Annotated in this window: 56 protein-coding genes (1 of these 56 running past the window's edge); 29 read left to right on the forward strand and 27 right to left on the reverse strand. The window is 64.3% G+C overall.

Features of this window, described 5'->3' with window-relative positions:
* Together M1248_RS21435 and M1248_RS21440 are read left to right on the forward strand one after the other, a co-directional pair.
* Positions 1 to 481: the 3' end of an aldehyde dehydrogenase family protein gene (locus M1248_RS21435; RefSeq protein WP_317149649.1), read on the forward strand. 971 nt of this gene lie to the left of the window's left edge; only the last 481 of its 1,452 coding nucleotides appear in the window; its start codon lies beyond the left edge, outside the window; it ends in the stop codon at positions 479 to 481.
* Positions 478 to 2,835: a CoA transferase gene (locus M1248_RS21440; protein ID WP_317149650.1), complete on the forward strand. Its 2,358-nt coding sequence runs from the start codon at positions 478 to 480 to the stop codon at positions 2,833 to 2,835. The genes M1248_RS21435 and M1248_RS21440 overlap by 4 nt, the downstream gene beginning before the upstream one ends.
* Positions 2,836 to 2,840: 5 nt before the next feature.
* On the opposite strand, the gene M1248_RS21445 is transcribed toward M1248_RS21440, so the two are convergent.
* The 3 genes from M1248_RS21445 to M1248_RS21455 form a co-directional block, all read right to left on the reverse strand.
* Entirely contained in the window at positions 2,841 to 3,317 is a 477-nt protein-coding gene (locus M1248_RS21445; RefSeq protein ID WP_163725105.1) for a MaoC family dehydratase, read from the reverse strand.
* Complete coding sequence (locus M1248_RS21450; RefSeq protein WP_163725108.1) at positions 3,314 to 4,507, reverse strand: amidohydrolase family protein; 1,194 nt, start codon at positions 4,505 to 4,507, stop codon at positions 3,314 to 3,316. Before M1248_RS21450 ends, M1248_RS21445 begins: the two co-directional genes overlap by 4 nt.
* A 90-nt stretch (positions 4,508 to 4,597) precedes the next feature.
* Positions 4,598 to 5,233: a cysteine hydrolase gene (locus tag M1248_RS21455; protein ID WP_163725111.1), complete on the reverse strand. Its 636-nt coding sequence runs from the start codon at positions 5,231 to 5,233 to the stop codon at positions 4,598 to 4,600.
* Positions 5,234 to 5,282: 49 nt separating this feature from the next.
* On the opposite strand from M1248_RS21455, the gene M1248_RS21460 reads away from it, so the two are divergent.
* Positions 5,283 to 5,720 (forward strand): nuclear transport factor 2 family protein, encoded by a 438-nt coding sequence (locus M1248_RS21460; protein WP_163725115.1) that lies wholly within the window; start codon positions 5,283 to 5,285, stop codon positions 5,718 to 5,720.
* Here the strand turns inward: M1248_RS21460 and M1248_RS21465 are convergent.
* Both M1248_RS21465 and M1248_RS21470 read right to left on the reverse strand, forming a co-directional pair.
* A complete protein-coding gene (locus M1248_RS21465; RefSeq protein WP_317149651.1) occupies positions 5,710 to 6,609 on the reverse strand; it encodes a TIGR03619 family F420-dependent LLM class oxidoreductase in 900 nt (299 codons plus the stop codon). The two genes, M1248_RS21460 and M1248_RS21465, sit on opposite strands and share 11 nt — an antisense overlap.
* Before the next feature lie 10 nt (positions 6,610 to 6,619).
* The gene (locus M1248_RS21470; protein WP_317149652.1) at positions 6,620 to 7,720 is read right to left on the reverse strand and encodes an acyl-CoA dehydrogenase family protein; all 1,101 of its coding nucleotides are present in this window, start codon (positions 7,718 to 7,720) and stop codon (positions 6,620 to 6,622) included.
* 104 nt (positions 7,721 to 7,824) lie between these two features.
* On the opposite strand from M1248_RS21470, the gene M1248_RS21475 reads away from it, so the two are divergent.
* Genes M1248_RS21475 through M1248_RS21490 form a run of 4 tightly spaced genes read left to right on the forward strand, consistent with a single transcriptional unit; the run spans position 7,825 to position 12,734 of the window.
* Positions 7,825 to 9,021 carry an amidohydrolase family protein gene (locus tag M1248_RS21475; protein ID WP_163725123.1) on the forward strand — a complete coding sequence of 399 codons (1,197 nt, stop codon included), beginning with the start codon at positions 7,825 to 7,827 and terminating at the stop codon, positions 9,019 to 9,021.
* Between the two features lie 7 nt (positions 9,022 to 9,028).
* Positions 9,029 to 10,003: an acyl-CoA dehydrogenase family protein gene (locus M1248_RS21480; protein WP_317149653.1), complete on the forward strand. Its 975-nt coding sequence runs from the start codon at positions 9,029 to 9,031 to the stop codon at positions 10,001 to 10,003.
* The gene (locus tag M1248_RS21485; protein WP_317149654.1) at positions 10,000 to 11,199 is read left to right on the forward strand and encodes an acyl-CoA dehydrogenase family protein; all 1,200 of its coding nucleotides are present in this window, start codon (positions 10,000 to 10,002) and stop codon (positions 11,197 to 11,199) included. The genes M1248_RS21480 and M1248_RS21485 overlap by 4 nt, the downstream gene beginning before the upstream one ends.
* Positions 11,199 to 12,734, forward strand: coding sequence for a class I adenylate-forming enzyme family protein (locus tag M1248_RS21490; RefSeq protein ID WP_317149655.1), 1,536 nt, complete (start codon positions 11,199 to 11,201; stop codon positions 12,732 to 12,734). Before M1248_RS21485 ends, M1248_RS21490 begins: the two co-directional genes overlap by 1 nt.
* On the opposite strand, the gene M1248_RS21495 is transcribed toward M1248_RS21490, so the two are convergent.
* Positions 12,721 to 13,584: an IclR family transcriptional regulator gene (locus M1248_RS21495; protein ID WP_317149656.1), complete on the reverse strand. Its 864-nt coding sequence runs from the start codon at positions 13,582 to 13,584 to the stop codon at positions 12,721 to 12,723. The genes M1248_RS21490 and M1248_RS21495 overlap by 14 nt on opposite strands.
* 94 nt (positions 13,585 to 13,678) lie before the next feature.
* Between M1248_RS21495 and M1248_RS21500 the strand changes: the two genes are divergently transcribed.
* The 6 genes from M1248_RS21500 to M1248_RS21525 all read left to right on the forward strand — a co-directional run bounded on the left by M1248_RS21500 (position 13,679) and on the right by M1248_RS21525 (position 18,250).
* Complete coding sequence (locus tag M1248_RS21500) at positions 13,679 to 14,731, forward strand: zinc-binding dehydrogenase (RefSeq protein ID WP_317149657.1); 1,053 nt, start codon at positions 13,679 to 13,681, stop codon at positions 14,729 to 14,731.
* Positions 14,728 to 15,132 (forward strand): nuclear transport factor 2 family protein, encoded by a 405-nt coding sequence (locus M1248_RS21505; protein ID WP_317149658.1) that lies wholly within the window; start codon positions 14,728 to 14,730, stop codon positions 15,130 to 15,132. The genes M1248_RS21500 and M1248_RS21505 overlap by 4 nt, the downstream gene beginning before the upstream one ends.
* Positions 15,129 to 15,956: an SDR family NAD(P)-dependent oxidoreductase gene (locus tag M1248_RS21510; RefSeq protein WP_317149659.1), complete on the forward strand. Its 828-nt coding sequence runs from the start codon at positions 15,129 to 15,131 to the stop codon at positions 15,954 to 15,956. The genes M1248_RS21505 and M1248_RS21510 overlap by 4 nt, the downstream gene beginning before the upstream one ends.
* A gap of 26 nt (positions 15,957 to 15,982) precedes the next feature.
* Entirely contained in the window at positions 15,983 to 16,918 is a 936-nt protein-coding gene (locus tag M1248_RS21515; RefSeq protein ID WP_317149660.1) for an LLM class flavin-dependent oxidoreductase, read from the forward strand.
* A gap of 15 nt (positions 16,919 to 16,933) precedes the next feature.
* Positions 16,934 to 17,083, forward strand: a complete 150-nt coding sequence (locus M1248_RS21520) for a hypothetical protein (protein ID WP_317149661.1) — start codon at positions 16,934 to 16,936, stop codon at positions 17,081 to 17,083.
* A gap of 240 nt (positions 17,084 to 17,323) precedes the next feature.
* Positions 17,324 to 18,250: a dihydrodipicolinate reductase gene (locus M1248_RS21525; RefSeq protein WP_163736812.1), complete on the forward strand. Its 927-nt coding sequence runs from the start codon at positions 17,324 to 17,326 to the stop codon at positions 18,248 to 18,250.
* A gap of 23 nt (positions 18,251 to 18,273) precedes the next feature.
* Here the strand turns inward: M1248_RS21525 and M1248_RS21530 are convergent, their stop codons facing one another.
* From M1248_RS21530 to M1248_RS21575, 10 genes are read right to left on the reverse strand one after another with little or no spacing between them, the layout of a single operon-like run.
* The gene (locus M1248_RS21530; protein ID WP_317149662.1) at positions 18,274 to 18,822 is read right to left on the reverse strand and encodes a hypothetical protein; all 549 of its coding nucleotides are present in this window, start codon (positions 18,820 to 18,822) and stop codon (positions 18,274 to 18,276) included.
* 15 nt (positions 18,823 to 18,837) lie between these two features.
* On the reverse strand, positions 18,838 to 20,031 hold the full coding sequence (locus tag M1248_RS21535; RefSeq protein ID WP_163725160.1) for an amidohydrolase family protein: 1,194 nt from the start codon (positions 20,029 to 20,031) through the stop codon (positions 18,838 to 18,840).
* 55 nt (positions 20,032 to 20,086) lie between these two features.
* On the reverse strand, positions 20,087 to 20,839 hold the full coding sequence (locus M1248_RS21540; protein WP_163725163.1) for an SDR family NAD(P)-dependent oxidoreductase: 753 nt from the start codon (positions 20,837 to 20,839) through the stop codon (positions 20,087 to 20,089).
* Complete coding sequence (locus tag M1248_RS21545; RefSeq protein WP_317149663.1) at positions 20,836 to 21,315, reverse strand: SDR family oxidoreductase; 480 nt, start codon at positions 21,313 to 21,315, stop codon at positions 20,836 to 20,838. Before M1248_RS21545 ends, M1248_RS21540 begins: the two co-directional genes overlap by 4 nt.
* A complete protein-coding gene (locus M1248_RS21550; RefSeq protein WP_317149664.1) occupies positions 21,312 to 22,763 on the reverse strand; it encodes a class I adenylate-forming enzyme family protein in 1,452 nt (483 codons plus the stop codon). The genes M1248_RS21545 and M1248_RS21550 overlap by 4 nt, the downstream gene beginning before the upstream one ends.
* Positions 22,760 to 23,560 (reverse strand): enoyl-CoA hydratase/isomerase family protein, encoded by an 801-nt coding sequence (locus M1248_RS21555; protein ID WP_163725172.1) that lies wholly within the window; start codon positions 23,558 to 23,560, stop codon positions 22,760 to 22,762. The genes M1248_RS21550 and M1248_RS21555 overlap by 4 nt, the downstream gene beginning before the upstream one ends.
* Complete coding sequence (locus tag M1248_RS21560; RefSeq protein ID WP_317149665.1) at positions 23,557 to 24,360, reverse strand: enoyl-CoA hydratase/isomerase family protein; 804 nt, start codon at positions 24,358 to 24,360, stop codon at positions 23,557 to 23,559. Before M1248_RS21560 ends, M1248_RS21555 begins: the two co-directional genes overlap by 4 nt.
* Complete coding sequence (locus M1248_RS21565) at positions 24,357 to 25,604, reverse strand: acyl-CoA dehydrogenase family protein (RefSeq protein ID WP_317149666.1); 1,248 nt, start codon at positions 25,602 to 25,604, stop codon at positions 24,357 to 24,359. Before M1248_RS21565 ends, M1248_RS21560 begins: the two co-directional genes overlap by 4 nt.
* Positions 25,601 to 26,407, reverse strand: coding sequence for an enoyl-CoA hydratase/isomerase family protein (locus M1248_RS21570; RefSeq protein WP_163725182.1), 807 nt, complete (start codon positions 26,405 to 26,407; stop codon positions 25,601 to 25,603). The genes M1248_RS21565 and M1248_RS21570 overlap by 4 nt, the downstream gene beginning before the upstream one ends.
* 4 nt (positions 26,408 to 26,411) lie before the next feature.
* Complete coding sequence (locus tag M1248_RS21575; protein ID WP_163725184.1) at positions 26,412 to 27,683, reverse strand: hypothetical protein; 1,272 nt, start codon at positions 27,681 to 27,683, stop codon at positions 26,412 to 26,414.
* Between the two features lie 88 nt (positions 27,684 to 27,771).
* Between M1248_RS21575 and M1248_RS21580 the strand changes: the two genes are divergently transcribed.
* Positions 27,772 to 28,602 carry an enoyl-CoA hydratase/isomerase family protein gene (locus tag M1248_RS21580; protein ID WP_163725187.1) on the forward strand — a complete coding sequence of 277 codons (831 nt, stop codon included), beginning with the start codon at positions 27,772 to 27,774 and terminating at the stop codon, positions 28,600 to 28,602.
* Here the strand turns inward: M1248_RS21580 and M1248_RS21585 are convergent.
* Entirely contained in the window at positions 28,599 to 29,486 is an 888-nt protein-coding gene (locus M1248_RS21585) for an SDR family NAD(P)-dependent oxidoreductase (RefSeq protein ID WP_317149667.1), read from the reverse strand. The genes M1248_RS21580 and M1248_RS21585 overlap by 4 nt on opposite strands.
* Before the next feature lie 106 nt (positions 29,487 to 29,592).
* Between M1248_RS21585 and M1248_RS21590 the strand changes: the two genes are divergently transcribed.
* Positions 29,593 to 31,110 carry a class I adenylate-forming enzyme family protein gene (locus M1248_RS21590; RefSeq protein ID WP_410506713.1) on the forward strand — a complete coding sequence of 506 codons (1,518 nt, stop codon included), beginning with the start codon at positions 29,593 to 29,595 and terminating at the stop codon, positions 31,108 to 31,110.
* Here the strand turns inward: M1248_RS21590 and M1248_RS21595 are convergent, their stop codons facing one another.
* From M1248_RS21595 to M1248_RS21605, 3 genes are read right to left on the reverse strand one after another with little or no spacing between them, the layout of a single operon-like run.
* Entirely contained in the window at positions 31,111 to 32,412 is a 1,302-nt protein-coding gene (locus tag M1248_RS21595) for an amidohydrolase family protein (protein ID WP_317149669.1), read from the reverse strand.
* A 3-nt stretch (positions 32,413 to 32,415) separates the two neighbouring features.
* Complete coding sequence (locus M1248_RS21600; RefSeq protein ID WP_317149670.1) at positions 32,416 to 32,838, reverse strand: Zn-ribbon domain-containing OB-fold protein; 423 nt, start codon at positions 32,836 to 32,838, stop codon at positions 32,416 to 32,418.
* Positions 32,838 to 33,983, reverse strand: a complete 1,146-nt coding sequence (locus M1248_RS21605; RefSeq protein WP_317149671.1) for an acetyl-CoA acetyltransferase — start codon at positions 33,981 to 33,983, stop codon at positions 32,838 to 32,840. Before M1248_RS21605 ends, M1248_RS21600 begins: the two co-directional genes overlap by 1 nt.
* 40 nt (positions 33,984 to 34,023) lie before the next feature.
* Between M1248_RS21605 and M1248_RS21610 the strand changes: the two genes are divergently transcribed.
* The 4 genes from M1248_RS21610 to M1248_RS21625 are packed head-to-tail and all read left to right on the forward strand — an operon-like array spanning position 34,024 to position 37,897.
* Positions 34,024 to 34,839 (forward strand): HpcH/HpaI aldolase family protein, encoded by an 816-nt coding sequence (locus tag M1248_RS21610; protein WP_163725205.1) that lies wholly within the window; start codon positions 34,024 to 34,026, stop codon positions 34,837 to 34,839.
* A gap of 8 nt (positions 34,840 to 34,847) precedes the next feature.
* Positions 34,848 to 35,963 (forward strand): TauD/TfdA family dioxygenase, encoded by a 1,116-nt coding sequence (locus M1248_RS21615; RefSeq protein ID WP_163725209.1) that lies wholly within the window; start codon positions 34,848 to 34,850, stop codon positions 35,961 to 35,963.
* A 28-nt stretch (positions 35,964 to 35,991) separates the two neighbouring features.
* Entirely contained in the window at positions 35,992 to 37,068 is a 1,077-nt protein-coding gene (locus M1248_RS21620; protein WP_317149672.1) for a hydroxyacid dehydrogenase, read from the forward strand.
* Between the two features lie 4 nt (positions 37,069 to 37,072).
* Positions 37,073 to 37,897 (forward strand): enoyl-CoA hydratase/isomerase family protein, encoded by an 825-nt coding sequence (locus M1248_RS21625; RefSeq protein WP_317149673.1) that lies wholly within the window; start codon positions 37,073 to 37,075, stop codon positions 37,895 to 37,897.
* A 69-nt stretch (positions 37,898 to 37,966) separates the two neighbouring features.
* On the opposite strand, the gene M1248_RS21630 is transcribed toward M1248_RS21625, so the two are convergent.
* Positions 37,967 to 39,154, reverse strand: a complete 1,188-nt coding sequence (locus M1248_RS21630) for an amidohydrolase family protein (RefSeq protein WP_317149674.1) — start codon at positions 39,152 to 39,154, stop codon at positions 37,967 to 37,969.
* Between the two features lie 174 nt (positions 39,155 to 39,328).
* Here M1248_RS21630 and M1248_RS21635 point away from each other — a divergent pair, with 174 nt between their 5' ends.
* Entirely contained in the window at positions 39,329 to 40,117 is a 789-nt protein-coding gene (locus tag M1248_RS21635) for a TetR/AcrR family transcriptional regulator (RefSeq protein ID WP_163725223.1), read from the forward strand.
* On the opposite strand, the gene M1248_RS21640 is transcribed toward M1248_RS21635, so the two are convergent.
* Positions 40,106 to 41,266: an acyl-CoA dehydrogenase family protein gene (locus tag M1248_RS21640; RefSeq protein ID WP_163725226.1), complete on the reverse strand. Its 1,161-nt coding sequence runs from the start codon at positions 41,264 to 41,266 to the stop codon at positions 40,106 to 40,108. The two genes, M1248_RS21635 and M1248_RS21640, sit on opposite strands and share 12 nt — an antisense overlap.
* A gap of 104 nt (positions 41,267 to 41,370) precedes the next feature.
* Here M1248_RS21640 and M1248_RS21645 point away from each other — a divergent pair, with 104 nt between their 5' ends.
* Positions 41,371 to 42,381, forward strand: coding sequence for an acyl-CoA dehydrogenase (locus M1248_RS21645; RefSeq protein ID WP_163736818.1), 1,011 nt, complete (start codon positions 41,371 to 41,373; stop codon positions 42,379 to 42,381).
* 4 nt (positions 42,382 to 42,385) lie between these two features.
* On the opposite strand, the gene M1248_RS21650 is transcribed toward M1248_RS21645, so the two are convergent.
* Positions 42,386 to 42,775, reverse strand: coding sequence for a PaaI family thioesterase (locus tag M1248_RS21650; protein WP_163736816.1), 390 nt, complete (start codon positions 42,773 to 42,775; stop codon positions 42,386 to 42,388).
* Positions 42,776 to 42,786: 11 nt separating this feature from the next.
* Positions 42,787 to 43,695, reverse strand: a complete 909-nt coding sequence (locus M1248_RS21655; RefSeq protein WP_163725229.1) for an enoyl-CoA hydratase — start codon at positions 43,693 to 43,695, stop codon at positions 42,787 to 42,789.
* A gap of 123 nt (positions 43,696 to 43,818) precedes the next feature.
* On the opposite strand from M1248_RS21655, the gene M1248_RS21660 reads away from it, so the two are divergent.
* The 4 genes from M1248_RS21660 to fadD4 are packed head-to-tail and all read left to right on the forward strand — an operon-like array spanning position 43,819 to position 48,022.
* A complete protein-coding gene (locus M1248_RS21660) occupies positions 43,819 to 44,904 on the forward strand; it encodes a dihydrodipicolinate reductase (protein ID WP_163736821.1) in 1,086 nt (361 codons plus the stop codon).
* Complete coding sequence (locus M1248_RS21665) at positions 44,901 to 45,554, forward strand: nitroreductase family protein (RefSeq protein WP_317149675.1); 654 nt, start codon at positions 44,901 to 44,903, stop codon at positions 45,552 to 45,554. The genes M1248_RS21660 and M1248_RS21665 overlap by 4 nt, the downstream gene beginning before the upstream one ends.
* A gap of 9 nt (positions 45,555 to 45,563) precedes the next feature.
* Entirely contained in the window at positions 45,564 to 46,496 is a 933-nt protein-coding gene (locus M1248_RS21670; protein WP_317149676.1) for a TIGR03619 family F420-dependent LLM class oxidoreductase, read from the forward strand.
* 17 nt (positions 46,497 to 46,513) lie between these two features.
* Positions 46,514 to 48,022, forward strand: a complete 1,509-nt coding sequence (gene fadD4 / locus M1248_RS21675) for a fatty-acid--CoA ligase FadD4 (RefSeq protein WP_317149677.1) — start codon at positions 46,514 to 46,516, stop codon at positions 48,020 to 48,022.
* Here the strand turns inward: fadD4 and M1248_RS21680 are convergent.
* A complete protein-coding gene (locus tag M1248_RS21680) occupies positions 48,006 to 49,580 on the reverse strand; it encodes a PTS transporter subunit EIIC (protein ID WP_163725238.1) in 1,575 nt (524 codons plus the stop codon). The genes fadD4 and M1248_RS21680 overlap by 17 nt on opposite strands.
* A 134-nt stretch (positions 49,581 to 49,714) precedes the next feature.
* Here M1248_RS21680 and M1248_RS21685 point away from each other — a divergent pair, with 134 nt between their 5' ends.
* Genes M1248_RS21685 through M1248_RS21700 form a run of 4 tightly spaced genes read left to right on the forward strand, consistent with a single transcriptional unit; the run spans position 49,715 to position 53,591 of the window.
* Complete coding sequence (locus M1248_RS21685; protein WP_317149678.1) at positions 49,715 to 50,185, forward strand: PTS glucose transporter subunit IIA; 471 nt, start codon at positions 49,715 to 49,717, stop codon at positions 50,183 to 50,185.
* Positions 50,186 to 50,971 (forward strand): glucosamine-6-phosphate deaminase, encoded by a 786-nt coding sequence (nagB, locus tag M1248_RS21690; protein ID WP_317149679.1) that lies wholly within the window; start codon positions 50,186 to 50,188, stop codon positions 50,969 to 50,971.
* Positions 50,972 to 52,123 (forward strand): N-acetylglucosamine-6-phosphate deacetylase, encoded by a 1,152-nt coding sequence (nagA, locus tag M1248_RS21695; protein ID WP_317149680.1) that lies wholly within the window; start codon positions 50,972 to 50,974, stop codon positions 52,121 to 52,123.
* 1 nt (position 52,124) lies between these two features.
* Complete coding sequence (locus tag M1248_RS21700) at positions 52,125 to 53,591, forward strand: aldehyde dehydrogenase family protein (protein WP_317149681.1); 1,467 nt, start codon at positions 52,125 to 52,127, stop codon at positions 53,589 to 53,591.
* Positions 53,592 to 53,595: 4 nt separating this feature from the next.
* Here M1248_RS21700 and M1248_RS21705 read toward each other — a convergent pair whose 3' ends face one another.
* Both M1248_RS21705 and M1248_RS21710 read right to left on the reverse strand, forming a co-directional pair.
* Positions 53,596 to 55,077: a flavin-containing monooxygenase gene (locus M1248_RS21705; protein WP_317149682.1), complete on the reverse strand. Its 1,482-nt coding sequence runs from the start codon at positions 55,075 to 55,077 to the stop codon at positions 53,596 to 53,598.
* A gap of 16 nt (positions 55,078 to 55,093) precedes the next feature.
* Positions 55,094 to 56,779, reverse strand: a complete 1,686-nt coding sequence (locus M1248_RS21710) for a patatin-like phospholipase family protein (protein ID WP_317149683.1) — start codon at positions 56,777 to 56,779, stop codon at positions 55,094 to 55,096.
* Positions 56,780 to 56,959 lie beyond the last annotated feature (180 nt).

Here is a 56,959-nt window from a genome sequence, read left to right on the forward strand (position 1 = left end):
TTCGGCGGTCGGAATGGGACCGCTGATCAGCCGTGGACACCTGGAGAGGGTCGAGGGTTTCGTGAGACGGGCCGAGGCCGACGGCGCGAAGATCGTCGCCGGTGGACGGCGCCCCAAGGATGTCGACCGCGGCTTCTACTTCGAGCCCACCGTTTTGACCGATGCCGCCGCCGAGTCGTACATCGCGCAGGAGGAGGTGTTCGGTCCGGTGCTGACCGTGATGCGTTATCGCGACGACGACGAAGCGGTTGCGATTGCCAATAATTCGGCCTACGGGCTCGGTGGCGCGGTGTGGGGTGGCGACATCGAGCGCGGACTCGGCATTGCGCGACGGATCAGAACGGGTCAGGTCTCGATCAACGGCACAATTCCTGGAGACGCGCCGTTCGGCGGGTTCAAGCAGAGCGGTATCGGACGTGAAGGCGGCGTCATGGGTTTGCGGGCGTACATGGAGCCGAAGGCGATCGGAGTGCCTGCGTGACCGGAGCGCTGGCCGGGCTGCGGGTCGTCGAACTCGGAACCGACATCACCGCACCGTATTGCACGAAACTTCTCGTCGACCTCGGTGCTGACGTCGTCAAGATCGAGTCGCAGTCCGGCGATCCGCTGCGAAGCTGGGGTGCGTCCGGTGGCCTGTTCGAATATCTGAATGCCGGAAAGCGGGGATTGACAGTCGATCTCGATTCTGCCGGTGAAGAGGTCCGCGATCTGATAGCACAAGCCGATCTATTGGTCGAGAATCTCGCACCGGGTTCGTCGCTTCGCTGGGACTGGGGTATCGACGACGACAGCCTGCGACAGATCAATCCGAACCTTGTCGTCGTTCGGATTTCTGACTATGGACAGGACGGGCCACGATGTGACCGCCAATCGACGCCATTGACGGTCCAGGCTGCATCCGGATGGGTGAGCACTCGTGAGCCTGACCGGCCGCCCGTGCAGTCCGGTGCGCGTATCCCCGAGTACATCGCCGGTGGCTATGCCGCGCTCGGTGCGTTGACGGCATTGCGGATCGCCGCCGGCACCGACCGGGTGGTCGAGGTCGACGTGTCGACGTTCGAGGCGCTGTTGTCGACCCTGCCCTACCCGATGCTGATGGCAGCACGCTTGAAAAGCATGGGCTTACCGCCTAATTCAAAGGCCGGACCGATGCTGGGTATCGTGCGTGCCGCGGACGGGTGGATCGGGATCAACTGTCTCACCGGCCAGCACTGGCTCGACGTGTGCGCGATGGTCGGACTTCCCGAATTCGGTGAGAAGCAGATCGCCATCATGCTGGGTGGGCCTGAGCGCGACGAATTCTTCGCCAAGGCACAGCCGTTTCTCGACTCGATGACCGTGGCCGACCTCGTGGAGCTGAGCCAGGCGATGCGGATACCCGCGGCACCCATCAACGACGGCGCAACGATTCTGGACTCACCTCAATACCGAGATCGTGGGTTCTTCATCGAGAGTGACGTTGCGGGCGCGCGGTTTTCGCGACCGGGAGCTCCGTTCCGATTCTCTAGGACGCCGGTGGGCGCCCCGACGCCTGCGCCACGGCTGGGGGACCACGCCGCGGACTGGGGTGCTCGTGCTGACGCTCCGTCACCCGCTGTCCAGGAGCACGTCGATTCGCCATTCGCCGGCCTGAAGGTATTTGACCTGAGCACCTTCTGGTCCGGCGCCTATCTCACCATGTACCTGGGTGCGTTCGGCGCAGACGTCGTCAAGGTGGAATCGATCCAACGTCCCGACGGACATCGGTATTCGGGTTCGCTGCTTCGCAACAGCGATGACTGGTACGAAGTCGGGCCGATGTGGCAGGCCACCAATCTCAACAAGCGCGACATCACCTTGGACTTGACGTCGGAGGCCGGCCGTGAACTTGCACTGCGGCTTGCCGCTGAGGCCGACGTGGTGGTCGAGAACTTCTCGCCACGCGTGGTGGAGCAGTTCGGACTGGATTACGACTCGTTGGTGGAGGTCAATCCAGACGTGATCATGGTGCGCATGCCCGGCCTGGGGCTCGAGGGTCCTTGGCGCGACTACGTCGGGTGGGCGCTGAACTTCGAGCAGCTATCGGGAATGTCGGCGGCTACCGGCTATCCCGACGGCCCACCATGCAACCTGCAGGGACCCGCGGATCCGGTTGTCGGTACGCACGCCACCGCCGCGCTCCTGGCCGCACTCGAACACAAGCGCAAAACCGGTGAGGGTCAACTCATCGAGGTCGCTCAGATCGAAGTCGGGGCCGTGGTGACGGCTGAACCGGTCATCGAATACTCGTTGACCGGTCGAGTGCCCGAGCGAGAGGGAAACCGGCACCGCAGCTACGCACAGGGTGTCTACCGTGCCGCCGGTGAGGACGAATGGGTGGCCATCTCGGTGCGTGACGATGCCGACTGGGTCGCGACGCTCGACGTGATCGGCAGGCCTGAGCTCGCTGACGATCCGCGGTTCGGCACCGCGGAGGCGCGCTTAACCAACCACGATGCGTTCGACGAGGTCTTACGCGAGTGGACGGCCACGCAGAATCCGGATGAGGCCGCCGACGCACTGCGGCGCCGCGGTGTGCCTGCGGAGCGATTACTGACCGGCGACCGAATGTACGACGTCGACCAGCTCGACGCGCGAGGCTTCTACGAAGAGCTCGAGCACCCGCTCTCGGGCCGACAAAGATACCCGGGCTGGCCTTTTCGGATCACGCCCGGACCGTCGCGACATCACCACACGCCGTCGCCGACACTCGGTCAGCACAATGCCGAAGTATTGGCCGGGTTGGGCCTGTCCGAAGAGGAAGTCACAACGCTACGCGAGCAGAAGGTCATCGGTGACCGGCTACTCAACTCCTAGCCGGCTCAGGCGTCCACCATCGCGGCGATCGTGTCTACGACGCATGCCGGACGGTCTGAGCCCTCCACCTCGACCGTGACCCGAACGGTGGCCCGGCCACCTTTCTCGTTGCGCTCCACCTTCACCAACTCCGCACCAGCGCGGATGCGCGAGTCGACGGGAACCGGAGCGGGAAAGCGAAGCTTGTCGACTCCATAGTTCACCTGCATCGACAAGCCGGTCACCCGATAGATCTGTTGCACGAGAACGGGAACCAACGACAGCGTCAGATATCCGTGCGCGATCGTCTTACCGTACGGACCCTGTGCGGCTTTCTCCGCATCGACGTGGATCCATTGGTGATCTCCGGTCGCCTCGGCGAAGAGGTCGATCTCGGTCTGCGTGACCTGGCGCCACCCGCTGTAGCCGAGATGCTCGCCGACATGCGCTTCGAACCCGGCGATACCCTCGTAAATCCTGGGGGAGGAGAGCGCCTGCGTCATACCGAGACCTGGAGCCCCAACTGCTTGATTGCGTTGCCGCCCATGATCTTCGCCTTCGCGGTGTCAGAAAGGCCTTCCAGGCGGTCCACGAAACTGAGCGGATCGCCGATGCCCTCGGGGTGTGGGAAGTCGGAACCGAACATCACGTGGTCCTCGCCCATGATGTCCACGATTCCCTTGACGTCGTCCTCGAGGAACGGGTGGATGTAGATGTTGCGCTTGAACACCTCGATCGGATGTTCGTCGAACTCTTTGGGCATCGTCTTGTACGCCTTCTCCAGAAGGCGTAGGAGGTTCGGCACCCAGCCGCTTCCATTCTCGACGACGAGGATCTTCAGGTCAGGGAATCGCGACAGAGCGCCGTGGCAGATGAGGGCTGCCAACGTGTCCTCGATGGCGCGGAAGCCCATCACGACCTCGCGCAGAGTGCTCGTCTTGAAGGAGAGATACTCGCCACCACCCTCCCATTCCATGAGGTGCTTCTGATAGCCGGAGTCCGAGGCATGCATGGTGACGGGCAAGCCTGAGTCGACTACCTCCTGCCAGAAGGGGTCGAACTCCGGGAGCCCCATGGATCGCGAACCGCCGAAGCGGCTGGGTACCGGAGCAGGGCGGATGAGGAAGGTCTTCATCCCGCGCTCCAGGCACCAGTGGAACTCCTTGATGGCCTCGTCGACCAGTGGCAGGCAGATCACGGGCGTCGCGAAGATGCGGTCCCGGTAGTTGAACGTCCAATGCTCGTGCATCCACTCGTTGAGTGCGTGGATGATCGCATGTGTCAGCACGACGTCATCGGTGGTGCGCTCTTCGATGAGGCTCGCGAGGGTCGGGTACATCACGCACTGGTCGATGCCCAGTTCGTCCATCAGTTCCAAGCGTGGCGCGGGCTCCTGGTAGGCCGGGATGACGTCCATTGCCTCGCCGATGAACTCGCGGAAGTTCAGACCGTCGGGATTGTTGCCCAGAAAGTAATCCTCGGCGCTGCCCGGCCGCGCGACGCGCTCGAAGGTCGGGTTGGGGATCATATGGCTGATGTGGTCTTTGACGACCAGCTTCGGCCGTCCGTTCACCTCGACATAGCCGACCTTGCCCTTGTGCTCTTTGGGCAGATACTTCAGCAGCGCATCGCGGGTCTCGTACATGTGGTTGTCGATGTCGAAGATGGGATACGGCAAGGACCGCGGAGACATGAGGGAACCCTCCTCAGAGCAGCGAATATCAGCGTTTACGCCTAATGAGAACTGACGTTATCACCAACGCCTGCCAACATCCAGATCGGGTCAGGGTCCGGCAAGCTCATTCCATGCTTGGACGACGGCGTCTGTGGTGGTCACCGTCGTGAGCAGGGCCAAGGTGTTGTCGATGACCGACTCTGCGTACTCCCGGGGGAACCCTGCCACCGCGTCGCGCGGCAGCACGAACTGATAGCTGCGGTTGACCGCGTCCATGACGAAGTTCTGAATCGCAATGTTGAGCGAAACGCCAACCCCCACAATGGTCTTGATGCCGAGATTGCGCAGAACAGAGTCGAGATCGGTACCGGTCATGGGCCCGACGCCGTGGTAGCGCGTGAGCTCGATATCGGTCGGCTGCTGATTGAGTTCCGGAATCACGGACCCTCCGGGACTGCCGGGTGTCAAATCGGCGGCGAAGGACTTACCCGCCATGAACAGCCGAGCGTTGGTGTTGGAACCGCGACCGTCAGGGCGCCGGTGGATCAGGCAATGGACGACGGTCACCCCCGCGGGACGCGCCGCTTCGAGCAGTCTGGCGATGTTCGGGATCGCCTCCCGCTGCGCCTCCTCGGCCAGCATGGGAAGGCCGGCCTGCGCACCGATCACACCGCCCTGGCATTCCTGGGTGACGATGGCGGTCGTCTCCGGCCTGACGAGGTCGAGCAGTTTGGGTTGCGGCATGAGAACAGACGTTATCGTGTGGCGCAGCGCCTTTTCCAGAGGAGGGTAGATGCGCAGTTGGGAGATCGACATCCGCGAAGAGGTGCGGCATACGCTGTCGGACTACACCGCTGCGACCGACCGGTTCGACCTGCACGCACTGGCGGGCTGTTTCGCGCCTGACGGTGTCCTCGAGTTCACCGGCGGCGTTGAACCGCTGAAAGGCCCTGCGGCGATCGAGGCGGGCCTGGGCTCGGCGATGGTCCGGGAGTCAGATCCGAACAAGCAGACGCCGACGCATGTGCGCCACCACGTTTCGAGTATCCGGTTTGAATCGGTTACCCGCGACAGGGTGGAAGTCAGCAGCTATTTCGCCGTTCACACCGACGTCGGACTCGACCACTGGGGTCGGTATCGGGACATTCTGGTTCCCTCCGGCGGACGATGGCTGTTCGCCCATCGCCGAATCAAGGTGGACGCGTTCTCGGCCGCCAGCCTCATGCGATGAACTCTTCGGCGAACGCGTGCGCGTGGTCGACGACCTCAGCCCGAGTGGCCCCCTGAGGCGCGACGGTCAGCCACGTCACCCCCATACTCTCCAGCGTCGCGATGGTGGCGTGCCGTTCATCGGTGCTCTTGCTCTCGTCGAGCAGGTTGCCGGCTGAGAAGCAGATGTCCAGCGGCTCCGTCCGCCCGACCTCCGCTGCGTACTTCATGGCCCACGCGATCGCCGACTGCAAGTCGTCCAGCGTCGAGATCTCCGCTGTGCGCGACGCCGCCGCATAACCGAAGGTATTGAAGGGCGCCCACCCCTGTGCCCTCGTGACCGCGCGGCGGACGGCGGGCTTGCTGTTGCCGCCCACCCAAATGGGCGGGGCAGTCGCAGGTACGGGGTAGAGTCGCACTCCGCGCGCGGCGAATGACGTGCCCTGATAGGCCACATCATCGCCGGTGAGTACCTTGCCGAGTACGTCGAGAGCCTCGTCTAGTAGGGCACCCCGGCTGTCGAAATCAATTCCCAGAGCCTTGAATTCGGGCTTGAGGTAGCCGGCCGCTGTGCCGAGGATCAGCCTCCCGCCGGAGAGAACGGCAAGACTCTGGATCGACTTCGCACCGAGGAAAGGGTTGCGATATGCCGCGATGTAGACGTTGGTCAGCAGATTCACGTCCGTGGTGGCTGCGGCCGCGAATGACAGCGCGACGAATGGATCGAGAGCGTGATGCCCCCCGTGGTCGAGCCATTTCGCATCGGGAGCAGGGTGATCGGTGACGTGTACCGCACGGAAGCCGCTGGCCTCGGCGACACTGGCGATCTCAGAGATTGCTTCGGCGGTGACGAACTCCGATACCGCGTCCACTCGCTGCGTGGGTAGTTCCAGGGAGAACGAGATGGTCATGGGCGTCCTTTCAGATGGTCACGAGGTCCGCGAGTCGCTGGGCGTGGAAGTCGGGGGTGCCGAGAATCAACTGTGTGGCTTTCGCCCGCCGGACATAGAGATGGGCATTGTGTTCCCAGGTGAAACCGATTCCGCCGTGTATACGCATGTTGTCGAGGGCGACCTGCAGGAAGGCTTCGGAGCAAGCCATTTTCGCCACCGACGCGGCGATCGCCAGTTCGCTCTCGTCGGCGACTTCGGCCGCGTGCGCGGCGGCCGAGCGTGCACCTTCGACGAGGACAAGCATGTCCGCGCACCGGTGTTTGACGGCTTGGAAGCTGCCGATGGCGCGACCGAACTGGATGCGTTCCTTGGCGTAGTCAACCGCCATGTCAAGGCACCGCTGCGCCGCGCCGACCTGCTCGGCGGCCAGCGCGACGACAGCGAGGTCGTAGGTCCTCGCCAATGCACCCGCGGCAGCCCCGTCGTCTCCGATGAGGCGGGCGTTGACGCCCTCGAAGCGGATCCTGGCGAGCTTTCGCGTGCGATCCAGAGTCGCGAGCGGTTCGCGAGTCATTCCGTCGGCATCGGCGGTTATCGCGAACAACGAGATGCCGGTACCGCTGGTGGCCGCGACCAGCACGAGGTCTGCGGTATGGCCATCCAGCACCAGAGCGGCGTCACCGGTCACGCGGAAACCGTCGCCGTCACGTTGCGCGGTCAGGGTCACAGCCGCTGAATTCCATGTGTCGAGTGCTCCGTTGAGGACGAGCGTCGCGGTGCGCGTCCCGTCGACGAGCGACGGAAGGTAATCGGTCATTGCCTGCTCATCGCCGCTGGCGATGATGGCCGGGATGGCCATCGCGACAGTGGAGAAGAACGGAGAGCCCAGCAGTGCCGCGCCCATCTCCTCGAACACGACCGCCAGCTCGCGGAGCCCTGCACCGGCACCCCCGTACTGCTCGGGTACTGCGATGCCGTGCAGTCCGAGTTGCTCGGCCATTTTGTGCCATACGACCTCGTCATAGCCCTCTTCGGTGGCCATGAGCTCGCGTACCCGGCTGCTGGACGAGTTGGCATGCAGAAACTCCCGCACCGCCACTCGGAGGTCGTCGGCCTCACTTGCCGCCACTCGCAACCTCCTGCCGTTCCGACCCCGGGATGGGCATTCCCGGACGAGGATAGTATCTTTTCCTAAATCAGAGAATATGCATTCTCGCACGAAGGAGGAGCGCGATGACGACGAGACTCGACTACGGGATCTTCGATTGCGACACGCACTGCTATGAGACGCGAGATGCGTTTACCCGCTACCTTCCCAAGGAATTTCACGACCGGGCGATCACCACGGTGCGCGGTGCGGACGGAGTGGAGGTGATTCTCGCCGGGCACCGAGTCGCAACCTTCAACAGCGAAGGGGGGCTGGGCCTGGACGTCGCATACCGCCCCGGTTCGCTGAAGGAGATGCTGAGGCAGATGGGATCGGGCAATCCCGAGGAGTCTTACGAGCCGCAGCCGATGCAGCCGGAGTACATCCAGCGGTCGGCGCGACTCGCGGTGATGGAGAAACAGAACGTCGAGCGGATGGTCATCTATCCGAGCGGAATGGCTCTAGCCGCCGAGCACTACGTCGATGACACGGCAGCGTTGTACGCGAATCTCCGGTCGTTCAATCGATGGTTCGACGAGGAATGGGGCTTCAACTACGAAGATCGTCTGTACGCGACCGGACTCCTTTCGCTTCGCGACCTCGACTCGGCGGTTGCCGAGACCGAAGCCCTGATCGCGCAGGGTGCGAAATTTGTTCTGCTGCCGACAGGTCCGGCCTACGGTAGATCCCCGGGCGACCCCTACTTCGATCCGGTCTATGCCCGCCTCCAGGAGGCTGGTTGCGTCCTCGTCTTCCACATCATGCCCTTCTGGTACTTCGACGCGATCTCACCGGCTTGGGGACAAAATGCAGATCCCGCCTCATGGCATATGTCAGCGTGGCAATGGATGAACATCTACGGCCAACGTCCGATCGAAGACACACTTTCCGCGCTCATCTTCGACAATCTGTTCGGCCGATTTCCCGGGCTCAACGTTCTCGTCGCCGAACACGGGGCCGAGTGGGTGCCCTTCTTCACAAAGCACATGGACAAGAGCCGGGGCATGGGCCGAAACGGGCCGTGGATCGGCGGGAAACTGACCGAGAAACCCTCCGCGATCTTTCGGCGACACGTCCGAGTGGTGCCGTACCCCGAGGACGATGTTCCCGAAATCGTCACGAGCCTGGGTTATGACGACTGCCTTGTGATGGGCTCGGATTATCCGCATGCCGAAGGCCTCGCAGAGCCTGCAGACTTCGTCAAACTGCTCGACCCGCTAGACGATGCCGCTAAAAAGCGGATCATGCGGGACAACGCCGATAACCTGCTCGCCCGGAGCTAGATCTCGAATGGGGGATGCGGACGAGGACGATATCGACCTCGATCTGTTGCGCGAAGCGGCACGCGATTTCCTGACCGGACGAGTCGCACAGGACTCTCTCAAAGAACTCGCGGCCATGGATTGGACCGGGCTGCTCGTCGAGGAGAAACTCGGCGGCAGCGGATGGCGCCCCGTGGAGTCGACGATCATCGCCGAGGAACTGGGCCGCGTACAGAACTCGTCGACATGGTTCGGTTGTGCGCTGTCTGCTGCGGCGTTGGCTTCAGCGCCCGCCGATGTGCGGGACCGGTGGTTGCCCGCCATGCTGGACGGGACCGCGACAGCGGGGTGTGCATTGTCCGGCGACACCGTCCGGGTCGCCTCTGGCGATGTGATCGACATCTTGATTACCCTGGGCCACAACGGCATTCATCTGGTCGAACTATCCGCTGCGATGACGCGAAGTCCCGACGACGAGCTATTGGACCTCAGCCGCGCGGCATGGCGCATCGACGTCTCCGCGGCGGACAGCGTACTGATCGGAGAGCCCGAACGAGCGGACCATCTGCTTGCGATGGCCAGGCTACTGCTGAGCGCGGATTCGCTGGGAGCGTTCTCGGCCACCTTCGAGCGACTGGTGTCCTACCTCAAAGAGCGCATCGCGTTCGGAGTGCCGATCGCCAGTTTCCAAGCGGTGCAACACCGACTGGTCGATCTGTTGGTGTTCGAGGCGAAGGCGCGTGCGGTCATCATGAAAGCCGCCCGAGCATTGACCTCTGAGGACGCCACGAAGGATGCGATCGCGTTGTCCGCCGCAGCCCATGCCTTCGTCAGCGCCAAGGCGCCCGCCGCCGTCGATGAGTGCATGCAACTGTCGGGCGGCATTGGATTCACCTGGGAGTACCCCTTGCACCACGAACTGCGTCGGGTGTTCACCAACGCCTATCTGCTCGGGACGGCTCGCGCGAGCCGCGCGCTATTCGCCGACAAGGCCGGCTGGTGAGCACTCCGGGGGCCCGGCCAAGCGACGCGGAGTTGGCCGAGTTCAGGGACCGGGTCAGGGCGCACATCGCCGAACACGCACCGCCGTTCGACGCGCGGGAGGGGCGCCGGGCCCCCGAGAACCCTGAACAGGAAGCACAACTACGCAGGTGGTTCGCCACACTGTTCGACGCGGGATTCGTCGGCGCCGACTGGCCCGTCGAGCACGGCGGGTCGGCCGACCACCATCCTCTGCACGACCGGATCCTCAGCGAGGAGATCCTGCGCGCCCGTGCTCCGCGGCCTGTGGATCAGGTCAACCTCGCAGCTCACGTGCTGCTGCACTTCGGGTCGGCGGAACAGAAGGCCGAACTGCTTCCGCCGATCCGGCGCAGCGAACATGTGTGGTGCCAGTTGCTCAGCGAGCCCGACGCCGGCAGCGACATCGCCAACGTCCGGACCAGAGGAGCGCAGCAGGCCGACGGGTCGTGGGTCATCGACGGGCAGAAGACGTGGATCACCGACGGGCACTGGGCGGATATGGGCCTGGCCCTCGTTCGCACCGATCCATCGTCGTCACGCCACCACGGACTGTCGGTCTTTGTCGTCCCGTTGTCGGCGGCCGGTGTCGAGGTCCGTCCGATCCGGACGATCAACGAGGCGATCGAGGTGAACGAAGTCTTTCTCGACGGTGTCACGCTGCCCGCAGGCAGCCTGATTGGTGAGATCGGCCAAGGGTGGTCGATCATCATGGCCGGCTTGGATTTCGAACGCTTCGGGATCGGCGGCAACGTGATCCTGCTGGAGTTGTTGATCGATGACCTCGTAACGGTGGTGCGGCACGCCACACTCGACGCCAAACCGACGTTCGAGAATGAGGACATCCGCCAAAAGGTGGCCGAGTTGGCCGTCGAAGTGGAGGTGGCGAAGGCGTTCATCGACGACCACGTCGAACGCCTGGTGGCTGGCTCCGAACGACCCGGCGACGGCTCCATCGCCAAGCTGAGTTTCGCCGAGACATACCACCGGGTTTCGGCATACGGCGCCGAACTGGCGCCGATGGTGTGCACCGTGGCTGCCGATCCGAGTGTCGAGCAGGCGAAACAGCGCCTGCGAGAATGCTGGTTGTGGTCGCGTGCATATACGGTGTCCGGAGGAAGCAATGAAATGATGCGCAACATCCTGGCCAAACGGCGGCTGCTGCTGCCGAGCCGCTGATGAGCGGAACGTACTGGAGTCTGGTCGAGGAAGCGGCCGCAACACATCCCGATCGCGTGGTCCTCGCCGACGACTTCGGTCGCAGTTTGACGAATGCGCAGCTACACGATGCGGCCGCGAGTACCGCAGCGGCTCTCGCGGAACGCGGAGTCGTCGACGGGTCGGTAGTGTCCTGGCAGCTGCCGACCACACTCGAGACGATGGTGGTCATGGTGGCGCTGACGCGCCTCGGAGCCGTGCAGAATCCGATCCTGCCCATCTGGCGGGAGAGCGAAGTCCGTTTCGTGACAGCGCAACTCGGCACCGAGGTGATCATCGTCCCCGGTGTGTGGCGCGGTTTCGATCACGTCGCGCTCGCCGACGAGCTCGCCCGCGATCAGCCGATGACGATTGTCGTCGTGGATCACGGCGCCCCGATCACGGATGGCCTCCGGCTTCCCGCGGGTGATCCCGCATCGCTACCCGCCCCTCCTACGGAGCCGACTCTGCCCCGGTGGGTCTACTACTCGTCGGGCACCACTGCGGCTCCGAAGGGCGTGCGGCATTGCGACCGTTCGGTGATCGCCGGGTCGGCAGGCGTGGTCGGCATGTTCGGAGCCTCCAGCAGCGACGTCAATCCGATCGCTTTTCCGGTGTCACACATCGGTGGCGCCGCGATGTTGGCGGCCAGCCTGCTGACCGGCATGCGTCTGGTGCTGTTCGACGCGTTCGACCCGGTGCTCACGCCGAAGGCGGTCGCTGCGCACCGGCCGACGATGCTCGGTTCGGCGACGCCCTTCTTTGTCGCCTATATGGCCGCGCAGCGCGAACATGGTGCAGAGCCGTTATTTCCCGATCTGCGCGGTTGCGTGGGAGGAGGGGCGCCGATCACCGCCGAGCTGGGGCGCCAAGTACGCCAGACGCTTTCGGTTGCCGGAGTGGCGAACGCCTGGGGCCTCACCGAGTTCCCGGTCGTGACCTCGCCACCGCCAGACGGATCACCGGAGGTCCTCGATCACACGGTGGGCCGCCCAGTGCCAGGGGTGACCGTTCGCGTCGTCGACGACTCCGAGCGTGAAGCTGCACCGGGTGAAGAGGGGGAGCTTCGACTGAAGGGGCCGCAGTGCTTCCTCGGCTATGTGGACGCGTCGCTGAATGCCGACGCGTTCGACGACGACGGGTGGTTCCGTAGCGGTGATCGGGGGCGGATTGACGCCGACGGCAACGTCGTCGTCACCGGGCGCATCAAGGATGCGATCATCCGCAACGCCGAGAACATCTCCGCGCTGGAGATCGAGGGAGTGCTGGCGACGCACCCCGCGGTCGCTGACGTCGCTGTGATCGGCGTACCGGATCCACGGACGGGAGAACGAGTTTGCGCGGTTGTCGTCGCTGCACCGGAGGCTGATCTCACGCTGCAACATCTCGCGCGACACTGTGAAGCGCACGGTCTGAGCAAGCACAAGTCCCCAGAGCGACTCGAATTGGTGGATGCGTTGCCGCGCAACCTCACCGGCAAGGTGCTCAAGAACGAATTGCGATCTAAGTTTGGCTGATGCGGTTGATCTCGCGAAGCAACGGTTGAGCCGCGTTCTTCACTTCGCGAATAGTCATGTGCCGCAGCGGATGTACCGCAAGGATCACCTCCACGTGACCGCTGGCATCCAGTACCGGCGCGGAGATCGTCGCCACGGGATGTGCACCGCTGGTGTGCTCATCGGGAAGCACATTCGCAGACGTGAATTCGACACGGAGCTGGTCGATTACCGATCGCAGGTTGTGGGGGACGGCATCACCGGTCAGCGTGCCTATCGCGTGTGCCGCCTGCGCGAGCGCGGGAGTCATCCAGTCCACGTCGTAACCGCGTTCACGCGTATGGGCGAGAACTCCATGGAGTCGCTCGACGAGCGACGGATTTCCGGCCGCGCCCCTTTCGACCCACGCCTTCTGCTCGGCCGGGGTGTCCCATGCCGCGAACGCGATGCCGAATGGCGGCGCATAGGGGATTCGTTCGGTGGGAATCACCGCATTCGAGGAGCTTTCCAGATGCTCGAAGGCCGTGATCACGAGTTGGTCGCCACCGCGCTCCAGCACCGAGGCGGGCATGCCGGTCGATTCCGCAAGTCGGCGCACGGCATCGCGGGCGGCGACCGCCAAGGGGCGAGCGGCGTCGAGGCGCGCCGCCATCACAGTCAATGCGGGTCCGGGGGAAAAGGCCTTGGTCGTTGGATCTCGTGTGACCCAACCGCGGTCCGACAGTGTCTTGAGGATGGCGTGTGCGGTCGCCTGCGACAGGTCGAGCTCGCGCACCACATCGGAAAATCGCATCGGGTGATCGCCAGGCCGGCTCAGCAACTCGACGACGTCGAGCACACGTTCAGTCGGCGCCGAATTCGCTCCACGCAACCTTGACTCCTTCTCGGCCGCATCTTACGGTCATTTCAGTAATTAGAGAAGTTATTCTCGAATAATAGAGATTCGCAGATGAGGATGTGACGCCTTGCGTGCAGTCGTGTTGCGAGGGGGAGAGTTGTCGGTCCGCGACACCGCCGACCCCGTTCCCGGTCCGACTGATCTGCTCCTCAAGACGCTCAGCACGGCGATCTGTGCGTCCGACGTCCACTTCATGGACCATCCGGATCTCGCGATCGACGACCCGACCGGGCGATCGCTGTACGACGCAGACCGCGACATCGTGATGGGGCACGAGTTCGTGGGCGAGGTGATCGGCCACGGGCCCGGGTGCAGCGACGCGTTCCCCATCGGCTCGCGCGTGACGTCCATGCCGATCAGACTCGTGGACGGCGGCGCTGGTGGGCTTCGCATCATCGGTCAGCATCCCGAGGCCCAAGGGAGCTTCGGCGAGCTACTGGTCGTGCCGGAGGCCACCGCGCGAGTCGTTGAGGGCTCGGTGTCCAGTGATGCCATCGCCGTCGTCGACGCATTCGCCGTCGGTGAGTTCTACGTACGCGCGGCGGCGATCCAACCGGGCGAGATACCGATCGTCATCGGTGCGGGCGCCATCGGTCTTTCGGCTGTTGCCGCGCTGTCCAGTCGTGGCATCGAGCCAATCATCGTGTCGGACTACAAGGCTGAGCGCCGCGAGCTCGCGAAGTCGCACTTCGGGGCACACGTGCTCGTCGACGCAGCCGAAGAGTCGGTTTTCGACGTGTTTCGGCGTGAGCGGGCACAACGTCACCTCGGGGGCTCGGCTGTGGTCTTCGAATGCGTCGGCGCGCCGGGTCTGATCGATCGCATCGCAGCGGAAGCGGAGTTCTACACGCGCATCTATTGTGCCGGCGGCTGGTACACCGGCGACACGCTGAACATCACCCAGGCAACGCAGCAGGGCCTCACGTTCCAGTTCGGCGGTGGCCCTATGCCCCAAGATTGGTACGGGGTGCTGGACGCGGTGGTCGAGGGGCGGCTGGACCCGTTGCCGAGCATCGGGAAGGTCATCGGCCTCGACGAGGTGCCCGAAGCGATCGAGGCGGCCCGGCGGTCCGACGGGCCGCCGCGGATTGTCGTCCACCCGAACGGAGACGTGAAATGACCGACCGCGACGAGATATTCGACCTGACGGTGCGCTACGCCACCGCCATCGACAGCCGGGAATATGAGCTGTTGTCAACGGTCTTCACCGAAGATGCGGACCTAAACTATGGCGAGGTCGGTCAGTGGAAAAGTGCAACCGACATCATCACGTTCATGGATCTTGCCCACGCGGGGGCGGCGAACACCCTGCACCGCATGAGCAATCAGGTAATCGAAATCGACAATGACACCGCGTCGGTTCGAACGTACGTCGACGCGTTGATTCTTGCCGCCGACGGTTCGGGCGTGAATGCGATCGGCTTCTACGACGACGCAGCGGTCCGCACTCCTGACGGCTGGCGAATCAGCAAGCGGACGTTCTCACCCGTTCGACTCGGCACGGTGGCGGCGCTCTCATGAGCGAGGTATCCGACAAGTACGGACCGTGGGCGCTAGTTGTTGGCGCGTCCGATGGTTGCGGTGCGCTGTTCGCCGAGAGGCTCGCGCGTGAGGGTGTCGATGTAGTGCTCGTCGCGCGCCGCGAGCAATTACTGCGAGAGGTGGCCGCGGGCATCGGCGAACGTACCGGTGCGGCGACCAGGACGCTCGCCGTCGACCTCACCGATCCAGACGGGGCGCAGAAGATCGTCGACGCGACCGAAGATCTCGACATCGGCATGTTGGTCTACTGCGCAGGCGGTGATCCGAACTATCAGCCCTTCCTTGCCAATCCGGTGTCGGCAGCGGAAGCCTTACTACACCGCAACTGCCTGGTGATGATGCAGTTGTGTCACCACTTCGCCGGCAGAATGGTGGAACGCGGCCGCGGCGGCATCGTCAACTTCAGCTCGGGTGCGGCGCTAGCCGGCGGACCCAATATGGTCGCGTACGGCGGTACCAAGGCCTTCGACATGGTGTTCACCGAAGGCCTGTGGGCCGAGCTTCACGACAAGGGTGTCGACGTGCTGTGCCTTTTGCTCGGCAAGACCGACACTCCGGCCTTGCGTCAGCTCGAACACAGCCGCGGACAAATAGCCTCACTCGACGACGTTCCGCCCGGCGCCATTCCGGCCGAGGATGTCATCGACGAAGCTTTTGACAATCTCACCAACGGTCCCACGCTCATGGTGGGCGACATGATGCGGATGGCCGAAGAGGTGTTCAAAACGCTCAGTCGCAATGATGCCGTCAAGATGGTCATTCAGGCCGGCGCGCAAGCCATGGGATCGGACGGAGACCGCTAGTGCCGCCGTTCACACTCCGATTCGACATGCGCGCACCGTCCATCGGTGCACCGCCGACCGAGTTGTACGCGGCGGCAAGCGAAATGTCGGCATGGGCCGAGACTCGCGGGTGCATCGCCGCGGTGTTGTGCGAACATCACTGCGCTGACGACGGCTATCTTCCTTCGCCGCTGCTGCTTGGTGCGGCGATTGCCGCGCGCACCAAGCAACTGATGCTGAACCTGGTGATCCTCCTGCCGTTTTACGACCCCGCCCGGTTGGCCGAGGACATGGCGGTGTTGGACCACATCAGCGCGGGACGGGTAACCTACGTCTTCGGAATCGGCTACCGCGCAGAGGAATACGCCCACTTCGGCCTATCCCTCTCTGATCGCGGTCGCCTCGCCGATGAGAAGCTCGGGTTGTTGCGTCGGCTACTCGCCGGTGAAGAGGTTCTTCATGGCGGGCGGCGAATGAAGGTGACGCCACGTCCGCGCACACCAGAGGGCCCGATGATGAGTTGGGGCGGGGCGAGCCTCGCCGCGGCACGCCGTGCGGGGCGCAACGGTCTCGGTCTTTTGGCCAACGGTGTGGTGCCGGGGATGAGGGAAGCGTACGAGAAAGCCAGTCGCGACGCCGGCCACGAGCCCGGGTTCATGCTGCTGCCCGAACGCGATACCGCCACCAATGTCTTCGTCGCGGACGATGTCGACGCGGCGTGGGATGAGATCGGCAAGTACCTGTTGCACGACGCGCTCGCGTACTCCGAATGGAATCCCGACAACACCGTCTCGGCCAATATCACCACCGCCAAGACTGTCGATGAACTGCGGCACGAATCGACGTCCCACGTGATACTGCCGGTCGACGATGCACGAAGGCGCCTCGCCGCAGGTGAGGTGTTCAACATCAATCCGCTGTGCGGCGGAATACCGCCTGAGATCGCATGGAAGTACCTGAAGAGATTCGCCGAGCTGGACTAGCGGAAGGGGAACGGCATGACCCGTGATCGTGTGGCCCGCTGGGATTGGTTCGTCGACCCTCAACCGTGGGATCGGATGATCGGACTGATCGGGCTCGATCCGAGTGGATTGACGAGCCAGGAGTACACCGTCAACTTCCTACGTGAGGGCGGCGTCAAGAGCTGATATCCCAGCCTGCAGCATGTGCGTGCTGTGCGGGCAATACGCAGATGACAACGAATGTTGCTGACCGACGGAGGGTTTCGAATGTATCGGGTTGTTCACGTGGGGACTGGTTTTACTGGGCGGGAGGCACTTCGGGCGGTCATCGATGACCCTGCATTGGAACTTGTCGGAGTAAAGGTGTCGACCCCGGACAAGGCGGGGGAGGATGCCGGCCGGCTATGTGGCAGTCCGGAGGTTGGTATTTCGGCAACCGACGACCTCGACGCGGTTCTGGCGCTCGCGCCGGACTGTGTTCTCTACTGTGCCACTGCCGTTCGGCGGGAGGCTGAAGCGATCGCCGATATCGTGACCTATCTCGAGGCGGGAATCAACGTCGTGACGATCTCGACGATCCCGATGGTCTATCCGCCCGCTGCGCCACCGGAGTGGCGTGCTGCCGTGGAAGCCGCAACGGCCAAGGGTAATTCGACGTTCTACGCGACCGGCGCCGAGCCGGGTTTCATCAGTCTGAACATCCCCACGGCCCTACTCGCGGGCGCTGGCACCGTTGAGTCCTATCGGATGGATGAATACGCGATCGATTTGGACAAGTCCTATCCGATCTGGGATGTCCTGCACGAATCGATGGGGTTCGGAAAACCCGAAGGGCACGTACCCGCCCGAATCGCTTCGGGCAAGGTCAACCACGACTGGGAGACCGTGGTGCGCTACATCGCCGACATCCTGGGGTTAGAACTCGACGGTGTCGAACTGGACTGGGAAACACTCCCCGCGCCAACGGATCTGGAGACCGCGCTCGGCGTGATCCCGAAGGGGACGGTTTGCGCGCACCGGTGGCAGCTCGCCGGCGTCGTCGATGGGCGGAAGGCGGTCGCGGTCCAGTATTTCGCAACGGTGACTTCTACACCTTGGCCGCAACGCTGGCCTCGGCCGTCAAGGGCGGACCAGGGCGGCATGGTGTTCCGAGTCGAGGGGCGGCCGAGCATGTCCCTGGAGCTGTATATGGAGCAGTCGGCCTCAGATCGGGTCAACCCGGGCGTGGCGGTGACAGCGCTGGCTGCCGTCAACTCGATACCGGAAGTCGTCGACGCGGCCCCTGGCGTGCTCGCCAATCCATTGGCAGGTCCCTCAATTGTGAGCAGGCAATCGCGGACTAGACGTCAGTAGGCGGAGCAGGCGTTGCCACTGGTTCAGTTTCCGACGCCGCCTTGGCGCAGGAAGTTGATGGTGTAGCCCTGGTATGTGAGGTCGGCGGGATCCAGGCCGATGAGCGCCAGGAACGGGAACCACTGGCGGGAGTCCACGAACCAGTCCCAACGAGTGATATGCCCGTCCTCGTTCGTCCAGATATAGTCCCACTCCCGCAGTTCTAGCACCGTGCCGTCGGCGAGCGTTCCCGCGTAGGTATCGCGCGCCACGAAGCCCCAGTCGAAGGCGTCGCATTCGAACGGTGTGACGGTTCTGAAGTCCGGCATGTGCTTCCACCACATACGAAACTCCGGCGTGAGCATGTCTCCGTCAGGGGCGTGTCGGGTGATGGCCGCTGCAAGCTCGTCTGAGTACAGGTCGGCCATCGGCTGCGCAACGCCACCGTTGAACAGAGGGCACATCATGACCGCGTCAGGCGCGTAGATCCACTCGTCGCCGTAGGTGACGAAGTTCGTCTCCGTGACCTTCGAATATGCCTCCCACTTGGCATGGGCAAGCCTGTTGTGCAAAGCCACGCGATCTGTGGTCATACCGTTCGCCCCTTGTCAGATGCCGATGAGTTCCTTGAGGTTGCCGCCCATCACCCGTGCGGTGGTATCTGCCGGTAGGCCACTCAACTCCTTGACGAAGTCCACGGGCTCGGCGAGGCCTTCGGGGTGGGGGTAGTCCGAACCGAACATCACACGATCCGCACCGAGAAGCTCGACAAGCTGCGACATGTCCTCCTCGTGGAACGGATTGATCCAGACGTGCCTCCGGAAAACCTCACTGGGATGCTCGCTGAAGTCATACGGCCTTTTGCGGTAGACGCGGTCGAAGACGTCCAACAGGCGGTGCGCCCACGAGCCGCCGTTCTCGACCACCCCTATGCGCACCCCCGGAAAACGCTCGAACACTCCGTGCGCGATGAACGCCGCGAGGGTGTCGAAGATGTTTCGGCTCTCCTCGTAGATGAAACCGCGCAGCTTGCTCAAAGCGAATCCGTTGAACTCCGCGGCGTCCTCCCAGTCGTCGATGTAGCGCTCATAACCGGAGTCCGAATTGTGCATCTGCACCGAGATGCCCGACGACTCGACCAGCCGCCAGAAGTCGTCAAATTCCGGCAGCGCTGCCGAACGAGACGTGCCGTCCTCACGGGGAACGGGTGCCGGCCGGATCAGGACCGTCCTGGCTCCGTTCTCCAGACACCATTCGAGTTCCTGCACGCCCAGTGCGGGATCGTTCAGCGAGATCGCGGGAACCGGAAAGATTCGGTTCTGGTAGTTGAACGTCCAGTCGTCGAGCAGCCAACGGTTGAACGCATGGGTGACCGCGTGGGTGAGTTCGGTGTCGGACTTGATCCGCTCCTCGAGCATGCCGGCCGTCGTCGGGAACATCACGGCACCGTGCACGCCCTGACGGTCCATCAAAGCCAGGCGCAGGTCGGGACGCCGAAACTCGTCCGGGCAGCGGATGGGCTCGGCCAGCTCACGCAGTGTCTTGCCTTCGGGATTTATGCCCCGGAAGTAGTCTGACCATGCCCCCGGGGTGGGGATCACCTCGTACGTCGGGTTGGGGATCGTCTCGGTGACTGTGCCGAGGATCTGAAGCTTCTTCCGCCCCTTGACGTCGATGAACTTCAGCGCCTCGGAGTACTTCTCGGGCAGATACCGCGTGTAGGCGTCGATGGTCTCGTACATGTGGTTGTCGGCATCCCAGACCTCGAATGCTCTTCCATCGGTCACCAGCGCCTCCAACATGCTTGAGAATGTTGATTCTCAACATAGCAAACGGTGGTATCCGTTGCCTACGGGGTCAGAGATTCATGAAGTGTCCACCGTCGGCACCAAGGGTCTGACCGGTGATGTACCGCGCCGAGGGTCCTACGAGGAAGGCGATGGCCGACCCGATATCGCGCTCTGGATCACCGATCCGGCCCAGCGGGACCCTGCGCGACAGACGTTGCTCCATCGCGGGATCTGCCTCGATCGCCGCGGCCATCGCCGGTGAATATGCAAGCGGCGAGACCACGTTGACGGTGATCGCATGGGCTGCCCACTCGCGGGCCAGGCTCTTGGCGAAGCCACGCAGCGCGCCCTTCATCGTGGCGTAGAGCGGTAGCGTCGCGCTGCCCTCGATCCCCGCCGGGGACGTGAACACCAGAAATGTGCCGCCATGCACCTTCAGCGCGTCGAACGCCGCGGCCGCGCAGTTGCGCGCCCCGCCGACGGATACGGAGTAGTGGTCGTCGAACAGCTGCCTGTCCACGTCGACCAGTCGGTGCGGCTGGCTCGAGCTAGTGCTCGTGGCGTTGTGCACCACTGCGTCGAGTCGCCCGCACGACGCCAGAGCCTCGTCGACAGCAGCGACGAGGTCGTCGGGCGCGGTCACGTCGCAGCGTGTCCAGGTCGCACGGTGTCCCAGGCTCGTGATCTCGGCTGCGACACCGGTATCGGAGCGGGATGCCACGATGACGTGTGCGCCTGCGGCCGCCAGGGCCATCGCGATACCGCGACCCACCCCTGCCCCTGCGCCTGTCACGATCGCCGTGCGGCCGTCCAGACTCATGGCAGCATCACCGAACCCCCATCGACGACGATGGTGGCGCCGGTCAGGTGACGCAGGTCGTCGCGCAGCAAGAACTTGGCAGTCTCCGCGACCGAGTGAATCAGCGCACCGTCGTCCGGCACGGCGGCGGTGGACAGGTGGGATGTATCGACGTCCCGCACGAAGAGATGGGAAGGCGCGAGGACGATGTTCACGCCGATCCCCTCGGATGCCCATTGACGCGCAGCAGATTTCGCCATCGCGCGGGCGCCCTCGATCACTGTCGTGTAGTCGACCGCACCCGCCGCACCCGCGATGCCGATCGTCGGCAGAACCAGCACGATTCGCCTAGGCGCTGCCTCGTGCGCTGTCTGGAGCGCCACCAGCGTCTCCCACAGGGCGTCCTCGGCGTTGTCTTCAATGGTCACCACATCGTCGGACGCCTCGGCGAGGGCGTGCGACAGCGCTTCGGTCGGACCGACGACGATGGTGGTCACGCGTCAGCCATCGCGGCGAGTTCGCGTTTGACCACCTTGCCGACGTCATTGCGCGGCAACTGCTCGACGAACATGATCCGCACGGGCACGCGGTAGGGCGTCAGCCGTTCCCGGCACCACGCCACCAGTCCATCCTCGGATACCGACTCGTCGGCGCGGACAACGAAGGCCCACGGGACCTCGCCGAGGCGCTCATCGGGTACGCCCACCACCGCGGCTTCCCGCACACCGTCCGCTGCCACCAGGACGTCCTCGACCGTTCCGGGAAACACCTTGAGTCCGCCGCGATTGATCATGTCCGAGACCCTGCCGTCCAGCCACAGGAAGCCATCGTCGTCGAACCAGCCCAAATCGCCGGTGTGGAACCAGCCGTCATCGGTCAGTCTGTCCAGGAACGCCGCATCGATATTGCGGGCGGCCGTCGTCGGCGTGCGGACCATGACCTCGTCGTCGGCGATGGTCACGTCGATCCCGGGCAGGGGCCGACCGACCGAGCCGAGCTTGGTCTCGCCCCACTGACGTGCGTCGGCGGCGGACCACCCGACGACCTCGCCGCCGAGTTCGGTCTGGCCGTAGGAATTGAGGACGATCACGCCGAACTTGTCCCGAAACCGCCCGGCCTGCACCGGGGATAGCGGCGCCGTGATCGAACGGACGATCTTCAGGGGGGACAGGTCCGTCACTGAGTCGTCGTGCAGCACCATCGTCAGTGCTGCAGGCGGCAGCACTGTCGAGCGCAATTGATGCTGCTTGACGAGGGCGGCGAAATCCGCTGGGGAGAAGCGGTCCATCAGCACGACACCCGAGCCCGCCCGGAACGCAAACAGCACTTGGTAGATGCCTGCCCACAACGACAGTGACAGCGGGACCAGGTTCGCCATCGGGGGCCGGTTCGCCTTGGCAGACGCCTGTTTGGTGCCGCGCAGCTTCGCCAGCAGTCGGTCGATCAGGTCGAGCACCGTGGTGTGTCGGAGAGGCACAGGTTTCGGCGGGCCGGTCGTGCCCGAGGTGAACTGCAACAGCGCCACGTCGGGGTCGTACTGCCTCGGGTCTTCCGGTCTCTTGGATGACAGCTGCAGCGTCCACGTCAGATCGGTGCTTGTGGCGATCGGCAGTTCGAATGCGGAAAAGCGCTGTGCAAGAGCCGGTGTCGTGACGATTGCCACCGGTCGAAGCGTCTGCAGTTGGGTGGCGAGTTCGGCATCCGCAGCCCTCGGGTTCAGCGGTGTGTAGACACCACCGGCTCGCCAGGTTCCGAACAAAGCGGCTATGGTCGCGGCATCGTTGGGAAGCATCGCCACGACGACCTCGCCGGTCGCCAGCCCGCTGTCCGCGAGCACTGCGCCAAGCTGTTGTGCACTTGCTGTGAGGTCGGCTCGCGATACGTCGGTGTCGATCGTGTGTACGGCGATGTCGGGCAGGCCGTCGAGCAGATCTGCGAGGCTCATGAATCAGGCTCCAGCGGTTGCCAATCGGGCATCCGTTTGTCGGCGAACGCGAGAGGACCTTCGTTTTGGTCTGGGTGACCCCACATCGACGTCAGGTGTTTGGCGCCTTCGTGGCACGCGTCGGTCAGCCCGTACTCCAACGCCCCCCAAAGCGCGCGTTTGGTGGCACGCATGGCGGCGGGAGAGTTCCTGGCGATCTTCTCGGCCAGTTCCTGCGCAACCTCACGCAGCTGCTCGGGCGGGTCGACGACCTGGCTGATCATGCCTAGCTCGTAGGCACGCTGGGCCGTGAGTCGTTCATGGCTTCCGACGAGCGCCATCCGCAGCACCGCCTCGGCGGGCATCTTGCGCATCAGGGCGATGGTCTCCAGCGCGCTGACCTGACCGATCGAGACGTGAGGATCGACGAAGGTCGCGTCAGACGACGCGATGACGACGTCGGCGTCGGCGACCCAGTGCAGCCCGCCGCCCGCACACACACCGTTGACCGCGGTGATGACCGGCTTGCCGACGTTGCAGTGCCAGCCGGTGAGCTTCAGGTCCAGCGTGCGCATGGTCTCCTGGAACTGCAATACGGCCTCGCCGTCGAGTTCTTCCACGTCGGCACCGACCTGGAATGCCCGGCCGTTTCCGGTGTGCACGATGACGCGCACCTCGGGGTCGGCATCTAATTCCGCCCACGCCTTGGGGAACTCCTCGCGCATCACGACGTCGTAGGCGTTGAGGCGATCGGGGCGGTTGTTGATGATCCACCCCACGGGTCCTCGGCGCTCGACGATGAGCCTTTCGTACGTCATGACACCTCCAGCGGCTGCCAGTGCGCGGCACGCTTTTGACGCCAGGCCCGCACACCCTCAGCGTGGTCGGGGTGGTTGCGCAACCGCCAGATTTCTTCGCTGGCCTCGTGCTTGGCCGCGGAGAGGCCAACTTCGAGCGAACGCCACAAGGCCTTCTTGGTGGAGCGCATCGCGGTCGGTGAATTGGCGGCCACGGCGGCGGCTAACCGACCGGCTGCAGCGGTGAGTTCTTCCGGTGCAACGACTTCCGACACGATCCCGAGCTCGTATGCGCGTAGGGCGGAAATCCGCTCACCCTTGCCGCAGAGTGTCATTCGGGTGATGGCCTCCATCGGGGATTTGCGCAACAGCGTGATCGCCTCGTATGCCACTGCCTGGCCCACCGACACGTGGGGGTCGACGAACGTTGCCCCCTCGGCGGCGATCACGATGTCCGCGTCGGCCACCAGGTGCAGACCACCGCCCGCGCATACGCCGTTGACAGCCGCGATCACCGGCTTCCAGACACCGCAGTGCCATGACGAGATTCTCAGTTCGGCATCGCGCGTCCGGCGTGAGTGCTTGCGCATGGCCGCCTTGTCGCGCGCGACCTGCACCACGTCCATACCGGTGCAGAAAGCCCTGCCGTTTGCCGTGTTCACGATCACGCGTACATCGGGGTCGGCATCGAGGTCCGCCCACGCAGCTTCCAGCTCGTCCAGCATCAAGGCATCGAAGGCATTTCCGGCGTCCGGCCGGTTCAGGATCAGCCAGCCGATGCCATCGGATCTCGCGACCACAAGGCGCTCGTACGTGCTCACGAACGCGGAATCTCCTTCCAGGGCTTGCCCTTCCACGGATCCGGCTCCTTGGGTAGTCCGAGGACGCGTTCACCGAGAATGTTTTTGTTGATGTCGGTGGTGCCACCCTCGGTCCCGTTGGCGAGGCTGCGCATCATGCCTTGGACGTCACGGGGAAGCGCGTCAGGGTCATCGGTTGCCGGCCAGGCGATCGCATCGGTGCCGAGCAAGTCGACCATGAGGTCCTGGATCTGTTGATTGAGCGTGGCCTGGTGGATCTTTCCGATCGACGATGCGGCGCCGGGGGACTGGCCGGCCGACAGCGCTGCTCGCACACGTGCGTTCGTCCACCCTCGTATCTGTTCCTGAGCCCACAACCGCATGACCTTGTTGCGCACGACGGGGTCAGCCCACTTGCCCGTTTGCTTGGCGAGGGTGATCAGCCGCGCCGCGCTGGAACCACCGAGGCGTCCCATGCCGCCGGAACCAGACCCGGACACCATCTGGCGTTCACTGGACAGCGTCGACGCGCTGACTCGCCAGCCGTCGTTGATTTCACCCACCCGGTGTGCATCAGGGATCCGTGCGTTGTCGATGAAGACCTCGTTGAACTCCGCCTCGCCGGTGATTTGCCGCAGGGGCCGCACTTCGACGCCCGGTTGGTGCATTTCGAGGAGGAAGTAGGTGATGCCCTTGTGTTTCGGCGCTTCGGGGTCAGTGCGAGCGAGCAAGATCGCGAAGTCGGCCTCATCGGCCCACGTCGTCCACACCTTCTGCCCGGTGATCACCCAGTCGTCGCCGTCACGCACGGCTCGTGTCGCAAGTGAGGCGAGATCGGAGCCCGCGCCCGGCTCACTGAACAGCTGGCACCACTTCTCTTCGTTGCGCACAATGGGCGGCAGGAATCGCAACCGCTGATCCTCGGTGCCGTGGCTGAACAGGGCTGCGGCAGTGTTGTTGAGCCCCAATGGATTCAGCCGGGTAAGTCGCAGCGGTCTCAAGACCTTATCGATTGCCCGTGCCACCTCGTTGCTCACGCCGAGACCACCGTGCTCGGGCGCCCAGGTCGGCACGACGAGACCAGACCGGGCGAAAGTCGGATACCACTTTCGGTAGTCCTCCTTGCTGCGAGTGGCCCGCAGGGCGTCCGAACCCTGGGCGGCCGCCGATCGCCACTGCGCAGGCACCTCGATGTCGACCCATCGCCGCACTTCGGCGACTGCGTCGTCGGCGGATGTGGCGTCGGTGATCGGCAGCTTCGTCATCGACCCTGGAACTTCGCATCTCGGCGGTCGCGGAAGGCGGCCAATCCTTCCTTGAAGTCGTCACTGCGGCTGGATAATTCCAGTGCCATGGCCTCGTTCTGCAGGTGACGGTCCAGGTCCAGTCCGTTGCCGCTCTGCAGTAGCCACTTGGTGAGTCCGAGCGCCACCGTTGGCGCTTCGCCGAGTTTCGCCACCAGTTTCTCTGCAGCCGAATCCAACTCAACGTCAGCGTGGGTGCCGTGGATGATGCCCCACTCGGCGGCAGTGGTTCCGGAGATCTCCTCGCCCAGCATCAGCAGCTGTCGCGTCCGCACCATGCCGATGAGGCGGGGGAGCAACCACGCCGCGCCGCTGTCCGGGGTGAACCCGCGAGCCACGAACGGTTCCCAGAACCGGGCGTCCTCGGCCGCGACACAGAAGTCGGATGCCAATGCGATGTGGAACCCGAGGCCGGCCGCCCAGCCGCGAACGACCGCGACGATGGGCACTTGCGTCTCGAGCATCAACGGAATCAACCTGTTGGCCTTGTTCGGCAGCCGCCGCTGCGTACTTCCGACGCGCGGTTTACGTTCGGAGCGCACGTTGTTGGCGACGAGGTCGGAGCCGGCGCAGAAATCCGGACCTTCGGCGTCGATGCGGATGACCCGCACGGCCTCGTCGATGCCCGCCGAGACGAGGTGTCCGATCAACGCGTCGAGGATCGTGTCGTCGACTGCATTGCGCTTGTCGGCACGGGCGAGGGTCAGCCGCAGTACCGGACCCCTCTGTTCGGCGCGTAGGCCGGGCACGCTGTCGTAACCCATTACGTCACCGCTCGCAGAACTGCGCCGAGACCGCCGTGAGCAGTTCGGCGAGATTTGTCGCGCCGCCCGGCGGGTCCGGCAGGCGGACGGGTCCCCGTTCGCGACTGGGCAGCAGGATGGTGGCGTGTCCCGGGGCGGTGACCTCCCCGCGGTGGTTGACCGCCGTCAGCTCGAGATCGACCGTCGGCCGGTCCCCGTCGGCGAGATATTTGCGCACCACCTTGCCCGTCATCGTATGAAGGTCGCCCACATAGTTGAAGAGGCGGAACTCGCAATCCAACTTCCACAACCAGGCGTCGTCGCCCATCCAGTCGGTACACAGGTGGATCAACCAGGTTTCCCGCATGCGGCCGTAGTCGAAGGTGGTGGGATTGCCGGCATTGCGGGCGGCGTCGGGCTCCCAGTGCACGCGCTGCTGAACATCGGGCACGCCGTGTTCGTTGGGCGTGTAGAAACGGGGGATGCGCTGCCGGTTGCGCCACGCCAACCGCAGGGGTCGCACCCCGTACATCCCGGTCCCCATGCCGACGTGCCAGCACACCATGTCCGTCACCGTCAGCGGACCTTTGGTCAACGGGCCGACATCGTCGCCCTCGTTGACGTCCTCCCACCAGCGGGGCTCTGGGCCGCGTGCGACTTCGCGCGCGTACCTTTCGTCGATCTCGGCGATCTCGTCCGCGGTCCAGGTCTTCAATTCGACGGCGTCGTACTTCTTGCGGTCGCGCGCCTTGGTGCGTTCGGTGCGGATCATGTTCCGGTATTGGCCGCCGAGGATGACACCCTCGTCGTCGCGGAACACCTGGGCGGACCATTCGTGAACGGCGCGGCCGGCGAATTCACTGCTTTTGTCGAGTGCCGCAACCAACGCGTTGCGTCGGAACACGCGGTGGTTCGCACGAAGCGGCGCCCACCATTCCCGCGACGACGAGGCGTAGAACGCGTGCACCCCGCGCAGGGGATCACCCTTGGTCAGTGCGCGATCCTCGTCGGACAGCGTCGACACCTCGTCCTCCCCGATCAGTGTGTCGCCACCGACCAGGGCCGGCGGCGCGATCGGCTCACCCCACACCGATTTGGCGGCGTAGTCGGGATCCGCCCACAACGGGTTGGCATCGCCGTAACTTTCAGCGATGTGCCGAAAGGCGTCCTCGTTGGGGCGGAAGTAGTGCGGCGGCTGGGTGTGCGGTACGGCGATGCCGATGGTGGCGCGCAACCTGGCCAGACCCTCGTCGGTGATGCGGCCGGTTGGCGACGAGACAGGGGAGGGATCAGTCATCTGGCACCTCCTCCTCGTGGCCCACACTGTTGTCGGATCGAAGTGGAAATTAAGATACCCGAAAAGCGGAAACGCCGTTAACGCAGGGATGGCAGCGATGAGTGACCAAGCTTCTGGGATCGATGTTGCAGTCGGTGATGACGGCGTGCAACGCATCACCATCAACCGGACCGATGTCGGAAATTCGTTGTCTCCCTTGGCTCGTGATGCGCTGACCGAGGCATTCCAACAGGCCAATGACGATCCGAGTGTGCGTGCGGTGCTACTGGGTGCCGCCGGCCAGCGGCACTTCTGTGCGGGTGCCGGTCTCGGGCCTCGTGGCGAGGGGGCTAAGACGCAACAGATCAGTGAAAAGCGCCCCGGGGACATCGCGCGAATGCTTCAGCAGGGCTGGCAGAGGTTGGTCGCATCGATCATGGACTGCGACAAGCCCGTCGTGACCGCCGTGAAGGGAACTGCTGTGGGTGCGGGATCGAGTCTCGTGCTGGCCTCCGACCTCGTCGTCATGTCCACGGAGGCAACGCTTGTCGAGGCGTTTGTGCATCGCGGGATATTCCCGGACTCCGGCGCCATCCACCTGCTGACGCGAATCGTCGGCCTGCGAAAAGCCACCGAACTGCTCATGCTCGGCGAACGCATCGACGCGGCGACATGTGAGCGGCTGGGACTGGTCAACCGCGTGGCCGAACCGGAGGACACCGACGCCGTCGCAGAGGACATCGTCGGACGACTCGCCTCGGGCCCGACAGTGATGTTGAGCCTCACGAAACGGCTGTTGGCGGTGTCCTCGGAGTCCGGTCGCGCCCGGGCGTTCGAGCAGGAGGCCTGGGCCGCCGAAGTCGTGTCACACACGGCGGACCTGCAGGAAGGACTGTTGTCATTCGCGGAACGTCGCGAGCCCCGCTTCCAGGGCTTCTAAGGCCCGCCGCGAATGGTGAACGACGAACTGTCATCGATCCGGTCGATGGCCTCGGCGACAGACTCCGCGCTGAGGTCCGCATCCTCGATGCCTTTGGTCTGACCGATGAACACCCGCGATACCTTGCCGCCACCCACCGAATAAATGTGTGCCGTCCGGTCACAGCTGCGATGCGACAGGTAGACCACCACCGGGGTGACGAGCTCAGGGTCCAGCGCCTTACCTGCCTCACCCATGATGTCCTCGGTCATCCGGGTGCGGGCGATCGGCGCGATCGCGTTGACGGCGATGCCGTTGCGAGCGCCCTCGATGGCAAGTACATGCATCATGCCGACCAGGCCCATCTTCGCCGCGCCATAGTTGGCCTGGCCGAAGTTTCCGAAAAGACCGGTACCGGAGCTTGTTTGGACGATCCGGCCGTAGTTGCGCTCCCGCATGACGGGCCAGACGGCGCGGGTGACATTGAATGTTCCCGCAAGATGCACCGCGATGACGGCGTCGAACTGTTCGGCAGTCATGTTCTTGAATGCAGCATCGCGCAGAATGCCTGCGTTGTTCACCAGGATGTCGACCTGGCCGAAGGCATCCACGGCCGCGGCGACGATCGCGGCACCACCCTCTTCGGTCGCGACCGAGTCACCGTTGGCGATCGCCGTACCTCCGGCCGCGGTGATCTCGTCGACAACTGCCTGAGCGGCCGATATGGACGCGCCGCTGCCGTCCACCGCACTCCCGAGGTCGTTTACCACGACCCTGGCGCCGCGGCGGGCGAGTTCAAGGGCGTGGCAGCGTCCGAGACCACCGCCCGCACCGGTGACGATGGCTACCTGGTTGTCGAATGTGATCGATGAGCGCTTGCGCGAAGAGCGTTCGGTTGACGGCATGATGAGAGGTTACATTTACCTTTAGTGAGAACCACCATTTGCATAGGAGGACGACATGAGCCGCCCGACTGCGCTGCTGGCCTACGCGCAGCGGCGCGCCACGGCACTGCGGGACAAATACCGTCAGGAAGGCCACTGGTCGGCTCAGCCTGTCGACGTCGTCCGCGCCGCCGCAGAACGACATCCCGAGCGGCTCGCGCTGATAGCTAGGGGACTAGGGCTCACTTATGCCGAACTCGACGCGCGAATCGATGGGGCGTGCAGCAGTTTGGCTGCGATCGGTGTCAAGGCATCGACGCCGGTCCTCGTCGTTGTCGGCAATGACGTGGATTCGGTCGTCGCCGTCCACGCGGCGCTGCGCCTCGATGCCGTGATCCTGTTGGTGCCCCGCAGCGCAGGCGCGACGCAGGTCGCGGACATCATCACGCGCACCGGTGCCGAGTTCGGCGTCGCGCCGAATTGGCCTGCGGCCGAGGGACCGGAGCTGTCGGGCAGGGTGACGTGGATCGCCTCTGACGTCGACGGCACACCGGACGCGGAATACCGATCCGAGCGCGCGGCCCACGAGCCGTGCCTCGTGCTCTACACCTCGGGGACCACGTCGAAGCCGAAGGGCGTAATTCATTCGCTGAGCACGCTGCTCAAGGCCTCGGCCAACTACATTGCGGCGGCCGGACTTACCGACGACGATCGGATCTTCCTCATCAGTCCTCTGGCGTCTGTCACCGGCGTGCTGCAGGGCCTGTTCATCGGGCCGATGCTCGCCGCCCCGGTGATACTGGAGGATCGCTGGGATCCATCGGCGACATGCGAGCTGCTCGTCTCGTCGGGAGCGACCTGGTACGGCGGTCCCGATCGGCTACTGGACCGGGTACTCGACGAGGCGGTGGCACGGAACGCGAGCATTCCGCTGCGAGCGGTGTACCTCGGTGGGACGATGCTGGACCGACGCATCGTGGAACGCGTCGAGGACGAATTCGGCATCATCGTCATGCGCGCGTACGGATCGTCTGAGGTGCCGGTGAGCACATCAGGCCTGCGTAGGGAACCTCGGGACGTGCGCCATGCCGACGACGGGACCGCACTGGCCCATGTGCAGGTACGGATCGGCTCCAGCGGCGATCCCACGGAGTGCTGCATCTGCGGACCGCATACCTTTCTCGGATACACCGATGCGGACGACGATGGGGACGCATTCGACGGCGATTGGTTTCGCACCGGTGATGTCGCGGAACTCGACAACGGGCGGATTCGCATCGTCGGCCGGTTGAAAGACATCATCATCCGAAACGGCCTCAAAATCCCCGCAGCCGAAGTCGAGGAAGCGGTCGCGAAGATCGCGGGAGTCCGTGAATGCGCGGCCTACTCCGTCGCCGACAGCACCACCGGTGAAAGGCTCGCTCTGGCAGTCGTCCTGGACCATTCGGTCGAGATGTCACTGGGGGAGGTCGCCGAGGCGCTCGTAGCTGCAGGCCTACCCAAGTACAAGCTGCCCGAAGAGCTCGTCTTCTGGAACGAACCGCTCCCGCTCAACGCCAACGGCAAAGTCGAGCGCAACAAGCTCGATGAGCGGTCGGCGGGGCGGCCGCGCGCGCTGGCCGACCGCCTCGCCTCTACGACGTGATCAGTCCTTGCCTGCGCTGTTTTGGGCGACCTTGCTCATCTGGGACTGCCAGTCCGATGCGCCGCCGCCGTGATCGTGCTTTGACAGCGCTTGGATGGTGACGTCGTGGCCTTCGGCGGCTTTGCGTAGGGCGCCGACGGTGGCCTGTTCTTTGGTGATGTGGGTGAAGGGATCCCAGTGATACCAGCGCATGGCGTTCTCGTAGGTCATCTTGTTGATCTCGACATCGGGGACGTGGTGCTCTTTGAGGACCTCGTCGAGTTGCTCAGGGGCCCCGGGCCACATCGAATCGCTGTGTGGGTAGTCGGCTTCCCAGCAGATGTTGTCGATGCCGACGTCGTTGCGTAGCTGCACCCCGACGTGATCGGAGATGAAACAGGTCAGGAAGTGATCGCGGAACACCTCCGAGGGTTTCTGGGTGCCGAAGTCCTGACCGGTCCACGTCGAATGCATCTCATAGGTGCGATCGGCACGCTCCAGGAAGTACGGAATCCAGCCGGTGCCGCCCTCGGACAGGGCGATCTTGAGGTCGGGGTATTCCTTGATCGGGCGGCTCCACAACAGATCCGCGGCGGCCTGCACGATGTTCATCGGCTGCAGGGTGATCATCACATCCATCGGGGCGTCGGGGGCGGTGATGGCCAGCCGCCCCGAGGACCCGATGTGCACGTTGAGCACGGTGTCGGTGTCGACGAGTGCATCCCACATCGGCTTCCAGTAATCGAAGTCATGAAAGCTGGGGTATCCCATCGCCGAGGGGTTCTCGGTGAACGTCAACGAGTGCACCCCACGCTTGGCGTTGCGCCGAATCTCGGCGGCGCACGCTTCGGCGTCCCAGATCACCGGCAGCGTCATCGGGATGAACCGCGCCGGATAGGCCCCGCACCACTCCTCGACATGCCAGTCGTTGTAGGCCTGCACCAGCGCCAGGGAGAACTCGTGATCCTCGGTGGCGAACAACCGGCCCGCGAACCCGGGAAACGACGGGAAACACATCGAGCCCAGGATGCCCCCGGCGTTCATGTCCTTGACCCGCTCGTCGACCTTGTAACAGCCCGGCCGGATCTCATCCAGTCCTTGGGGTTCGAGCCCGTACTCCTCTTTCGGGCGGCCCGCGACCGCGTTGAGCGCCACGTTGGGGATCACGATGTCGCGGAACTGCCAGGTATCAGAACCATCGGGGTTATGCACCAACCGCGGCGCCTCATCCAGATACTTCTTCTGCAGATGATTCCTGAACATATCCGGCGGCTCGACAATGTGATCATCAACGCTGATCAGAATCATGTCCTCTTTATTCATTGTCTATTCCTTTCCCATATCCGTGGCCGGTCGGAAGACCGGCACGGTGAAGCCGTCGTCGTCGCGGAAAGCGATCACGAGTTCCATTTCCCCAGTCAGGTTTTCGACCGGGCAGTCTTCGATGATCGTCATCAACCGCGGACCCTCGGCAAGGTCGACCATCGCGACCACGTAGGGGGTGCGGGCGTCGAATGGAGCTGCGTTCTGGTGGACGACGCTCCACGTGTACAGCGTGGCGCGGCCCGAGGCCTGTGTGGGCCGGACATCGGTACTCCAGCAGTGCGGACAGAAGGAGCGTATGTACAACGAGTTGCGTCCGCATGCGGCACAGGCGTTGATCAGCACCCGCCGGTCCTGAATCGCCTGCCACCACTTTTCGCTGTCGGAGTCGACGGTCGGGCGGTTCGGCCCCACGGGAATGTCCATCAGCGCGTCCCCAGAATCATCGTGGCGCTGTGGGAGAAGAAACCCCCCATGGCGTGCACGCATGCCAGGCGCGCATTGCCGACCTGGCTGAGACCACACTCGCCGCGGAGCTGTCGCACCGCCTCTACCAGCAAGAACATCCCTCGCATGCCCGGGTGGCACGACGCCAGCCCGCCACCGTCGGTGTTCGTCGGCAACGCGCCGCCCGGACGCAGCGCACCCGAGGCTATGAACGGGCCGCCCTCACCTTTTGGACAAAAACCGAGATCTTCGACTGTCAACAGCACGGTGGAGGTAAACGAGTCGTAGAGCTGGCAGACGTCGATGTCCGCGGGCGAGACGCCGGCCCGCGCGAACGCTTGCGGGCCTGACACTGCTGCCGCGGAGGTGGTGAAGTCGCGCCACTCACTCATGCTCACATGCGACGTCGCGTCGGCGGCACCGAGAATCCACACCGGTTCCTTGGCGCAGTCCTTCGCGATGGATTCGCTGGCCAGCACTATGGCGCCGCCACCGTCGGTGCGCAGGCACACATGCTTGGACGTGAACGGATCGGCCAGCATGGGCGCAGCGGCGACATCGGCTACCGTGATGCGATCGCGCTCGAATGCGTTGTCGTTCATGGCCGCCCACTCGTGGGCGGCGACAGCGACCTCGGCCAACTGCTCCACCGTCGTGCCGTACTCGATCATGTGGCGTCTGGCGGCCATCGCATACTTGGCGATCAGTGTGGCGCCGTACGGTGCCTCGTACTGCATGGCGCCGCCGGTGCCCATAGCGGCCGCCGAGTTGCGGAGGCGGCGTTTGACGTCCGATCGGGCGGTGGAGCCATACGTCAAGAGTGCGACGTCGATCTCGCCCGCCGCGATGGCAGCGGCGGCGTGGCGCGCCATGACTTCCCACGAAGATCCGCCGACGTTGGTGGCATCGACCCATGCGGGTCGCAATCCCAGATACTCGCTGACTTCGACTGGCGGAAGGAGCGTCCCGTGCGCGCCGAATCCGTCGATGTCGTCCTTCGTCAGACCCGCGTCGGCGATCGCGCGCATGGAGGACTGGGCCATCAGTGCCATGGCGGTCTTGTCGGGCACTCGTCCGCAATCAGACAGCGCGGCGCCAACGATCGCGACCTGGTTCGCTGGCATATCTAATGGTTACCACATCGATAATGGCGTTAACGACTTGATGGAATCCTCGTTCTCAGTCGGCTACCGTGAGTTGGTGCCGAGATCATTACGCGACGCACTGCGCGGCGACGACCTGGTGTTGTGCCTTGCCCTGATGAACGCACGTACGCCCGATGTTCCTGCCATCGCCGCGGCATGCGGATACGACGCGGTCTATGTCGATCTCGAGCACACCTCCACGTCCCTCGAGACCGCTGCCATGCTCTGCGCGAGCGCGCTAGGGGCGGGTATATCGGGGTTGGTGCGGGTACCGTCGCACGACCCAAGTGTGATCGCTCGGGTACTCGACAACGGTGCCGTGGGAGTCATTGTCCCGCATGTTGATTCAAGGGAGGAAGCCGAGACGATCGTCGATGCCGCCCGCTTCCCGCCGAACGGTCATCGATCGATATCGGGACCCAATCCCGTGAGCGGATACGGCGCGCTGCCGGCACCGGAGCTGACCGCTGTGCTGGAACACCGCACAGTGGTCGCGGTGATGATCGAATCTCCCGCCGCGGTCGAGGCGAGCGGTGCCATCGCGGCGGTAAACGGTGTTGACATGATCCTGCTCGGACCTAGCGATCTGACCGCGGAGATGGGCATCCACGGCGACTATGAGAATGAGCATTTCCGCGATGCAGTAGACTCTGTCGCAGCGGCTTGCCGTAAGCACGGCGTGGCGCTCGGAGTTGCCGGAATCAAGTCCGTTGACCTGCTGAAACAGTTTATCGGACTGGGATTGCGATTCATCTCGGCGGGTACGGACGTCGGAATGATGACCGAGGCTGCTACGGCCCGCGCACAAGTCTTGCGGGAGCTCGAACCCGAATAGGAGGACGTATGCCCACCGCGATCTACACCGACCAGGTGACCGACTCGATGGCATGGACCGGGGCCGATTTCACCAGTAAGGAAGACTTCGCTTTCGACCTGTCGGCACGCAATATCGCTGCGCTGGAATCGATTCTGGTCAAGACCTCTCACAAGGATCGAGACGACATCACCCCCGATGACGCGCGGCACCCCGACCTCGACGATGACCTGGCGCGACTGTATCGGGATCTGATGTTCGGCAAGGGACTTGCATGTGTCCGCGGCTTTCCCGTGGAGCAGCACTCGATCGAGGACCTCGAACGCATCTACTGGGCTTTCTGCACGCATCTGGGCTATCTGGTATCCAACAATTCGTTCGGCCACCGCATGGTGCGGGTGCAGGAGGAGATCCTGCCCAACGGCGTTCAACCCGCCCGCGGTACCAAGTCACGAGCGGAGTTGGCGATGCACAACGATGCCGCCGACATCCTCGCCCTGCTGTGCGTCTATCCGGCGGCCGAGGGTGGTGAAAGCCAGTTCGCAAGTGGCCCAGCCGCGCACAACCGGATCCTCGCCGAACGGCCGGATCTGCTAGACGTGCTGTACCAGGGCTTTCCGCACCACCGCCGCAGCGAACAACCCGACGACCAGCCCGACGTCACACCGTATGACGTACCGGTGTTCTCGCAGATCGACGGCCGCATCTGTATCAACTTCACGTACAGCAGCATCCTGCCCGCGATGAAGACCCTCGGCCGCGAGTTCACGCCGGAGCAGGAGGAAGCCATCGAGTTGCTCCGCACCATACTGGTCGAGCAGCAGGTCGAGTTCCGGCTCGAATCCGGTGAAGCGGCGGTGGCCAACAATTTCGCGATGTGCCACTCGCGGTCGGACTTCGTCAGCAGCAATGATCCGAAGAAGGCCCGATGCTTCCTGCGCGCGTGGATGGAGGTGCCGCGAGAGGATCGACGACTGCCGATCGGCCGGGAGTACTTCCACATGGAGAATAAGGACCTCCGGTTGGGCTACGACATTGTCGAGGGCCGCGACGGCACGATCGCGCGCAACGACTACAAGAACGTCGATCCCGCTCTGGCGGACATGTTCAAGGCTGCTCAGGCGAAGCCCAAAGCCAAACAGTGATGAGCGCTTGCGCGAAGAACAGACGGCAATGAGCGTACGGCCGCGACTGGTCTACGAACGATGGACCGATCCCGCCGCCGGGGACATCCTCGAGGTCGCCGACATCGAACTGGTCAATCTGGATCTGACCGCGCCTCCTGAACAGGGTTGGGCCGCATTGGAAACAGCGCACGGCTACCAGGTCGCCACCCGCACCGATGTCGCATCGGTGAACGACGGCGCGCAGTGGCTGGCCGGGCCGGCACTGGTACGACGCTGTCCGCAGCTGCTGGCGGTGTGCTCGGCAGGGGCGGGGTATGACGTCATCGACGTCGAGGCGTGCACGCGGGCGGGAATCGCGGTGTGCAACAACTCGGGCCCCGGCGCGGAGGCAGTCGCCGAACACGCGCTCGGCTTCATGCTCGACCTCGCCAAGAAGATCACCGTCGCCGACCGCGCACTGCGCAGCGGGGCGCTCGGAGACCGACTGGCCCTGATGGGAAGTCAGCTGCTCGGCAAGACGCTCGGTGTCGTCGGGCTGGGCGCTATCGGGAGTCGGCTGGTGGAGTTGTGCGCTCCGTTTGGAATGGAAGTCATCGTCTTCGACCCGTATGTCGACGAGACGACGGCGTCTGAGCGTGGAGTGCAGTTGGTGCGACTCGCCGAGTTGGTCGAGCGGTCGGACTTCGTTCAGGTGACGTGTCCACTGACGACGGAAACGCAGGGTTTGATCGGCAAGGCGCAGTTCTCGGCGATGAAGCCGACCGCATTCTTCATCACAACGGCGCGTGGACCCGTCCACGACGAGACGGCGCTGTACGACGCGCTTGTGGGCGGAGGCATCGCCGGGGCCGGCCTGGACGTGTTCCACGAGGAGCCGCCGCGGCGGGACAACCCGCTGCTGCAACTCGACAACGTCGTCGCCACCCCACACACCGCCGGGATCACCGTCGAGGCTGCGCGCGATATCGCGGTCGCCACCGCTACGCAGTGGCAGACGATCTTTACCGGTGGCATGCCGCCCCGGCTCCTGAATCCCGATGTGTGGCCGCGGTACTGCGAGCGGTTCCACGAGATTCTCGGTTTGCGACCCAGCGCCACAGCAGTTTTGGAGAGAAGAGGCTGACCCGGTGAGCAACTACGACACGATCGAGGTGGAGGTACGGGGTCACACCGCGTGCGTGACGCTGAACCGGCCTGAAGTGCTGAACGCGATCAACGACGAGATGATCGCCGAACTCGCGGTGGCGTACGCGGAGATTGAAAAGTCGCAGGACATCTGGACGATGATCATCACCGGTGCCGGCCGTGCGCTCTGTGTCGGCGCCGACGTGAACAAGGCCGCCGACCACGACATGGAGAACGCGGCGGGCATCGACAATCAAGGCGAACCGATACTGAGCTCGATGCGGCAGTGGGACGCGCCGCAGGAGGCGACACCCCCGTGGATGCAGATGACCAAGCCGATCATCTGCGCCGTCAACGGCATTGCGTGTGGTGCGGGAATGGATCTCGTCACGACAGCAGACATCACGATCGCGTCGGAGCACGCGACGCTGATGGACCCGCATGTGAGTATCGGCGTCGCCTCGGGACGCGAGGGGGTACGGTTGGCGCGCATTCTGCCGCTGCCGGTTGCCATGCGTTTGATTCTCATGGGTAAGCACGAGCGGCTCGACGCTCAGCGCGCCTACGATCTCGGCGTCTTCACCGAGGTGGTCTCCCACGAATCGCTGATGGATCGAGCGTGGGAGATCGCGGAAGTGGTGAATTCGAATGCACCTCTGGCGGTGCGTGGTTCGCGCATGGCGGTCCGAAAGGGCATGAACCTGCCGATTTACGAGGCCGAACTACTCGCCGAGAACTATCGCATGAAGGTGGCGCTGACGAAGGACGCCGTCGAGGGACCGCGAGCCTTCCTCGAGAAGCGCAAGCCAGACTGGAAAGCGCTGTAGTCCACGGCGTGTGCGCGGTTTGCGACGCTCACGCAGCGTGTCGCGGATGAATCCGCACAATCGCGAAGGCTAGGTCATCCCGAAGAAGTTCTTTGCGTTGGTGGACAGCACTTTCCGCTTGGTCTCCTCGTCCAGACCCTCCGTCGCCTTGTTGGCAACGTCCATGCTGTTCGGCCAGTTGGTGTCGTTGTGCGGATAGTCGGTCTCGAACATGAGCTGATCCTCGCCGACGAGGTCGAGGATGCGGAACGCCACGGGGTCGCCGAATGTGGAGAACCACACGCGTCCGGGCACCTGGCTGCTCGGCGGCTCAGTCAGAAGCGGATGGACGCCACCCCAGGCCCGCCGGTCTTCCCAGACCTCGTCGACGCGTTGCAGGTAATAGGGAATCCAGCCGGCCTGGGCCTCGGCGAACGCAATCTTGAGTTTGGGGAACTGCTTGAGTTTGGCAGAGAACAGCCAATCGACCAGGGCGATGGTGCAGTTCACCGCCATCAGCGCGCTCGTCACGACATGCGGAGCGTCCGGGGACGACTTCGTCAGCGAGGAGCTCGAACCGATGTGCAGCATTATGCCGACCTGGTTGCGTTCGCACGCCGCGAAGAACGGGTCCCAGTAGCCGCTGTGGATGGACGGCAGGTCGAGGCGTGCGGGTAACTCCGAGAAGCACACGGCGCGCATTCCCTTGGCGGCGACTCGTTCAACTTCTTTTGCGGCCAGGTCGACATCCCACAGCGGAATGATGCCAAGCGGAATCAGCCGACCGTCGGACCCGGCGCCCCACTCGTCTATCTGAAAATCGTTGTAGGCCTGGACGCAGAGCAATGCGAGCTCTTTGTCCTTGCCGTACAGAAATCGTTGGCCGCAGAAGCGAACCAGGGTGTTGGGGAAACACGCCGAGGCTTCGATGCCGCCGATGTCCATGTCGGCGAGCCGGTCCGCGGGCCGATAGCAACCGGGACGCATCTCGTCGTAGGTGATCGGGTCGGTGGTGAGTTCGTCGATTTCGTAGCCGGCCGCCGCACTGATGAGCGGGATCGGGATGATCGCATCCTCGTAGTGCCAGATGTCGGCGTCCCGACCATTCTCGTCGTCGACGAACGCAACATCCGACGTGACACTGGGATCCATGCGCCCGCGGTGCCGAACGATCCTCGGCCCGACCTCCCGATAGCGTTCCGGCAGTCGGCTGGTCCACAGATCGGCCGGCTCCACGAGGTGGTCGTCGGGAGAGACGATGAGGATATCTGCGGTCAAGGCTGCACTCCTTCGAGGATGAACTGCGGCTTCAGCTTGCAGAACTTTGATTCCCGCTAGCGAGAATGGTCATTTCCAGAGTAGCGCATGGGACCGCCGCCATGCGCCTGGTCTACCTACACGTGTAGGTAGATCCCACACCCTGAGCGGGGAACGAGTATTCTCGTGTGCATCATGACTGCTAAGAAGCGTGCCGGCCGGGACCCAGACGCCGGACTGGAACTCGTAGACAATGACATCGAGCTGTCGGGCAGCTGGCAGGAGCGGACGATCGAGCGCCGGCTCAGCCAGGCGCGGGCCCGCGCGTTGGCGCGGAGCTCACGCTTTCTGGCCGCGGCCCTGGAGTTGGTCGAGGAGTCGGGGAAAGCCGACTTCACGATCCAGACGCTGATCGACCGGTCAAACCTGAGCCTGCGCGCGTTCTATCAGCACTTCGCGGGCAAGGAAGAATTGTTGTTGGCGCTGTACGAGAACGCGACGAGCCAGTTCATCGAAGCGATACGGCATGAGGTCGCCGCCGCGAACGGTCCGATGGAGCAGCTCGAGGCGTTCTGCCGTGGCTTCCTGTCCCGCGCCGAGTCGTCCGAGGCCATCGGTGGTCGGGTCATGACGATCTACAACCTGAGTCTGGAAATCGAACGGCCGGCGGACTTTGCGAAGATCTGGGAGCCGCACCAGAAGCTGCTGACCAAGATTCTTACCTCCTGTTCGCGTGCCGGGTTGGTTCGCAAGGACCTGACGCCAGCGCAGTTGACGACGCTACTCAATTCGACGTTGATCGCACTCGCTCAGATCGGTGTATTCCACCTCGGCGTCAAGGGGGCCGAGCTCACCGAGGATCAGTTGTGGGCGTGGTGCCTACAGGCGCTCACGCCGCCGGCGGGCGCGAAGCCGAGGTCTGCGAGCACGAAGGCGGCGCCCAAGAAGGCCGCCGCACGGAAGCCGCGCAAACTAACGGGGTAGGCCGAGCCCGCGCTGGGCGATGATCGTCCGTTGCACCTCGCTCGTGCCGGCGTAGATGGTGGTCCCCAACGAGAACCGCATGAGGTGCTCGAAGCGACCCTGCTCTGGCGCGGTTGGCTCGAAGTAGCTACGCACCGCGTCGGGGCCGACCATCTCGACGATGTCCTGGGCGGCGCGGGCCAGTGACTCTGTGCTGAAGACTTTGGACATCGGTCCTTCCGCCACCGGGATCTGTCCTTCCTCCGTCATCCAGACACAGCGATGCTGCAGCAGCATCGAAACCTCGTTCTCCATCGCGACACGCGCGAGACGCCTCCGCACGTCGTCCTTATTGATGGGAGGCGAACCGTCTGGTGCACGGGTGGTCTGGGCCCACTGCTCGGCATGGTGGAGCAATCGTGCGATATGCGGGCCCCATCCGGAAGCGTGCTCGTCCTGCAGTGACAATCCCAAGACCTGCCAGCCAGCGTCGACGTCACCGATACGCCACTCGTCGCTGATGCGAACATCGCTGTAAAAGGTGATGTTGGTGCGCTCACCAGAAAGCGTCCAGACCGCCTGGGCCTCGAACCCATCGACATCGAGGGGCACGAGAAACATGGTGAGCCCTTGGTGCTTCGGCTTCTCGGGGCTGGTGCGCGCTAACAAGAACACGTAGTCGGCAATGTGCCCGTTGGTGGTGAACATCTTCGAGCCGTTGATGACCCAATCGTCACCGTCGCGCACGGCTTTGGTGGTCGCCGCCGCGACGTCGGAGCCGCACTCCGGTTCGGTGAACCCGAGGGCGATCGTGATGTCGCCGTTCATCGCGCCAGCGAGGATGCGGTCGCGCATCACGGGTGTGCCGACCTCACGGATTATCGACGCCACCATACGGGTGGTCTCCGATAAGTACACCGGCGCATCGGCGCGCATGAGTTCCTCTTTGAGGACTTGGTCCTCCCAGGCGCCGCTGCTGCGGCCGCCGTACTCAGAAGGCCAGCCCGGTGCGAAAAGCCCTTTTTCGACAAGCCCTTTGGCGAAGTCGTCATCGTGTGCGACCCCGCTGCGGTAGATGCGCTCCTCGACCTCCGGGGTCAACACGTCCTGCAGGTGGGCGCGGAGGGCGTCACGAAACGCCTCGGCATCGGGGGCCAGTCGAAAGTCCATCGTATGAACCAATCTGTCGTCGCACATGCCGAAAACGATGCCGGCGGTAATGCTACTCTCAATTGTGAGAGTAACCGTATCCGCATGTGAGGGAACTGAGTAGGTTGGACCTGAACCTCGCGGACGAACAACGACAGCTTGTCGATTCGTTCGCCGCCATATACGCGCGCGAGTCGACATCCGAGCGCGTGCGCGCCGCGGAGCCCTCGGGTTTCGATCCGAAGTTGTGGAGGGCACTGCTGGAGACCGGTGTGGTGGAGATGGCTGTCGCTGAAGCCGCAGGAGGTTGGGGCGCAGCAGAGATCGACCTGGCGCTGATCGCCGAACCGTTCGGGCGGGCCGTCGCATCGGCCCCCGTCATCGAGAGTCAGGTGGCCGCCCGACTGCTCGCGGCATGCGGAGACGTGGGTTCCGAACTCCTCGGACAGGCAATGCGAGGTGACAAGCTCGTCACCTTTGCGCCGCGGGCGGGTGCAGGCGATTCGCTGAGGCTGGTGCCCGCCGGAGCCGTCGCGGATGCAGTCCTAGCGTTCGTCGACGAGCGCGTTGTTGCGGTCTCCGGCAACTGCCAACCCGTTCAAAATCTCGGCTCGCTACCCCTTGCGGATATCACCTTTGATGACGTGAAGATTCTCGCCGAGGGACCAGACGCGGGACGGTTGTTCACGGCTGCGGTGGACCTGTGGCTTACGTTGACCGCTGCCGCGCTCGCCGGTGCGGCCAAGAAGGCCGTCGAAATGGGTGTCGAGTACGCCAAGCAGCGCCACGCATTCGGCAGCGCGATCGGATCATTCCAAGCCGTCTCCCATCCGCTGGCCGACAGCGCCACGGCGGCCGACGGCGCGCGGCTGCTGGCGCTCAAGGCGGCGTGCGCGTTCGCCGACGAGCCCGACCGTGTCAGTGAGCTGGCCGCGATGGCATTCGCTTTCGCGTATGAGACCGCCCGCGACGCAACGAATCGCAGTCTGCACATTCACGGCGGATACGGATTTGGTATGGAAGGCGACATCCAGCTGTACTACCGGAGAACACGGGGGTGGGCGATGGTGTACGGCGAGCCGTCGGTCGCGCTGGACCGCGTTGCGGACGCGCGCTACGGAGCCGTCGCGGGCTGACTCGCTATCTGGGAGTCAGGACAGCGAAGCTCAACGTCGCCCGTGCGGCCAACCGGTCTTCGCCGACGTCTGTCACATCGACCGCGACAACGATCGTGCGTCGACCCGCCCGTACCAAGGTGGCGGTGGCGCGCGCAGGCCCTTCGACGATCGGAGCCAGGAAGTGGATGGTCATGTCCGCGGTGCTCGCGCCCGCTCCCTCGCCCGTGTACTTGATCGCGAGCCTGCCCCCGGCCACGTCGATGAGTGTGGCGACCAATCCGCCCTGGAGCGCACCGCGAATGTTCACCAGATCCGCCCGGTTCTCCAGGTCGACGACCACGGTGTCATCGGAATCGACGACGTCGAAGAACGGCAGCTGTGCGAACAGGTGGTCGGGGATGGTCACCTGCATCGGGCGTGGTGTCATGACTCCACTCTGACTTGGTCCTTGACCGACAGGACGATCGGGGGCGCGGTTCGCCAGTCGGGTACACCGTTCTCCGGTCCAGCTACGGCACGCCTGTCATCGCGGACGCCGACCCAATGCGAGTGGTTGAGCTGGTGCAGCGTGAAGCACGATTGCAGCGAGTTGTAGAAGCCCATGTTGTCGACGGTCTGGTTGACCGATTCCTTGATCAAGAGCGCGGCCATGGTTGGCACTTCACCGATGCGACGGGCCATATCCAGCGTGCGGTCGGCCAATTCGTCACGCCTGAACACCTTGCTCACCATGCCGAGCCGATGTGCCTCGTGGATGTCGATGGCATCACCGGTGAGCATGAGCTCCTTGGCCTTTCGTGGACCGAACTCCCACGGGTGGCCGAAGTACTCCATGCCGCACATGCCAAGCCGGGTGCCGACGACATCGGCGAAACGCACCTCTTCGCTGCCGACGATGAGGTCGCACGCCCACATCAGCATCAGGCCCGCCGAGAACACGTCGCCGTGCACCTGCGCGATGGTGATCTTGCGCAGGTTGCGCCACCGCAGTGTGTTCTGGAAGAAGTAGTGCCACTCCTGCAGCATGATCTTCTCGGAGCCCTCCCGGGTGCCGCCGTTGATCGCCGCGGTCGGATGCTGATCGGGGCCCGGGCGAAACTCCGCGCTGGCCTGCTTCGAGCCGATGTCGTGGCCGGACGAGAACATCTTTCCCTCGCCGGCGAGGATCACCACCCGCACAGTGTCGTCGGCCTCGGCGCGTCCGAACGCCTCGTCGAGCTCGACAAGCATGCCGCGGTTCTGGGCGTTCCGCTGTTCGGGCCGGTTCAACGAGATGCGCACGATCATGCCGTCGTCGAAGGTCTCCCACTTCAGGAATTTGTAGTCGCTCACGGGGCTCCTCCAGGTTCTGCAGTACGGTAATGGTGTTACCGAAATATGAGAAGATATGTTCTCACAGTTCGGAAAGCACAGTCGGGAAGGGTGCACATGACCGTACGTCAGCCCAGGCCGCGGGTGATCCTGTGGGGACCCGGACAAGTCGGGGTCGGTGCTCTACGGGCACTCATTGCACACCCCGGTCTGGACCTCGTCGGGGTCGTCGTATACGCCGAGGCCAAGGACGGCAAGGACGCCGGTGACCTATGCGGAATGCCTGCGACCGGAGTCATCGCGACCCGCGACATCGACGCCGCGCTGTCGACCGACGCCGATGTGGTCGCGTACTTCGCGTCGGGTGATTACCGCTATCGCGAGGCGGCCGAGGACATCGCCCGCTGTCTTCGGGCAGGCAGGAACGTCGTCTGCACCTCGCTGGTGCCGATGTGCTACCCACCTGCCGCCGACCGGGAGACCGTCGACCTCATCCGGACGGCGTGCGAGGAGGGGGGCAGCAGTTTCTTCAACAGTGGTGTCGATCCCGGCTGGGCGAACGATGTCATCGCGTTGACGATGACGGGTTTCTCCAGCCGCGTCGACACCATCACCATGCTCGAGATCCTCGACTACGGCCCGATCAACCAGCCCGAGATCATGTTCGACTTCATGGGCTTTGCGCACCCACCGGATCATCCCGCACCGCTGTTCGACACCGAACGTCTTGCCGCCCTGTGGGCGCCGACCGTGCACCTGGTCGCCGACGGTGTCGGTCTGCCGTTGGACCGCGTCGAGACGACGATCGAAAAGTGGTTGGCCACAGAACGTTACGAGGTCGCGTCGGGCTGGGTCGAGCCGGGCACCATGGGTGGCATGCGATTCAAGCTCGCGGGGATGGTCGACGGTGAAGAGCGCGTTGTGCTGGAACACGTCACACGCATGGGCGAGGGCTCGGCCCCGGACTGGCCACGGCATCCGTCGCCGCACGGTGGCTACCGCGTGATCGTCGACGGGCTGCCGACCTACACCGTGGACATCGAGATGCATGGCCGCGGAAACAATATGCGCGGCCTGACCTATGCCACCGTCATGCGCGAGCTGAACGCCATTCCGGCAGTCATGGCCGCACCGCCGGGCCTGTTGTCGACACTCGACCTGCCGCTGGTCACGGGTCCGGTGCGCGGTGGTACGTGGCGAGGTGTGCTACCGCGGACGGGGAACGCATGAGCCGTCAAGAGGTGCCGCGGGTCTCCGATGACCTGTGGACGGTGATGAATTCGGCGACCGCCGTCCGGAGGTATCGCACCGAACCCGTACCCGATGACGTGCTGGAGAAGTGCCTGCTGGCGGCGTCGTGGGCGCCGTCGGGTGGGAACGGTCAGCCGTGGCGATTCGTCGTCATCCGTAGTCCGGAACTTCGTGGGGTGATCACCGCTGCCGCTCGGCGGACATGGGAGGTGATGAAGGAGTTCTATCGGCTGCCCCCGGTCGCAGAGGATGCTGACGACCCGAAGTCGCGTGTCCTTCGAGCCATGGCCGAACACATGGAGGTCGGCGGTGGCGCCCCGGAACTCGTGTTGTTCTGCGTCCAGCCCCAGCGAGGGACCACCGAAATGCAGCAGGCCGGGTCGATATTTCCCGCCGTCCAGAACTTCTTGCTCGCCGCGCGTGCCCAGGGTCTCGGGGCGGCCATCACCTTGTGGCACGGTCACTGCGAAGCGGAACTGCGCGCATCCATCGGCATCCCGGATGACTGGAAGATCGCGACGTTGTTGACGATCGGCTGGCCGGCCGGAGGGCACCACGTGGTGTCCCGTAGACCGTTGGCAACGGCAGCGGTGATAGACACGTGGGAAACCCCTTGGTCCCATGAATGAGGCGTAACAGTGCGCACACCCGAACTCTCCTTGTACTTGACGACATACTCCGACGCTCCCCAGCACGACTGGCGCGCGACGCTGCAACTGGCGCAGGCGATGGATGCCGCCGGCGTCGACCGGCTCGTGGTGTCCGACCACCTCGTTTTCGGGGAGAACCTGGACGCGTATGCAGATCCATCCCTCGGCGGCCAGGCGGGCGGTAAGCAGCCGACCGGACCCGACGGCGCATGGCTGGAACCGCTGATCGTGTTGACCGCGATCGCGGCCGTAACGACCCGCATCAGGCTCGGCACCGCAATCCTGCTGGCGGCGCTGCGGCGGCCGGCGGTCCTGGCCAAGCAACTCGCCACCCTGGACGCGATTTCCGGTGGTCGAGTGGATCTGGGCGTCGGAGTCGGTTGGCAGCGCGAGGAGTACGAAGCAGCGGGTTTGTCGTTCAAGGATCGCGGACGTCTACTCGACCACACGCTCGAGGTCTGCCAGGCCCTCTGGACGCAACAGCGGGCGTCCTACGATTCAGCTGAGCTCAGCTTCGATGGCATCCACCAGATGCCCAAACCGGTGCAACCAGGCGGTGTTCCGCTGTGGATCAGCGGAACCGTCAACAACGCCGTGGCACGCCGGATCGCACGCTTCGGAAGCGGGTGGATCCCGTGGGGTTCGGCCTATGCGGACATCCCGGGTGCGATCGCTGCGATGAAGGACAAGATCGTCGAGTTCGGTGGCGACCCCACCGATCTGCAGGTGCAGGGAGTCGCGCGCGTCGTGAAGGGTGACGACGGATCGATCGACTATGCGGCTTCCGCCGCCGCTGTTCCCGCCCTGGTCGAGGCAGGTGCCACCGACGTCCGGTTCCCGGCATCGCTGACCGCCGACCCCGATCGGGCGCTCGAGGTCATGTCGTCTCTCGTCGAGGCGTTCCGCGACGCCACGCGCTGATCGGCCAGGCGAAACCCATGCAGCTTCGCGATCATGTCGGATCGACGAAACCCGCTGTCGTGCTTCACCCTTCCGGAGTGGTCGTGACATTCACCGAATTGGAGGCGCGGGCGAACCGGCTCGCTCATTTTCTCCGCCGCGCCGGACTGAGGGCCGGCGACACCGTCGCCATCCTGATGGAGAACAACGAACACATACACGCCGCGATGTGGGCGGCGAGGCGCAGCGGGTTCTACTACACGTTGGTCAACACGCATCTCTTCGCGTCTGAGATCGCCTACATCGTGAGCGACAGCGGCGCCAAGGCTGTCATTTCGTCATCGGCGATGCGGCCAGTCTGCGAGGAGCTGCCGATCGAATCGCTCGCCGTTGCGGTGATCGTCGATGACGAACTCGACGGTTGGCAGCGCTACCCGGAGTGTGTGGCCACCGAGGCCTCGACACCGATCGTCGATGAGTGCGACGGGCTGTTGCTGCAGTACTCGGCGGGCAGCACGGGGCGCCCCAAGGGAATTCGGCGTCCGCTGAGCTCTGCGCGCGCAACCCTGTCGACACCGGTGTTCGAAGCCCTCGGCGTGAGCGAGGATTCGGTGTACCTGAGCCCCGCACCGACTTATCACACGGCGCCCGCGATGTGGACGATGGCCGCGCAGGCTGTCGGCGCGACGACGGTGGTCATGGAACGCTTCGATGCCGAACAGGCGCTGGAAAGTATTGAGCGGTACGGCGTCACGCACGCTCAGTTCGTACCGTCGATGTTCGTCCGGATGTTGCGCCTGCCCGAGGAAACGCGGCGGACCTACGACTTGTCGAGCCTGCTGCGCGTCGTCCACGCCGCGGCACCATGTCCGCCGGCGATCAAGCGCCAGATGATCGACTGGTGGGGTCCGATTGTTGACGAATACTACGGATCATCGGAAGGTGCGGGCATCTCGTTCATCCGCGCCGAGGAATGGCTCGAGCGGCCCGGGTCGGTCGGCAAGCCGATGCTCGGGGTGCCGCACATTCTCGACGAAGGTGGTGCCGAGCTGCCGACGGGCCAGGTCGGCGAAGTCTATTACGAGGGCGGCTATCCGTTCGAATACCTCAATGATCAAGTTAAGACAGCGGATTCGCGCAGTGCCGAGGGTTGGGTCACGGTCGGCGACGTCGGATACGTCGACGATGACGGCTATCTTTATCTCACCGACCGCCGCAACCACATGATCATCTCCGGCGGCGTCAACATCTATCCGCAGGAGACGGAGAACATGTTGATCAGCCATCCGCTCGTGGTCGATGCGGCGGTTTTCGGAATTCCAGACGACGTCATGGGTCAATCCGTCAAAGCCGTGGTCCAACTGAACGATCCCGCCCGCGCGGACGACGCTCTTGCCGACGACCTGATCGCCTGGCTGCAAGACCGGCTGGCCCACTACAAGTGTCCCCGGTCCATCTCGTTCGAGCCGAACCTTCCCCGCACGGATGCTGGAAAGTTGTACAAGCAGCAGCTGATCGACAAGTACGCGGCTACAGGATCTCGTTGATGTCGTTCTTCAACGCCTCGGCATCAGTGCCGAACACCGCCTGAACACTGTTGCCGACCTCGACGACACCCGCAGCGCCGAGTCTCTTCAGGCGGGCTTGGTCCACTTTGTCCTTGTCGGAAACCTCCACGCGCAGGCGGGTGATGCAGGCGTCCACGTTGACGAGGTTGTCCCGTCCGCCGAACGCCGCGATGACCTGCTCGGCCTTGCTGTCCGTCCTGGCGGGCGCGGTCAACGTGGCGGTGGCGCCGCTCGCCGACACCGCAGTCGAAGAATCGGCGCCCTCGCCGAGGTTGGCTTGTTCCTCCGCCTCGAACTCGCTTTCCGGTTCACGTCCCGGCGTCCGCAGGTTCCACTTCGTGATTGCGAACCGGAACAACACGTAGTAGACGACGAAGAAGACCAACCCCATGCCGATCAGCAGGGGAATGTTCTTCGCCGCGGGAGCGGTGCCGTACAGCAGCAGATCGATGAGACCGGCCGAGAACGAGAAACCGAGGTGAATGTCGAGCAGGTAGGCGACGGCCAGCGACAGCCCGGTGAGCACCGCGTGAATGATGTAGAGCGGGAACGCCACGAACATGAACGCGAACTCGAGGGGTTCGGTCACGCCGGTCAGGAACGCCGTCAGTGCCGCGGCAGCCAGGATGCCGACCGCGACCTTACGTTGCTTCTTGTTCGCGACGTGGATCATCGCGAGCGCTGCGGCGGGCAGCCCGAACATCAGGATGGGGTAGAAGCCCGAGGTGAGGATGCCGGCAGTCGGATCGCCCGCGGCGAATCGGGTCAGTTCGCCGGTGACGGCTTCGCCGCCGGGCGGCTGGTAGTCGCCGTAGAGGAACCAGATGTAAGAGTTCGGGATGTGGTGTAGACCGAACGGGATGAGCATGCGGTTGGCGAACCCATACACAAAGGCACCGAAGGCGCCCGCGCCACCGATGAACTCGCCGAGGCTGGTCAGCCCTGCGTCGAAGATCGGATAGAAGTAGCTCATCGCGAAGGCGATGAACAGGCTCGCCAGCGACACCACGATCGGAACGAACCGCCTGCCGCCGAAGAAGCCGAGGTAGGACGGCAGCTGGATGGTGTGATAGCGGTCGAAGAGCCATGCCGTCACCAGGCCGATCACGATGCCGGCGAACACGCTGTAGTTGATCTGGGCCTGCTCGCCCGCCTTGTCCAGCTCACCGGCCAGGACGATCGGTGACATGGTCTTGAAGACCGCCTCCATCACCAGGTAGCCGACGACGGCCGACAGTGCTGTGGAACCGTCGGCTTTCTTGGCGAAACCGATCGCCACACCCACGGCGAACAGCAGCGGCAGGTTGCTGAAGAGGGCATCGCCCGCCGCGCTCATGGCCTTGAAGAAGTCGCCGATGACGGGGGTTTCGATTCGGCCCAGCAGGTCGGGCTGACCGAGCCGAAGCAGGATGCCTGCCGCGGGAAGGACCGCGATCGGCAGCATCAGGCTCTTGCCCAGGCGCTGCAGCTGCGCAAATCCTGGGAAGCGAAGACCCGACTTCGCCTGTGTACCGGCGGGTTTCGATGGGCCGCTCATCTCGTCCAGACCTCCTCTGCCCCGATCGCGCAAGCCGTCAAAGCTCAGCGGAAGCTTAGAGGAAACGCCGAAGCCCAGCCTCTCTTTCCGGCACGCTCGTATTGTTGGTGCGCACGAGCAGAAGGAGTCTCGACGTGGGTACGACTCAGGTTTTCGCGCCGGTCGGCGGCCGGGCAGTTCCGCTCACCGAAGTGCCCGATCCGGTGTTCTCGGCAGGCATGGTGGGCCACGGTGCGGCTGTCGACCCTCCGCACGAGATGATCGAGGCGGTCGCGCCGGTCAGCGGGAAATTGCTGAAACTCATGCCGCACGCCTACATCGTCATGACGCCGGACAACGTCGGCGTGCTGGTCCACCTCGGCCTGGACACCGTTCAACTGAAGGGCGACGGCTTCACCGCCCATCTGAGCCAAGGTGACAGTGTCACCGCCGGCCAGGTGGTCATCACCTATGACGTCGCGTCGGTCGTGGCGAAAGGCCTCAATCCGATCGTCCCCGTCGTCGTGATGGACGAACGCGAACCGGACAATGTGGTCCCTGCCGAAGCGGTTCTCGAGGGTGCGCAGATTCCCTCCGGGACAAAACTTTTCATCGCGAACAAATAGATGGAAGTCATCATCCTGCAGGATGCCGCCGAGATCGGCGCCGTCGGGTCCGACGCGGTGGTCGCGCTGCTCGATCGAAAACCGGATGCAGTACTGGGTCTGGCCACCGGATCATCGCCGCTGGCGATCTACGACGAACTCGCGCGTCGCTGCGACAGCGGCACGGTCTCCTTCCGTGAGGCACGCGGTTTCACGCTCGACGAGTACGTCGGCCTGCCCGCCGATCATCCGCAGCGCTATCGCAATGTCATCGACGAGGTCTTCGTCTCCAAAGTCGACTTCGCCCCCCGCGCCGTACATGGACCCGATGGGCTCGCCGCCGACATCACCGCCGCGTGCGCGGAGTACGAGGCTGCCATCCGTGACGCCGGCGGTGTCGATTTGCAGATCCTCGGTATCGGCACGGATGGCCACATCGCGTTCAATGAGCCCGGTTCCTCGTTGGGGTCGCGCACTCGCATCAAGACCCTGACCAGACAGACCCGGATTGACAATGCCCGCTTTTTCGGCGGTGATGTCGACGCGGTGCCGACCCATTGCCTTACGCAGGGGCTGGCGACCATATTGGAGGCGAGTCACCTGATTCTGGTGGCGACGGGCCGGCAGAAGGCAGAAGCCGTGCATCAGCTCGTCGAAGGCCCGGTCAGCGCGATGTGGCCCGCGACGATCTTGCAGCTACACCCGCATGTCACGGTGCTGTTGGACGGCGCGGCGGCCCAACGACTCCAGCTCGTCGACTACTACCGCGAGACCTACCGATCCAAGCCGGTATGGCAGGACATCTGAGTGCTGCTTACCGCCGACACGCTACTTACGGGCCGAGAACTGTTGCGGCCGGGATGGATTGACGTATCCGATGCACGCGTCGGCGCCGTCGGGGCGGGTACACCGCCACGTCCGGCGGACCGAGATCTCGGCGCTGTCACGGTGGTGCCGGGTTTCGTCGACACGCATGTCCACGGCGGGGGAGGGACGAACTTCTCGGCGGCCCTGCGCACGGATACGTCCACGGCTGTCGACTTTCATCGTAGGCACGGCACCACCACGCTGGTCGCGTCGTTGGTCACGGCCGCCCCCGATGACTTACTGCATCAGGTAACCGGATTGGCAGCTGATGTCCGTGACGGCCTGCTCGACGGAATTCACCTCGAGGGTCCGTGGCTCTCGACGGTGCGGTGCGGTGCCCACCAGCCCGCCCTGATGCGCGACCCCGACCCTGAGGAGATCGACCGCGTACTGAAGGCCGCCGCGGGGACCATACGCATGATCACGATCGCGCCCGAACGTGAAGGGGCACGTGCGGCGATAGAGCGGATCGTCGACGCGGGAGTAGTGGCCGCGGTGGGACATACAGACGCGACCTACGACCAGACCCGCGCGGCGATCGAGGCGGGTGCGACGGTGGCCACGCACCTGTTCAACGCGATGCGTCCGATCAACACCCGCGAAGCCGGCCCGGTCATCGCGCTTCTGGAAGACTCCCGTGTGACCGTCGAACTGATCACCGACGGTGTGCACGTCGACCCCGCGCTCTACCGACATGTTTCGCACAGCGCGGGGCCCGATCGGGTGTCACTGATCACCGACGCGATCTCGGCGGCAGGAATGAGCGACGGTGCCTATCAGCTCGGTCCGCTGGAAGTCGACGTCGTGGACGGAGTGGCGCGCGTGTCCGGAACGCCGACCATCGCGGGCAGCACTGCGACCATGGACCATCAGTTCCGCTTCGCCGTGCAGCACAGCGGGCTTGGTCGTGACGAGGCGTTGATGGCCGCGGTGCGTCAAGCGTCGATCAACCCGACGCGCGCACTTGGCCTTCCTGACTCGGGCCTTGTCGCCCGTGCCTCCGCTGATCTGGTGGTGCTCGACGCCGACCTCATGGTGGTCGGCGTGCTGCGTCGAGGATCGTGGGTGTTCGAAGCAGAGACGGGCAATTGACGTGGTCAACGCGCGTCCGCTGATCGACTCATACCCGCTGTACCTCGACGGCCAGTGGGTGGAGCCGCAGGCGGGCCGATATGACGACATCTCGCCGGCCACCGAAGAAGTGATCGCCCGGGCTCCGGACGCAGGCCTGGCGGACGTCGACGCCGCGATCTCCGCTGCGCGGCGCGCATTCGACTCGGGGCCATGGGCACACGCGTCGGCAGAGAACCGGGCACGATGCCTGACGCAGTTGGGCGCCGCGCTCACCGAGCACGCCGACGAGCTTTTCGCGCTTTCGCAGTCCGAGTGGGGTTGTCTGGCCAACGAGCGGGCGATCCAGATCGACGCACCGGCGTTGACCGCGAACCGTTCCGGTGAACTCGCCACGCAGCTCACCGACGAGACCATCAGCGCGGACGGAGCGGCCAGCACCACGCTGCTTCGGTACGAGCCGCAGGGAGTCGTCTCGATCCTGACCCCATGGAATTTTCCGCACAGCCTCAACGTGATGAAGGTCTGCCGGGCGCTGGCCGCCGGCAACACCGTGGTGCTCAAGCCGTCGCCGCTGACCCCGATCGCCGGCTTGGCGCTGGCTCGAATCATCGATGAGCACACCGATATTCCGCCAGGGACCGTCAATGTCGTGACGCCGAGCGGCATTGAGGCAAGCAAGCTGTTGACGACCGACCCGCGGATCGACATGGTGAGCTTCACCGGCAGTTCGGCCGTCGGCAGGGAGATCATGGCCGCCGCAAGCACGACCATGAAGCGCATCCTTCTCGAGTGCGGCGGCAAGTCGGCGGTCGTTCTCCTCGACGATGTCGAGGTGACCGACGAACTGCTGGAACGCCTGCTGTTCGAGGCCTGCTCGTTGCATGCAGGCCAGGCATGCATCCTGCAGAGCCGACTGCTGCTGCCCGCACCGCTACACGATGAGGTCGTCGACGGGCTCGTCGAACTGGTCGGACGCGTAAAAGTCGGTGATCCAACGGATCCCGAGACACAGATGGGCCCGCTCATCAGTCGGGCTCAATTGGCGAGAGTTGCGGCTCACGTCTCCGCGGCAATCGACGAAGGTGCCACCGTGGTGGCGGGCGGCCGACGCCCGCCGGGCCGGGACAAGGGCTTTTACTTCGAGCCGACGATCTTGACCGGCGTCACTCCGGACTCGGTGATCGCCCAGGAAGAAGTGTTCGGGCCAGTGCTATCGGTGCTGCGCTACACCGACGACGACGATGCGGTCGCGATCGCCAACAACTCGCAGTACGGACTCTCGGGCGCGGTCTGGGGAAGCGACATCGACCGCGCGTTCGCCGTGGCCGGCCGCGTTCGCACCGGGCAGATTGCCGTGAACGGTTGTGGCCCAGGCGATGCCCCGTTCGGCGGATTCAAACAGAGCGGATTGGGCCGGGAAGGCGGCGGACTCCGCGGGCTGCACGCCTACATGGAGCAAAAGGCCATCGGCCTTCCCACGCGCTGAACGCTTAGCGCGTGGCCACCTGCGACCAATAGCGACTCTCCCGTTCGGTCATCTCGTTGGACGTGATGGCGCCAAACGCAGCGGCGTCGCGCGCGAACCGCGCAGACGCTTCGGGGAGTGCGTCGGGGCCTTCGAGCCGGAAACAGCTCGGCGCGAGCGGACCGAACAGCAATGCTCTGCGCAGATTCGGCCAGTCCTCCAGTTGCGGCTCCACACCGGCTGCGCGCGCAAAGGCCACTGCCACCAGGTTCATCCGGGTCTTCTGGGACAGTCCGCGTCTCGCGCGGTAGCCGGCGATCGCCTCACGCTGCGCTCTCTCGTCGAATGGCGGCGCGGTACCGCCCCACGTGTAGGCGACCCAGCGGGCCTGAAGTTCCAGCGGCACGAAGTATCCACCGGACTGATCCCACATGCCCACCATCGCCAGGCCCGGAAGGTCAGGATGGAAGGTGAAACGGTCGGAGTCCAGGTGCACCGCGTCGACGTCGAAAATGGTGCGGATGTCGTCGCTGAGAAACGGCAGATCCAGTGCGAACCCCGTCCCGAACAGAAGCCCGTCGAATTCCTCGACGTGTCCGTCTTCGAAGCTCACGTTCGTCCCGTCGATCTTCGTCATCCACGGCCGCACGGAAATTCGGCCTTCGGCGACCAATGGGAGATACCCCTGGTTGAGGGTGACACCGGCGGCGAACAGTGAAGAGTTCGGTGCCGGCGCACCGTACTGCTCGGGGCTTCCGTTGGCTTCGACCACGATCTCCTTGAGTTGGCGCTCGACCTCGGCCGGTCGAAGGGTCTCATTCGCCAAGGCGCCGTATCGCGTGAAGATCCGGTGGTCGGACGGGACGCCTGCGGCGAATTTCGGAAGGACATAGCGTTGCTTTCGCTGGGTGACGACGACGCGCGTGGCGCCGAGTCGTGCGAGTTCCGTGGCGATGTCCAGGGCGCTGACCGCGCAGCCCGCCACCAGAACGCGCTTACCCACGTAGGGATTCGCTCCCCGATAGTCGAACGTCGACATCGCGCCTGCGGAGCCGGTGAACGTCTCGACGCCAGGAACGTCGGGGATTGCGGGGGACCGAAACCTGCCGGATGCCAACACCACCCGGTCGAACGGCTCTTCGCCTCCGTCATGTGTTACGCGCCAACGGGTGTCGATACGGCTGACGTGGTTCACCTGCCGTCCAAACCGGATCCGTGCCCTGAGACCGAACATGTCGGCGTACCGGTTCAGGTAGGCGAGGACGTCGCGGTTGGACAGGAACGTCTGGTCGCCGTCGTGCTCCAGGTCGCTGAAGGCCGTCAACACGCGACTGGTGTTGGTGTACATGGCCGGCCACACACCGCTGAAACCCGGCAGACCGGTCCACTGCCCGCCCAGCTGAGGTTGCTGCTCGAAGATCGTCGGCTCGAACCCCTGCGAGCACAGCCACCGTGCCGTGACGAGCCCCCCGGGCCCGGCGCCGATCACCGCAACGGTTTCGGTCATCTGACGGCGACCCGAATCACGTCAGGCGTCGATTTCGCCACCGCGCCAAGCGGTTCGCGGGCTCGTGGGTCGCCGCCATCACCGCGCTCATCGGCGACGCCACCGATGCCGGGTGGGCGGGCTCGGCGTCAGGGGCCGCAAACCGGTCACCTTCCCACCACGTCGGCTGAAGTAGCGCCGTCGTCACGGGGATGGCCTTGTCAACGCTCTTACGCCCCCACGCGCAGGCGCGGTCGATGGACGCCGCCGACGGTGCGAGATTCGCGGGCGACAGCGTCGGCGTGAAGCGCACCAGGTGGTCGGCATACGGAGCGTTGCGCACCATCTGCAACTGAACCGCCTGGGCGATCGGGACGAGCCACAGGTGGCGGGGATCCCATTGCGGGTGAAAGCAGTCGAATGCGAGATAGCAGGCATTGCGGGTGCCGAGCCTGCCGTCGCGGACCCGCTTCCACGCCAGCTCGACAGGCACGTTGCTCGCGGCGCCACCGTCGACCAAAGCGGCGACCTCCTTGTCCTCACACAGCGCGTCGAGCAACGGGACCATCCGCGGATCGCTCGTTTCATGGTGCAGCACACCGGGAATGGCCGACGAAAAGGATGCCGCGTCGACGACGTCGAACTGGCGAGTCTGGTCGTTGTCGCCGATGACGACCGGCTTGACGACCCGCAGGTCGATGAATGCAGACACCTGCCACAACCGCGCCGCTACCTGAGGCCCGATACCGATAGGGAGGAAGGGCAGTGTCCGCATCTGCAACGCCGCCAGTTCCGGGCGGCGAAACCGCGACGGCAGAGCCGCATACGGCTGCCTGCGCACCCCGGCGACCACGACGTCGAACGGAATCGCCAAGTCCGACATCCGTATTCGCTCGCCGTCGGCGCGTCTGAACAGCGCATCGGCGAACTGGTCGAAGCGTAACGAAAACACACCGGCCAGCCCGTGTCTGCGGCGAAGGCGCTCGGGGCCCAGGATCGCGCCGTACGACACGGTCTTGGCCCACGCGACGTATTCCTCGATGGGCACCGGCAGAGCGCGGGCCACGACGCTGCCCATAATCGATCCGAACGACGAGCCGATCATGTAGTCCGGGACCTGACCGGCCTCGAGCAGTCGTTGCATGCCGCCGATATAGACAAACCCCGCACCGCCACCGCCGCCGAGCACGGTGACGAGTTTCTTGTATCCGACCTCGGCATCGAGTTCGGCGGGAGAGAAGTCGTTCCCGTGATTGTCGATCAGCTGACGACGTTGCTCGTCCTGGTCGTCGGTCAGTTTCGCAAGGACATCGCGTGCCTTCGCCAATGACTTTGCCGGGTCACGTTCCTCACGCAGCGGGCCGTACAGCGAATCGGCCACCCTGGCGCGCCACGGCGCCACTTCACCGCCCACCGAGACGTCGCCACGTCCGCGTCTGCCGCCGGGCCCCGCAGCCCCGGGCTCGAAATCGGCGAGTCGGGCGAAGTTGAGGATGTAACGCAGCCTGCGTAATTCCTCGTCGCTCAACACATCCGGTTTCGCCAGATGATGCCGGACGAGCTTGTTCTCCATCTTCTGCAGGAGGAGCGCCGGCTCGGCGGTCGGCAAAGGGACAGTACCGACGGAGTCGACGACCTCGTCCTCGACTGCCTCGACGAGATCGAGTGCGACCTCACGGCGACTTAGCCTATTGAATACGGCGTCGGCGGAAGAGTTTTCCATGCGGTGTGATTACGTCCAGCGTCTGTCGAAGCCGACGTTCGCATAGCCGGTTGACGTCGTTGCCAAGGAGTTCGTAGCCATGGAAGGCCTTTCGTGCATCAACTGATCGAGATTCAGCTGTCTGCTCGACGGTAATGGCGGTCCAGCCGTTTCCGCATGCACTTTCGTTGTTTGCGGGCA

Origin of the sequence: Mycobacterium sp. 29Ha (genome assembly GCF_032883055.1) — a bacterium.
GTDB classification, from domain to species: domain Bacteria; phylum Actinomycetota; class Actinomycetes; order Mycobacteriales; family Mycobacteriaceae; genus Mycobacterium; species Mycobacterium gallinarum.

Excerpts from the sequence above, each read along its gene's own strand:
- M1248_RS21445 (WP_163725105.1), bottom strand. The coding sequence starts at position 3,317 with ATGACGCAGGCGCTCTCCTCCCCCAGGATTTACGAGGGTATCGCCGGG.
- M1248_RS21450 (WP_163725108.1), bottom strand. The coding sequence starts at position 4,507 with ATGTCTCCGCGGTCCTTGCCGTATCCCATCTTCGACATCGACAACCAC.
- M1248_RS21455 (WP_163725111.1), bottom strand. The coding sequence starts at position 5,233 with ATGCCGCAACCCAAACTGCTCGACCTCGTCAGGCCGGAGACGACCGCC.
- M1248_RS21460 (WP_163725115.1), top strand. The coding sequence starts at position 5,283 with ATGCGCAGTTGGGAGATCGACATCCGCGAAGAGGTGCGGCATACGCTG.
- M1248_RS21465 (WP_317149651.1), bottom strand. The coding sequence starts at position 6,609 with ATGACCATCTCGTTCTCCCTGGAACTACCCACGCAGCGAGTGGACGCG.
- M1248_RS21475 (WP_163725123.1), top strand. The coding sequence starts at position 7,825 with ATGACGACGAGACTCGACTACGGGATCTTCGATTGCGACACGCACTGC.
- M1248_RS21480 (WP_317149653.1), top strand. The coding sequence starts at position 9,029 with ATGGGGGATGCGGACGAGGACGATATCGACCTCGATCTGTTGCGCGAA.
- M1248_RS21490 (WP_317149655.1), top strand. The coding sequence starts at position 11,199 with ATGAGCGGAACGTACTGGAGTCTGGTCGAGGAAGCGGCCGCAACACAT.
- M1248_RS21505 (WP_317149658.1), top strand. The coding sequence starts at position 14,728 with ATGACCGACCGCGACGAGATATTCGACCTGACGGTGCGCTACGCCACC.
- M1248_RS21510 (WP_317149659.1), top strand. The coding sequence starts at position 15,129 with ATGAGCGAGGTATCCGACAAGTACGGACCGTGGGCGCTAGTTGTTGGC.
- M1248_RS21515 (WP_317149660.1), top strand. The coding sequence starts at position 15,983 with ATGCGCGCACCGTCCATCGGTGCACCGCCGACCGAGTTGTACGCGGCG.
- M1248_RS21520 (WP_317149661.1), top strand. The coding sequence starts at position 16,934 with ATGACCCGTGATCGTGTGGCCCGCTGGGATTGGTTCGTCGACCCTCAA.
- M1248_RS21530 (WP_317149662.1), bottom strand. The coding sequence starts at position 18,822 with ATGACCACAGATCGCGTGGCTTTGCACAACAGGCTTGCCCATGCCAAG.
- M1248_RS21535 (WP_163725160.1), bottom strand. The coding sequence starts at position 20,031 with ATGTTGGAGGCGCTGGTGACCGATGGAAGAGCATTCGAGGTCTGGGAT.
- M1248_RS21540 (WP_163725163.1), bottom strand. The coding sequence starts at position 20,839 with ATGAGTCTGGACGGCCGCACGGCGATCGTGACAGGCGCAGGGGCAGGG.
- M1248_RS21550 (WP_317149664.1), bottom strand. The coding sequence starts at position 22,763 with ATGAGCCTCGCAGATCTGCTCGACGGCCTGCCCGACATCGCCGTACAC.
- M1248_RS21555 (WP_163725172.1), bottom strand. The coding sequence starts at position 23,560 with ATGACGTACGAAAGGCTCATCGTCGAGCGCCGAGGACCCGTGGGGTGG.
- M1248_RS21565 (WP_317149666.1), bottom strand. The coding sequence starts at position 25,604 with ATGACGAAGCTGCCGATCACCGACGCCACATCCGCCGACGACGCAGTC.
- M1248_RS21570 (WP_163725182.1), bottom strand. The coding sequence starts at position 26,407 with ATGGGTTACGACAGCGTGCCCGGCCTACGCGCCGAACAGAGGGGTCCG.
- M1248_RS21575 (WP_163725184.1), bottom strand. The coding sequence starts at position 27,683 with ATGACTGATCCCTCCCCTGTCTCGTCGCCAACCGGCCGCATCACCGAC.
- M1248_RS21580 (WP_163725187.1), top strand. The coding sequence starts at position 27,772 with ATGGCAGCGATGAGTGACCAAGCTTCTGGGATCGATGTTGCAGTCGGT.
- M1248_RS21585 (WP_317149667.1), bottom strand. The coding sequence starts at position 29,486 with ATGCCGTCAACCGAACGCTCTTCGCGCAAGCGCTCATCGATCACATTC.
- M1248_RS21595 (WP_317149669.1), bottom strand. The coding sequence starts at position 32,412 with ATGAATAAAGAGGACATGATTCTGATCAGCGTTGATGATCACATTGTC.
- M1248_RS21600 (WP_317149670.1), bottom strand. The coding sequence starts at position 32,838 with ATGGACATTCCCGTGGGGCCGAACCGCCCGACCGTCGACTCCGACAGC.
- M1248_RS21605 (WP_317149671.1), bottom strand. The coding sequence starts at position 33,983 with ATGCCAGCGAACCAGGTCGCGATCGTTGGCGCCGCGCTGTCTGATTGC.
- M1248_RS21610 (WP_163725205.1), top strand. The coding sequence starts at position 34,024 with ATGGAATCCTCGTTCTCAGTCGGCTACCGTGAGTTGGTGCCGAGATCA.
- M1248_RS21615 (WP_163725209.1), top strand. The coding sequence starts at position 34,848 with ATGCCCACCGCGATCTACACCGACCAGGTGACCGACTCGATGGCATGG.
- M1248_RS21620 (WP_317149672.1), top strand. The coding sequence starts at position 35,992 with ATGAGCGTACGGCCGCGACTGGTCTACGAACGATGGACCGATCCCGCC.
- M1248_RS21635 (WP_163725223.1), top strand. The coding sequence starts at position 39,329 with ATGACTGCTAAGAAGCGTGCCGGCCGGGACCCAGACGCCGGACTGGAA.
- M1248_RS21640 (WP_163725226.1), bottom strand. The coding sequence starts at position 41,266 with ATGGACTTTCGACTGGCCCCCGATGCCGAGGCGTTTCGTGACGCCCTC.
- M1248_RS21650 (WP_163736816.1), bottom strand. The coding sequence starts at position 42,775 with ATGCAGGTGACCATCCCCGACCACCTGTTCGCACAGCTGCCGTTCTTC.
- M1248_RS21665 (WP_317149675.1), top strand. The coding sequence starts at position 44,901 with ATGAGCCGTCAAGAGGTGCCGCGGGTCTCCGATGACCTGTGGACGGTG.
- fadD4 (WP_317149677.1), top strand. The coding sequence starts at position 46,514 with ATGCAGCTTCGCGATCATGTCGGATCGACGAAACCCGCTGTCGTGCTT.
- M1248_RS21680 (WP_163725238.1), bottom strand. The coding sequence starts at position 49,580 with ATGAGCGGCCCATCGAAACCCGCCGGTACACAGGCGAAGTCGGGTCTT.
- nagB (WP_317149679.1), top strand. The coding sequence starts at position 50,186 with ATGGAAGTCATCATCCTGCAGGATGCCGCCGAGATCGGCGCCGTCGGG.
- M1248_RS21705 (WP_317149682.1), bottom strand. The coding sequence starts at position 55,077 with ATGACCGAAACCGTTGCGGTGATCGGCGCCGGGCCCGGGGGGCTCGTC.
- M1248_RS21710 (WP_317149683.1), bottom strand. The coding sequence starts at position 56,779 with ATGGAAAACTCTTCCGCCGACGCCGTATTCAATAGGCTAAGTCGCCGT.